Origin of the sequence: Bizionia gelidisalsuginis (assembly GCF_008086185.1) — a bacterium.
Classification (GTDB): Bacteria; Bacteroidota; Bacteroidia; order Flavobacteriales; family Flavobacteriaceae; genus Bizionia; species Bizionia saleffrena.
This window is the reverse complement of sequence record NZ_VSKN01000010.1, coordinates 57,672-115,342: the sequence shown is the minus strand read 5'-3', so window position 1 is coordinate 115,342 and position 57,671 is coordinate 57,672. Positions and strand designations below refer to the sequence as shown.

Sequence of the window (57,671 nt, the reverse complement as noted above, 5' to 3'; positions counted from 1 at the left end):
GCATAACCAATTTGTGTACTTGGTTAATTAAACGGTCGATATCTTCTTCATCAATTACCGTCTCAGAATCTGGTCTAGTGATATAATCGCTATGCTGAAGACTACGAATATGTTGTCCTGCAATGCCCACTGTAACACTTTCAATTTTAACAGAGGCTGCTGCTTCTGCTTCTTGAATAGCCAATTGTATAGATTGAATGGTCTGGGTAATATTATTAACCACACCTCGGTGCACTCCTAAGCTTTTGGATTTTCCAATACCTAAAATTTCAACTTTTCCATACTCATTCTTACGACCTATCATCGCCACAATTTTTGTGGTTCCTATGTCTAATCCAACTGCTATATTATGATCCATAACTTATACTTTGGTACATACAACTTGGTTATCAAATTGCAAATTTACTTTGCTATATTTATTTACCGCTTTATCTTGTAATATTTTTTTATAAAACGCTCTTAAATTATTTATTTTCTTATCGAGATGCTCTAAACTTCCTAACTGCACTATGAAATTAGACTGTCTTAACTTTAAATCGATAGTCCTATCTTCATTTTGATGTATCTCCACAACGTTGGTTCTCAAAAAGGCATCATTATATACTGTATGCGCTATTATGAAAACATTTCCCATATCATCTTTATTTATTTGGCCCGTAACTAAAGGCACTCGCTCTGTATAATTATTAGACAGTGGCATTAGTCCGCCTTGACTATCAATATAGAAAGCATCTTTTGTACTTATTCTTGCAATAGGCTTCTTTTGTTTTATTTTTGCTGAAAAATCGCCATTCACACTAACATAAACTTTAGCCGAAGCAATCATAGGATTAGACAGTAAACTAATCTCCAACCTATTCAAATCTAAAGCTTCTTTCGTAATATCTAAACCACCTAATTGATTTAGTATTAACAATTTACTAACATCGTTATGTGTGATAAATAAATTTTGTTCTCCCACAAATTCAATGTCCGGTTCAGAAATTTTTCTATCCTTATTCCGAGCTGAAGAAAACGCATACAAAAACACTATTAGCACTAATAGAAACACCAACTTTATGTTATTCCAATTAATTTTCACCGCTCAATGCTTTTTTTATATTTGACACTTCCGCTCCAATATCTCCTGCACCAATGGTTAATACCACACGCGCTTTACTTTTTTTAATTTTTTCAATCAAGTCCTCTTTACTAACCAATTGCTTGTTATTATTCTTTATCATATTCAATAACCACTGCGACGTAACACCTTCAATTGGCAACTCGCGAGCTGGATAAATATCTAATAATAGCACCTCATCAAACTGCGCTAAACTGTCTGCAAACGCGTTTCCGAAATCTCGTGTTCTCGAAAATAAATGCGGCTGAAAAACAGCGAGCACTTTATCGTTGGGATACATTTCTCGTACTGCTTGATGCACGGCGTTAATTTCGGCAGGGTGGTGTGCGTAATCGTCTATAAAAACACAATCCTTAGTTTGTATTTGATAGGTAAATCGGCGTTTAACACCTTTATAAGTCGCTAATGCGCCAGTCAAATCTTGCACTGAAACACCATACTCGGTAGCCATTGCCAAAGCAATGACAGCATTCGATAAATTATGTCGCCCCGGTAAAGTAAATGCTACGTTTTTAACCACCGTTGTCGGCGTCTTAAAGTCGAAAACATACCCTCCATTTTTAATAATAACATTTTGAGCTGAATAATCGGCGTCATCTTCAACACCGTATGTGATTCCGTTTAAGGGTAATCCGTTTTTTACAAACAGTTTCCCGTCGGGCTTTAATTTTCCAACGAACGCTTCAAAAGATTTTATTAATTCCGAAGCATCGCCATAAACATCCAAATGATCGGCATCCATAGAGGTTATACAAGCAATGTCTGGCGATAAGGTTAAAAACGACCGATCAAACTCATCAGCTTCTACAACACTAACTTCGTTACCATTTTCTATTAAATTAGAATTGTAATTCTCACTAATTCCGCCTAAAAAAGCAGTTAATTTCACATCGTTTTGGTACAAAATATGTCCCAAAATACTTGTGGTTGTTGTTTTACCGTGTGTACCTGCAACAGCTAGACAAAAACTGTTTTTAGTAATTAAACCCAACACTTCCGAACGCTTTAAAATATCATATCGGTTATGGTTAAAATAGGCCAATTGTCTATGGTCTTTAGGCACAGCAGGCGTATAAACGACAAGGGTTGTAGAAGTGTTATAAAACGCAAAATCTACGTTAGAAATAGAATCTTCATAATGCACTTCAATACCCGAGTCTATCAAAGACTTAGTGATGTCTGTTTCGGTTTTATCGTATCCCGCCACGTTTTTGCCACTACTTTTAAAATAGCGCGCCAAAGCACTCATACCAATACCACCGATACCTATAAAATAAACGTTATGTATTCTTTCTAAATTCATTGCTTTACCCTAAACAGGGGGCTTTAATTTTTTATTTCTTTTTCTGTTCTAATAATTTCTCCACTTCGTCTACAATTTCTTTTGTAGCGTTAACGAGTGCTAATTTTTTAATATTATCACTCAATTGCTGTTGTCTTTCTGGCGATGCTATTAACTGCGAAAACTTATTTTTAAAATCAACTTCTAAATCTTCTTGAGCAATTAACAGCGCCGCATTCTCTTTTACTATAGCCATCGCGTTTTTGGTTTGATGGTCTTCGGCAACATATGGCGACGGCACAAACACCACCGGCTTACCTACGATACACAACTCTGAAACCGAGCCCGCACCAGATCTCGAGATAATAAAATCTGCCGCCGCATAAGCATAATCCATACGATTTATGTACGCGTGCACTTGGACATTTTTTGTATGTCCGTTAATTTTATAACTCTCGTAATATAACTTTCCGCATTGCCATATTATTTGAAGGTTCTGCGTTTGTAAAAAATCTAATTCTTTTTTTAGCAATTCGTTTATTGCTTTAGCCCCTAAACTTCCACCTAGAACTAACAAGGTTTTTTTATCGCCAACTAAATCGAAATAGCGCATTGCCTCTTCTTTTTTCGTACCGATATTTAGCAAATCTTGTCGTACTGGATTACCCGTTTTTATTATTTTATCTTTCGGAAAAAAACGCTCTAATCCGTCGTAAGCCACACAGATCTTTTGCACTTTTTTGGCCAATAATTTATTGGTGATCCCTGGATATGAGTTCTGCTCTTGAATAATACTTGGGATGCCTTTAGACGCCGCAACTTGCAATAGCGGCCCACTAGCAAACCCACCGGTTCCAATAGCAATATCCGGCTTAAACTGATTAACTATTTTCCTAGCATTATATAAACTGTTAATAAGCTTAAACGGAAACATCATATTTTTTAACGATACTTTTCGCTCAATCCCTGTTATCCATAACCCCTTTATAGCGTACCCTGCGTTAGGCACTTTCTCCATCTCCATTCTATCTTTTGCACCTACAAATAAAAATTGCGCTTCAGGATAACGGAATTTTAATTCGTTGGCAATAGCAATTGCAGGGTAAATGTGCCCTCCAGTACCACCGCCAGATAATATAATTTTATATGTGTTTGTTTTACGATTCACTTTATTACGATAACGTATTGTTTATAGTTATATAGCTTCCGAAAGAATTTCTAACGGACTCTCTTCTTTATTTTCTTGCTCTAAAATCTCCTCTCTTTTGGCACTTACACTTAAAATAATTCCTATTGCTAAACAGGTCATCCAAATAGAAGTACCTCCACTACTTATTAGTGGCAGCGTTTGCCCTGTTACAGGGAATAACTCTACGGCAACCGCCATATTAATCATCGCTTGGAATACAATGGGCAAGCCCACGCCAAGCACTAACAATTTTCCAAAAATGGTGTCGGCTTTTTGAGCCACTATAACAATTCTAAATAATAACCACATATATAGAATTATGAGGGAGATACCCCCTATTAACCCGTATTCTTCAACAATTATTGCAAAAATAAAATCGGAAGATGACTGCGGTAAAAAGTTTTTTTGCATACTTTTCCCTGGCCCTAAACCTTTAATACCTCCTGATGCAATGGCTATTTTTGCTTTCTCAATCTGGTAATCGGCTTCTGTATCTTCTCCATTCGAGAAATTCTCCACACGACTCATCCACGTATCTACACGATTAGGCATCGCTTCGGGGAATGCTTTAGCCGCCAAAACAAACAGTACCAATCCTAAAACCCCAAAGGCCAACATCACTATTAGATAACGAATAGGATAACCGCCTAAAAACACCAACATTGCTACCATAACAAATAGAATAGCGGTCGTCGAAAAATTGGAAGGCAAAATTAAGGCTAATAGTAGAAATACCGGCAACCAAAGTGGTAAAATTGATTCTTTAAATGAAATTACTTTATCTTTCATTTTAGACATATATCGCGCAACATATACCATTAGTACCACTGAGGCTAATGTGGAAGTTTGAAACGACATATTTACAAACGGAATACGAATCCATCTGCTTGCATTAGCGCCTTCAATAGTTGTGCCTTGCATTATTGTAACCACCAGAAGCACAAAAGCTAAAGGCATCATAATCATAGAAAGTCCGCGAAAATAACGATAAGGAATTTTATGTATTCCGTACATTATAGAAAACCCTAGAAACAAATGCATAAAGTGTTTTACTAAAAAACCAAATGTATTGGTATTTCCTCCCACATATGCTAAATTACTAGAAGCACTATAGACCGGAAGAAATGAAAATATAGCCAATAGTGCCGCTATCGCCCATATTAATCGATCTCCCTTAAGGTTTGCAAAAACCTTTTTTAAGTTTATATTTTTAGCATTTTCTTTCACAGAATTCCTAATGTCTATATTATAAGTTTCTTACGGCATCTTTAAACTGACGCCCTCTGTCTTCGTAACTTTCGAATAAATCGAAGCTCGCACACGCTGGAGATAACAATACACTATCGCCAGACTCTGCTAATTTGTAAGCCATTTTTACAGCTTCACTCATAGATTGCGTTTCGGTAATAATATCTACCATACCTCCAAAGTTCTCCATTAACTTGGTATTATCGACCCCTAAGCAAATTATTGCTTTTACTTTTTCGTTTATAAATTGAAACAATTCTTTGTATTGGTTTCCTTTATCGGTTCCGCCAACAATCCAAACCGTGGGTGTTTCCATACTTTCTAAAGCATAATACGTAGCGTTAACGTTGGTGGCCTTAGAATCATTTATATATTGTACTTTATTTATTTTAAGTACAAATTCTAGACGGTGCTCTACGCCTTGAAAATTCTCTAAACTTTCGCGAATAGTTTGTTTTCTAATTTTTAATAAATGTGCTACAGTAGAAGCTGCCATTGCATTTTTTACGTTATGTTTTCCTTCTAATGTTAAGTTATTTGATGGCATAATTATTTTATCGTTATCTATTGTTATTACTATATTATCTTTATCCAAATACGCACCGTTTTCTTGTTTCTTAGTTAATGAAAAAGGCACTAATTGTGATTCTATTGTATTATTTTTTAACCAGTTTACGATCACCTCATCATCGGCATCGTAAATTAAATAGTCGTCTTTTGTTTGATTTAGCGCTATTCTAAACTTAGATTCTATGTACTTTTCAAACTGATACTCATAGCGATCTAAATGATCTGGTGTTATATTTGTTAAAACAGCTATTTCAGGTTTAAAACCTACAATGCCATCCAACTGAAAACTACTAATTTCTAACACGTAGTTCTCAAAATCGTGTTCTAAAATTTGCTTAGCAAAACTGTCTCCAATATTACCCGCTAAACCCACATTTAATTCCTGTTTTAAAATATGATGCGTTAAAGCGGCTGTTGTTGTTTTCCCATTACTTCCCGTAATTCCCACAATAGTTGCTTTTGTAAACTGAGCGGCAAATTCAATTTCTGAAATAACAGGCACATTTTGCATTTTAAGCACTTTTACCAGCGGAATACTATCGGGTATTCCGGGGCTTTTCATAACAACATCGGCGCTTAAAATTTTAGCTTCCGTGTGCGCTTCTTCTTCCCAATCGATACTATTATTTATAAGAACGTTTTTATACTTTTCTTTTATTTTTCCTTTATCTGAAACAAAAACTGTATAGCCTTTGGCTTTAGCTAGCAATGCTGTACCAACACCACTTTCTCCTGCTCCTAATATGGCTATGTTCAATTTTTTCTTCATTGTTTTCAGTGATAATATGGTACTTATCTTAATTTTAGTGTTACTATAGAGAGAATGGCGAGAAAAATTCCAACAATCCAAAAACGGGTTACAATTTTACTTTCATGATATCCTTTCTTCTGATAGTGATGATGTATCGGCGACATTAAAAATATGCGTCGGCCTTCACCATATTTTTTCTTTGTGTATTTAAACCAAGCTACCTGAAGTATTACAGATAGAGACTCGGCAAAAAAGATTCCGCATAACACCGGAATTAACAACTCTTTTCTCACGGCGATTGCAATGACAGCAATAACACCACCTATAGTTAAACTCCCTGTATCACCCATAAATACTTGGGCTGGATACGTGTTGTACCATAAAAACCCGATTAGCGCACCAATAAACGCGGCGATAAAAACTACGAGCTCACCAAGTCGTGGAATAAACATGACGTTTAAGTAATCTGAAAACACAATGTTACCCGAAATAAAAGCAAAGACTGCCAAGGCGAAGACTATAATAGCCGAGCTTCCTGCGGCGAGCCCATCGATTCCATCGGTTAAATTAGCTCCGTTTGAGACTGCTGTTACTATAAAAATAACAATAGGTATAAAAATTAACCACGCATATTTGGCATAATCATCACCAAAGAATCGCATAATTTCAGCATAATCGAACTCGTTATTTTTTACAAAGGGAATGGTTGTTTTTATAGACCCTGTTTCCTCTTTAAATTCACTTTTTATCGTGGTCGAAACGACTTCAGTCTGTACTTGTATTTCTGTTACGGGATTTTTTTCTTTAATGGTAACTCCAGGATGAAAATACATTACCGATCCCACAAAAATCCCCAATCCTACTTGACCAAGGACTTTAAACTTGCCACTAAGTCCCGCTTTGTCTTTTTTAAATACTTTTATATAATCGTCTGTAAACCCCACTAACCCCATCCAAACGGTGGTTATAATGAGCATTATTACATAAATATTATTTAATTTGGCAAATAACAACACAGGGATTAACGTGGCCATAATTATTATTAAACCTCCCATTGTTGGCGTTCCTGCTTTTTCTACTTGCCCGTCTAATCCTAAATCGCGAACCGACTCACCAACTTGCATTCTCTGTAAAATCCCTATGATTTTTTTTCCGAAAATTGTAGAAATCAACAAGGATACTATAATAGCTAAAGCCGCTCTAAACGTGATGTACTGAAACACGCCAAGCCCTGGGATATCATAATGTTTTTCTAAAAAATCGAATAGGTAATACAACATATTATTTCTGTAATTGCTTTAATATTTTTTCTACTGTCTTATAATCGTCAAAATCGAAACGCATACCATTAATATCTTGATACGTTTCGTGTCCTTTTCCTGCGATAAGGATAATATCTCCAGAATTAGCCAATTGGCAGGCGGTTTTAATAGCTTGTTCTCTATCGGTAATCGATAGGGTTTTCTTAAAATTCTGTGGCTCGACTCCGTTTTCTATGTCTTTAATAATAGCTTCCGGCACCTCACTTCTTGGGTTATCACTTGTAAACACCACTTTTGTGCTTAAGGCCGAAGCAATATGCCCCATTTTAGGTCTTTTGGTGGCATCGCGATCACCACCACAGCCAACAACCGTAATGAGTTCCTCGTTTTTTGTACGGATACTATTTATGGTTTCCAATACATTTTTTAAGGCATCAGGCGTGTGTGCATAATCTACAATAGCAGTTATTTTATTACCTGAAATGAAATACTGAAACCGTCCACTTACACTTTTCAACTCACTAATTAACCGCAGCACTTCTACTTTTTCAAGTCCTAGTAATTCTGCAGTAGCGAAAATCGCCAGTACATTATAAGCGTTAAAATCACCTACCAATCGTGTCCAAACCTCACTTCCATCAATTTTAAGAAGCAATCCGTTAAAGGAATTCTCTAAAATTTGCGCCGTGTAATCCGCGTAACTTTTAAGAGCATACGTGTATTTCTTAGCCGCTGTATTTTGAAGCATAACCGCTCCATTTTTATCATCGGTATTTACTAAAGCAAACGCTTGCTTCGGCAACTGATCGAAAAAACGTTTTTTAACATCGCGATACGCTGCAAACGTGTCGTGATAATCTAAATGATCGTGCGACAGGTTAGTAAAAACACCACCTTCAAACTGCAATCCTTCTGTTCTATTTTGATGAATACCGTGCGAACTCACTTCCATAAAGCAAAACGCAACCCCTTCATTATTCATTTCTTTTAAATACCTGTTAATCGATAAAGAATCAGGTGTTGTGTGTGTTGCTTTAAAATCTTTGTTATCCACTTTTACGACTACCGTAGACAACAATCCTACTTTATACCCCGCCTTTTTAAACAATTGGTATAATAAAGTCGCTATCGTGGTTTTTCCGTTAGTCCCCGTTACACCAACTAATTTTAAGTTTTGCGACGGATTGCCGTAAAAATTAGAAGCCATAATAGCCAAAGCCCTACTCGAACTCGCCACCTCAATATAGGTTACCGCCGTTTCAATTTGTTCTGGCAACACCTCGCAAACCACAACGATTGCTCCTTTTTCAATCGCACTTTTTATATATGTATGCCCGTTGGTCGTGCTTCCTTTTATAGCGACAAATACATCATTCTCAACAATCTTCTGAGAATTAAAATGGATGGCCTCTACAGAAACCTCCGTACTTCCCACAACCGATTGGATTGCAACCTTAAATAATATGTCTTTTAATAATTTCACTATACTTCTAAAACTATGATTTGATTTTTCTTTACTTTTTGTCCCTTCGGAATCGATTGCGTTTTTACAACACCTACGCCTTCCATTTTTACTTTTAGCCCTAAATTCTCACAAAGCGCCAGAGCATCCATAATTGGTAATCCAATAACATTTGGCATTATGGTTTTATAGGTATTTGCCACTTTATAATAATTCTGAAACTCATCGTCGACGGAAGCATTAACTACTTCCAGAGTTTCTATTTCGTCTATAATTGGTGTATCGGTAAAAATTTTTCTTGCAATTTTTTTAAAAACTGGCCCCGAAACATCGGCACCGTAATACCCTTTTTTAGTACTTGGTTTGTGTATTACCACAATGCATGAATACTTAGGATTGTCAGCAGGGAAATAACCAGCAAAAGACGATACGTATCTTGGATTTTCTTTCCAGTCTTTCATCCAGTACTCTGTTTGAGCGGTCCCCGTTTTTCCAGCCATCGAGAAATGTTTAGAATATAAATTTCTACCCGTTCCGTTTTTAACTGCCTTTTTAAGCATCGCTTGCATAGCACCTAAAGTAGCATCAGAGCAAATTTTTTCGCGACGCACTTCTTTTTCAAATACTTTTATTTCTTTATCTAATTCTTTTACCTCTTTAATAAAATGTGGTTTTACCATTTCACCATCATTTGCAATGGCATTGTAAAACGTTAGCATTTGCAGTGGTGTCAACCTTAAGTTATAACCGTAAGCCATAGACGGTAATGCGTTACGACTCCATTCTTTATCACCAGGTTCGTAAATTACTGGCGCGCCTTCACCATTTATAGCGACATCCAATTTTGTATTTAATCCCCAATCTTTAAGATGGTTAATAAATTGCATCGGGTTTTCTGCATAGGCATCGTCTAAAATCGATGCGATTGCTATGTTTGAAGACACCTCGAACGCACGCCCTACCGATATTTTACCATAACCTCCGTGACGCGAATCTCGCACACGTTTACCATAAAATGCTTTAACACCGTTTCCAGTATCTATAACGGTAGAAGTATCTACTACTTTATCTTCTAAAGCCGCCATATATGACGCCACCTTAAAAGTGGACCCCGGCTCATGAGACTCCCAAACCGCATAATTTCTTTTTTCGTAATACTTTCCCGATCGACTTTTAGCTAAATTAGAAATCGCTCTAATTTCTCCTGTTTTCACTTCCATCACCACCACACAACCGTGCTCCGCTTTGTATAATTCTAACTGTTCTAAAAGTGCGTGATGCGCAACATCTTGCACGTTAACATCGATGGTAGTATAAACATCGTACCCATCTTTTGGCTCGACTTGATTATAATCGACAATTGGTTTCCATCGTCCTTTTCCTATGTTTTGTTTTAATCTGTGCCCGTCTACTCCGCGTAAATATAATTCACCAAAAGCCCCGTCTATTCCTGCACGCGTAATATTACCGTCATCGTCCTTGCGCTCATAACCGATAGTCCGCATCGAGATTTCACCCATTGGATGTTCTCTTTTTGTATTTTGCTCAACGATTAATCCGCCTTTATAAGCGCCAAGATTTAACATCGGGAAGTTTCGCAATCTTATATAGTCTGCATATCCAATATCTCGCGCTAGTAAATAATATCTATTTTTATTCGCTCGGGCTTTTTTAATTTCTTTTTGGTAGTAGCTAGAATTTCGACCAGTGTAAGCAGACAACGAGTCGCTTAAGGGTTTTAAATATTTCTGAAAAGTTTTAGTTGAAGGCGTTATCGCATCAATACGAATGTCGTACTTAGGAATGGAAGTCGCTAATAAGTTTCCTTTTACCGAATACACATTACCTCTATTAGCAGGAATAATAACATCTTTAACCGTTCGTTCTTCTGCTAACGCTCGGTATTTATCACCGACAACAAACTGAATAGTAAGCAATTTAAAAACCACAGCAAGCCCAAAGATGAACATACATCCAGCTATAAAATACAATCGGTTTAATATGTTCTTTTCGTTTACTGCCACGACTGAACTTTAGATTTGTGGTTTTACTTTTATTTTTTGAGGCGGTACCTCGGAGGTTTTTAACCCTTTTTCTCGCATTTTAATCTCAATAGACGATTCTTTTTTCAATTCCATTAAGCGCCCTCTTCCATCTATAAATGCCGATCGCAACTCTTTAGCTTCATTTTTTAGTCGTGCTATTTTGTATACTTTTTTATCGGCACTGTGCGAACTGGCAATCATTACAATGGCTAACACCGAAATAAACAGAATCATTTTCCAGTTTTTAAAAGAGTCGTCGCTGACTAGGAACCGTCCTCTTAATACACTATGAATACTTTTTCTCATTACAGATAATTCGTCTTATTCAGTTTTTCTATTCACATCTATTATTTTACTAAGACTTAAATTTCTCAGCAATTCGAAGCTTAGCACTACGTGATCTGCTGTTCCTTTTCACTTCTTCTTTTGAAGGCACAATTAAACCCCCTACTTTTTTTAGAGGCACTTCGTAATTTCCAAACATATCGCGTTCTGGCTCACCTTCAAACATTCCGTTTTTTATGAATCGTTTTACCAACCTGTCCTCCAATGAGTGATACGATATAAAACATAAGCGTCCGTTAGGTTTTAAAATACCTGGCGTTTGCATTAAGAATTCTTTTAAAGCTTCAATTTCTTGATTCACCTCAATTCTAATGGCTTGATATATTTGTGCTAACACCTTATTCTCGTGTCGTGGTGGTAAAAACTTTTTTAACACCTCTTTTAATTGCTCACTAGTTTTAATAGGCTGCTCTTCTCTATGCTCAACAATTAAACTTGCCATCGCTGGAGCTGCTCGTAATTCGCCATATTGCGCTAAAACTCTACGCAAATCTTCTTCTTGATAATCATTAACCACATGATACGCAGACAACTCACTTTTCTGATTCATTCGCATATCTAGATCCGCGTCAAAACGTGTTGAAAATCCGCGTTCTGCGACATCAAACTGATGTGAAGACACACCGAAATCGGCTAAAACTCCATCGACCTCTTTCGCTCCATAAAACCTTAAAAACCGTTTTACGAATCTAAAATTCTCGTGAATAAGCGTAAACCTTGGGTCGTCTATTTTATTCTCCAGCGCATCGGCATCCTGATCGAAAGCAAACAATTTTCCGTTAGGCCCTAAGCGTCTTAATATTTCTTTACTGTGGCCACCACCACCAAAAGTAACATCGACATAAACACCATCTTCCTTGATATTTAAGCCGTCGACGGTGTCTTTTAATAATACTGGATTATGATATTCCATCTGTCTCATCGTCTTGTCCCATAACGTCTTCAGCTAAATCTGCAAAATCTAAAGCAGCATCGTCTATGGCTTGTTCATATTTATCTTTGTCCCATATTTCAACAATATTAATTGCTGAAGAGACTACAATGTTTTTCGATATTCCTGCGAAACCTATAAGATCTTTCGGTATTAATAATCTTCCGTTAGTATCTACCTCTACAATTTTTACACCCGCAGTAAAACGTCGAATAAAATCGTTATTCTTTTTTTTAAATCGATTTAAACCATTCATTTTTTGCATTAATAGCTCCCATTCTGCCATAGGATACAACTCTAAACACGCCTGAAAAACGCTACGTTTTAATACAAACCCATTTTGCAACACCGGAGACAACTGCTTTTTAAGCGCAGAAGGAAGCATAACACGTCCTTTTGTGTCTGCTTTACATTCGTATGTTCCTATTAATGAGTTCAAAGCGTTTTAAAAAATGAAATTGGTTTACAATTCAAATATATTGAAAAATATACCACTTTTTACCACAATTTACCACTTTGTTAATAAGTAATTGTTGAAAACCACATTTTAAACACCGTAATATAGAGACACATACGGTTCAATAACTGTTTTTCAACTCTTTAAAAATGATTAAAACGAGACTTAAAGTTTTGTTAACATCTGTTTTTAAAAGCTTTACTTAACAATCGCAATATTATATTATTTTTTTTGATTGAAATAACTATATTTGCTTTAACAGATTTGATGACACTTAATGACTCATACTATAAAAGAAGAAGGAAAATATACTTATATCGAAGCAGGTAAAGGGACTCCATTAATTGTGCTACACGGGCTTATGGGAGGCTTAAGTAACTTTACAGGAGTACTTAATCACTTCAGCAAAAAAGGCTATCAGGTTATTATTCCTGAGTTACCTATTTACAGTAGAACACTATTAAAAACCAACGTTAAATCCTTCGCAAAGTTTGTTCACGAATTTATCGAGTACAAAGGTTTTGATGAGGTTATTTTATTGGGAAATTCTTTAGGTGGACACATCGGTTTATACCATACTAAATTGCATCCTGAACATGTAAAAGCACTAATTATTACAGGTAGTTCGGGTTTGTACGAAAGCGCAATGGGCGGTGGGTACACCAAACGTAGCGATTACGAAGTCATGAAGAAAAAGGCACAGGAAGTCTTTTACGATCCTGCCGTTGCCACTAAAGAAATTGTTGATGAGGTTTACGAAACTGTTAACGACCGTAATAAACTAATTAAAACGTTAGCAATTGCGAAGAGTGCTATTAGGCATAATATGGCTAAAGATTTACCAAAAATGACGACACCAACGTGCATTATTTGGGGAAAAAATGACACCGTAACACCTCCAAATGTTGGCGTTGAATTTAATGAGTTATTACCAGACTCCGATTTATTTTGGATTGATAAATGTGGCCATGCTGCTATGATGGAACATCCTGAAGAATTCAATACCATTCTTGACGAGTGGTTACAAAAAAGAGGCTTTTAATTATACCTACTCCGTTTTTACTTTAAACCCGATTATCACTGAAAGTCTTTTAAAACATAAGATTTCTACAAAAATTAAATACAATGAAAATTAAATCTGCAGAATTTGTAATGAGTAATTCTGACGTGGCTAAATGCCCTAAGAATTTAATGCCAGAATACGCATTTATAGGCAGAAGTAACGTTGGAAAATCTTCGCTTATTAATATGCTTACCCACAGAAAAAGTTTAGCAAAAACTTCGGGAAGACCAGGGAAAACGCAATTAATAAATCATTTTTTAATTAATAACGAATGGTTTCTCGTTGATTTACCAGGGTACGGTTACGCCAAAGTATCAAAAACAACCAAGAAAGTATTTCAGAAATTTATTACGCAGTATTTTGATCTTCGTGAGCAGTTAGTGTGTGCTTTTGTTTTAGTAGATATTAGACACGATCCGCAGCCTATCGATTTAGAGTTTATGCAATATCTCGGAGAGAAAGCAGTGCCGTTTTGTATCATTTTTACAAAAGCCGATAAATTAAAACCCAATGCGGCAGACCGGCACGTGGAGGCTTACCGAAAAGTGATGCTAGAAACCTGGGAAGAGATGCCCAAACATTTTGTTACATCAGCCTCTAAAGATATTGGAAAAGAAGACGTTTTAGAATACATCGCTAGCCTAAACCAAAACATGGTGACGTCACCAAAATAAGCTATTAATTTCTTTAATTTTTAACATCTAAGGCATCGCGTAAGGCATTACCAATTAACATAAATGCCATTACCAAAAACATAATACATAGTCCTGGAATAATTGCCAAATACGGTTTCCCTAGAATAATATAATTATAATGATCTTTAATCATAGCACCCCAACTTGCCATTGGTGGCTGCGCCCCTATTCCTAAAAAGCTTAAACCACTTTCTACCAATATTGCCGCCGCAAAATTAGCGGCACAGATAACAATTACTGGCGCCATTATATTAGGCAATATATGCTTTGTAATTATTCTATAATTATTAAACCCTAAAGCTTTTGCCGCCGTAACATACTGGTTTTCCTTAACGCTTATAATTTGACCACGTACCACACGAGCCACTTCTACCCACATTGTTAGCCCTACCGCTATAAATACTTGCCAAAACCCTTTCCCTAAGGCTAAAGTGATTGCAATCACTAACAGTAATGTAGGAATAGACCATGTCACATTAATAACCCACATGATAAGGGCATCCACTCTACCGCCAAAGTAACCGGCAATACTACCCATAAACACACCAATAACTAATGAAATAAAGACAGCTACAAAGCCTATAAAAAAGGAAATTCTAGCGCCAACTAATATGCGACTTAATAAATCGCGACCGTATTTATCTGTTCCCAATAAAAAACGTTGTTCTCGAATTAAAGAATCTGGAGCAATAGCCAAATCAATGGTAACCTCTTTTTCTAGTCCTATTAACCCATCGGTAGCAAACTCTGTGTAATATATTGTGTTTCGTGAAATATTATAATCTGAAACAGGAATCTCTGTCGTTGTATTTATTTTCCCAAAAAACAGGGTATCAAAAAAACTTTGACCGTGTTCCAATTGAGATGGCAACACCAGCATCGTTACCGAAAACCCAGGCGATTTCGAAGCTATAGATACGTGCATTTGGTTTGCATTTTGAGAATTATCTGGTGCAAACGCATACGCAAACACCGCTATAATGCCAATTCCTATAATAAAACACAAACTAAAAACGCCCCAAAAGTTCTTTTTAAACTTTTGGAGCGCTAATTGACTCAATGAGTGCGATGGTATACTCATTTTTAGATTACTCTTTTATATTGGCTACTTTATTAATTTCGTAGGACATTTTAAGATCATTAAGCACATTCAGCGCTTCTTCTACATAAACATCCTTACTTAAATTAGTGTGCCAGCGGTCTCTTTTCTCTTTTAAAATAGTGTCTTTAGAAAACAACTTCGTTTCGTAAGGCAACGACCCAAAAGTTAAGTTCGTTTCGTATTTTGAAATAGCATCAAATTCTTTTGATACTTTTTCGTTACTTTTTAACTCCATCTTATAGTCGTCATAATTTAAAGAGAAGTTATTTTTATCCATTTGTGTTTTAATCCACTGTGCATTCTCCTCGATAAGCTTTAACTGATTATTATTTGCCATTCTAATCTTACTATTCGAAATTGTCGCGTCATAATCGTAATAACCATTCCACTTGTCGAAGTTTACAGCACTAATCTTATCCCAAGCTAATGGGTGGTCTTGATCGCGTTCTCCAATATCCACATAACTGTAGCGGTCTGGAATAACCACATCACTCCTAACGCCTTCTAGTTGCGTAGACCCTCCATTTACACGATAGAATTTTTGACGTGTAATTTTGATAGCACCAAGATCACCGTGTGAATTTTGTCTCACCATTCGGTTTAAATCTATAATATTTTGAACCGTGCCCTTACCATAGGTTTGTTTACTCCCTATAATAATTGCGCGTTTATAATCTTGCATTGCAGCTGCTAAAATCTCAGATGCCGATGCCGACAACTCGTTTACCATAATTACTAATGGACCATCCCAGACAATAGCCTGATCTGTATCTTCTAACACCTCTTTTGGTGCGTTTGTAGATTTAACTTGCACTATTGGTCCGTCTTTTATAAATAAACCAGCAATATCTACAACAGTTTTAAGCGATCCCCCTCCATTGTTTCTTAAATCAAGAATAAGACCTTCAATATTTTCTTCCTTGAGTCTTTCAATTTCTTGCCTCACATCAGACGCCGCATTTCTTTCGCTATAATCTTCAAAATCTATATAAAATTTAGGCAAATTAATAATCCCGAATTTCTTATCGTCTTTAATAACTGTAGACGATTTTGCATACGTTTCTTCAAGCTCTATTAAATCTCGCGTTAACTCAACATCTTTAAACGTACCATCGACCTTTTTCATTGTTAAAATTACTTGAGATCCTTTCGGGCCTTTTATTAATTTTATGGCATCGTCAATACGCATTCCAACAATACTCACGGATTCTCTCTCTCCTTTTTGACGTACTTTTACAATAAGATCTCCCACTTCAATTTCTTGACCTCTCCAAGCTGGTCCGCCAGAGATAAGCTCGACCACTTTTATATGATCCATTTTTTTCTGTAGTCGCGCTCCAATACCTTCTAATTTTCCAGACATTTGCTGGTCGAATCTATCTTTATCTTTCGGCGCAAAATAAGTTGTGTGTGGATCGAACCCTTCCACTATAGTATTAATATACATCGAGAACCAATCTTTACGTTGCATATCGTCGATAAAATCGGTGTAATAGGCATCCAAATTTTTCAACGTTTCTTCGCGTGCTTCTGCTTCAATTTTTTTAAGTGATTTTATTTCTTTCTTCTCTCCTTCAACAGAAACAATAGTGTCATTTTTTTGTGCCGTTACTAAATCGTCGTAGCCAGAAATCGTGCTAAATTTTAAAATTTGTCTCCAACGTTCATTCAACTCCTTTTTATTTTTAACGTAACCATGATTTTCATAATCGGTATTAAACACTTCACTCTCATTAAAATCGAAAGGCTTAGATAATACTTTTTTATAAACATCTTTGGATTCTTGCATTCGTTGCACCAAACGTTCGTTGGTTAAATTAAAAAAGGCGATTTCATAATTTTTAAGCTCGTCATCTATTTCATTTTCAAATTTTGAAAACTCATCAATATCTGACTGTAAGAAGAACCTTTTTAAAGGATCTATCCGGTTTAGGTACGTTTTATAAACATCTTGCGAAAAATTATCATTCAATTCTTTAGGCTGAAAATGCAACTGCTCTAAAGCTAGAGTTACAATTTGAATTAACAGTTTATCTTTATCTGGATCGTTATCTACTTTCGCTGTAAAGCTACAAGAGCCAAAGGCCAATAGCAATACGAGCATTAAAATATTATATCTACTTTTCATATTGAGCTCTCTTTATTTTGCGCGTTCAAATAATAATCTAATTACCTGTCTAATATTAAAAACGCTTATTTTTTTCACAGTAAGGGATTGATTCCACTAAAGTAAAGAAAAAACTGTGCCAACAATTTCATTTGACACTAATTTTTTGTTAAAGCCCTCAAATTACTAATTTCCTTGAGAATTTATGTATTTTAGCCTACAAAAACGACTATACTATGGCCGATAGACCCCTCATTTTAGTCACAAATGATGATGGCATTACTGCACCTGGCGTTATTGCTTTGGTGAATATAATGAAAACACTGGGAGACGTAGTTGTGGTTGCACCCGATAGTCCGCAAAGCGGTATGGGACACGCCATAACTTTGAACTCCACGTTACATCTTGAAAAAATTAAAGTTAAAGCGGAAGATTATGAAGCGTATAGTTGCTCTGGTACGCCGGCCGATTGTGTGAAAATCGCGGTTAATGAAATTTTACCCCGAAGACCCGATTTATGTGTTTCGGGTATTAATCACGGGTCGAACTCTTCAATTAACGTTATTTATTCGGGCACTATGAGTGCTGCCATTGAGGCTGGAATTGAAGGGATTCCTGCTATTGGTTTTTCGTTACTTGACCACAGTTGGAATGCTAATTTTAAAGCTTCGAAACATTATATTAAAGCGATTGCTAAAAATGTGCTCGACTATGGCTTAACAGAAGGTGTTGTGCTTAATGTAAACATTCCTAAAATTGATAAAAAAGAGATTAAAGGCGTAAAAATATGCCGCCAAGCGAAAGCGAATTGGAAAGAGGAATTTGACAAAAGACAAACGCCGCAAGGCAAAGATTATTATTGGCTAACCGGAACGTTTGTTAATTATGATAAAGGTGAAGATACCGATGAATGGGCCTTAAAAAACAATTATATTTCTTTGGTCCCAGTTCATTTTGATTTGACTGCGCACCATAGCATTCAAAAATTAAATACGTGGAGTTTTAATGAATAAAAAAGAAATTTTATTAGGTTTTGTAATAGGACTAGTAACCACCACTATTGGCGTGATTATTTATACCATTTTTATAGGTATGCAAGTGGGACTCAACAGTGATCAAATTATAGATAAAATAACATCGACCACCGTTTTAGGCAAACGTGCAAGTATTGGTGTTTTATTAAATTTACCCGTTTTCTATTTATTCTTAAATAGAAAAAAAGAAGATATTGCAAAAGGTGTTTTAGCTGCTATTGTTGTTGTGGCTTTAATTTTTATTTTAAATAAATTTTAAGATTTATAGAATGAAATACTACATTATTTCTGGTGAAGCATCTGGCGATTTACACGGCGCCAACCTTATGAAGGCGCTATTAGTTCAAGATGTAAATGCCGAATTTAGGTTTTGGGGAGGCGATCTTATGCAAAAGGTAGGTGGCACGCTCGTAAAGCATTACAAAGAATTGGCGTTTATGGGTTTTGTAGAAGTTTTACAAAACTTAAGAACGATTACTAGAAACTTATCATATTGTAAAAAGGATATCGCAGCTTACGCTCCCGATGTTATTATTTACATCGATTACCCTGGTTTTAATTTACGAATTGCAAAATGGGCGCGACAAGAAGGTTTCAAAAATCATTACTATATCTCACCGCAAATCTGGGCGTGGAAAGAAAACAGAATAAAATCTATAAAACGCGATATCGATGCGATGTACGTTATCCTTCCGTTTGAAAAAGAATTTTATGAGAAAAAACATCAGTTTCCGGTGCATTTTGTTGGGCACCCGCTAATTGACGAAATTTCAGATAGACTTCAAGTTACCGAATACCAATTCAGAACCGATAATGGACTGAGCGATAAACCAATTATAGCTTTACTACCCGGAAGTCGCAAGCAAGAAATAACAAAAATGTTGTCTGTAATGCTAAGTGTAGTAGATCATTATAAGAAGTATCAATTTGTAATTGCTGGTGCTCCCGGACAAGATTATGCCTTCTACTCGCAATTTATTAAGAAATCTAACGTTCACTTTCTATCTAACAAAACGTACGATTTATTAAGCGTTTCCAATGCGGCGTTAGTGACCTCTGGCACAGCAACTTTAGAAACTGCTTTGTTTAAAGTCCCGCAAGTGGTAGCTTATAAAGGAAGCTGGATATCGTACCAAATTGGTAAGCGCGTAGTTAATTTGAAATATATTTCGCTGGTGAATCTAATATTGGACAAAGAAGCCGTTACCGAATTGATCCAAGGAGATTTTAACACGATGCGTTTAAGAAAAGAACTGGATCTTATTTTAGACACTAAAGAACGTGCTAAGTTTTTTATGAATTATTACGAATTAGAAAAAAAATTAGGCGGCAAAGGTGCTAGTGAAGCTACGGCCCATTTAATTTTCAACTCAATAAACACTCTGAAATAATGCGAAAAATCATTTTAATTTTATGTTTACTCGTATCTATTTCTGCTTGTAAATCGACAAATACCGGCAAAGTAGTGACTAAAAAGTCTAGAACGACTAAAACTGCTGACCGTAATCCTCGTGCTGAAAAAGAAATAAATGAGGTTACTGAAGCCATTGTGAAAAATGCTAAAAGGTATAAAGGCACGCGTTACAAGTACGGTGGAACGACAAAAAGAGGAATGGATTGTTCTGGACTTATTTACACCGCATTTAAAGAAGAAGACATTGCGATGCCAAGAACAACGGGTACTTTATCGACGCACGGAAATTGGGTAGATTTAAAAAAAGTTCAAGAAGGCGATCTTTTATTTTTTGCAACTTCTAAAAATAGTCGAACAGTAAACCACGTAGGAATTGTTACCACGTCTCGGTTAGGTAAAGTAGAATTTATTCACTCCTCTTCAAGTCGCGGTGTAATGATTTCTGATCTCGCTGAAAAATATTGGTATTTTGCTTTTGTACAAGCGCGTCGCGTATTGTAATAAATTTGCTATATTTAGGAGTGAGACTCCTGAATTTCAATATCATAAAGCTAACATTATATTTCATAATTGGAATAGTGTTGGCTTTTTATTATTTTATTCCTAACGCATTATCCCTATTTTTTGCTAGCAGCTCTATTGTTCTGTTAGGTATCGTTCACTTTATAGAACGTAAGAGACATAAAAAGTCGTTTACGTTCGGGTTAATCGTTTGTTTAACGACGATCTCTTTCGGTAGTTTATTCACCAATTTACATAATGAAAAGCGTCACGACACTCATTACTTAAAACTCGCTACTACAGAACAACCAATTACTTTTAGAATTAAAAGTCTGTTAAAACCCTCTCTTTACAGTGAAAAATATATTATAGATATTTTAAACATTGGCGATCGCACTGCTTATGGAAAAGCGTTGTTGAATGTTGCCAAAAGTGATAGCACTTCCCGTTTGGATGTAGACAATATTTACACTACCAAAACGGCATTAAACCCCATACAAAATCCGTTAAACCCGAATCAATTTGATTATAAAGCTTATTTAGAGAAGCAATATATTTACAAACAACTCTACACGACGACACCGCAATTATTCTTGATCAGCACTGAAAAACACACCATATACGGTTATGCTGATGCCATTAGAAAACATATTAACAGTTCACTTAATACCTATCATTTTTCAGCAGATGAATTATCTATTATTAACGCGTTAATTTTAGGTCAGCGGCAAGATATTAGTAAAGACATCACCACACATTATATAAATGCCGGAGCGATTCATATTCTTGCGGTTTCTGGACTTCACGTTGGTCTAATATTATACCTCCTCACTTTCCTGTTTAAACCCCTACATCGCTTTAAAAACGGCAAATTGATCGCGGGTATAATTATCATTATACTTTTATGGTGTTTTGCTATTATCGCAGGACTCTCCAGTTCGGTTACACGCGCAGTGACGATGTTTAGCATCGTCGCTTTTGCGATGCATTCAAAACGGCCTACAAATATTTATAACACTTTAGCATTCTCGATACTAATCTTGGTTCTATGTAAACCTTTAATCCTCTTCGACGTCGGTTTCCAATTGAGTTATTTGGCAGTAATCGCTATTGTGAGTATCCAACCGTTGTTGGCTAATTTATGGACGCCTAAATATTATATCCCTAAAAAATTATGGGATGTTTTTACAGTAACCCTTGCTGCACAGTTTGGGGTCCTGCCCATAAGTTTGTTTTACTTTCATCAAATTCCTGGTTTATTTTTTATTGCTAACCTCCTTATCATTCCGTTTTTAGGTGTAATTCTAGGTTTGGGTATTCTGGTTATCGCTTTAGCCTCAGTGGCACTGTTACCCCAATTTCTAGCGGATTTTTATGGTGGCATTATTGGTTTAATGAATACCTTAATGGCTTGGATATCTCAGCACGACGCCTTTTTATTAAAAGGAATTTCTTTCAGTTTACTTCAAGTTTTATCAGGGTATCTAATTATTGTATTTTTAATCGGCTATTTTAAAAATAGCACTTATAAATGGTTGCGATTAACGTTCATTTCTATTGTCGTCTTCTATGGTGTTTTAATCTATTCCGAATTTGAATCTTCAGACTCTAGTTTTACTGTTTTTCATAAATCACGATATACTATACTTGGCAAAAAAGAGAATAAAGCGTTGAACATTGCTTCAAATTTAGACAGTATCGATCACTTTAGAAGTTTAGAATCTTATGTGACGGAACAGCGTATTGGTTCAACTCGTTTCGACACTTTACAATCGCTTTATAGTTATAATGATCGCTATGTTTTACTCATTGATAGTTTAGGCGTGTACAACATAACAAATTTAAATCCGGACTATATTATTTTAATAAATTCTCCGAAAATAAATTTAAACCGACTTTTAAAGACGCTACAACCCAAAGCCATTATTGCAGATGGGAGTAATTACAAGTCTTATGTTGCCCGCTGGAAAACCACTTGCTTAAAAACAAGAATCCCTTTTCATAGTACTTACGAAAAGGGTGCTTTTATAATGGAATACTAAAAGTCTAGTTTGTAAACTCGGGCTTAAACGCTTTAAAATAAACATTAAAAGCATCTTGAGATGACATTTCCGTATGCTTATTATTCTTAAACATTTTAAGATAAAGTTCTAAATCTTGAGGCGTTTTGTAGCCAATAATTGGCGCCAGAAAATCGGCCTTTTCATCTAAAAACAATATGGTCGGGTACGACCGAACTTTAAAATAACTCGCTAACTGGTGTGCAGAATTTCGCGATTTTGCGCGCGCAGGGTTGTAATTAGGGTTCGTAAATGTTTTTCCTTTAAAAGGGACAACATCGTTACCCTCGGCATTAAATTTTACAGCGTAATAATGTCTATTTACATACTCTATAACATCAGGGTTAGAGAAGGTATTACGATCTAACATTTTACAAGGACCGCACCACGCTGTGTACATGTCCATTATAATTTTTTTGGGTGTTTTCTGTTGCAGCTCCACTGCTTTATCTAAAGTTACCCAGTTTATCTCTTGGGCAGAAACAACTATGGTTGTTAAAAGTGCAACCGCTAAAAGTAGTATGTGTTTTTTCATAATTCTATCTCTTCAAAAGGTATTCCAAAGTTACAAAAAAATAAAAACGCCTCAAACGAGACGTTTTTATTGTATTATTTACTGATGTTATCTTACATCGTGCATTAAACGTTTTAATATTGGATTTAAGACCACCGAAATTAAACCAATAGCAATTGGTACTAATGTAAATATTAAGAAGAAGGTACTTAACGAATATTCTTCGGTAATTTTATCGATCATTCCTCCCATTGTACCCGCTGCTTTTTGCCCGATAGCGATAGCTAAATACCAGATACCAAACATGAAGCCAATCATTCTAGCCGGGACTAATTTACTTAAATAAGATAATCCTACTGGAGAAATACATAATTCTCCCATAGTATGTAATAAGTAAGCAAAAATTAAAAATATCATACTTACAGACGCTGTTTTAGCCCCTTGCTCGATACCTAATGTACCAATTACTAACACTCCAAAACCTAAACCTAAAAGCACTAAACCGAGGCCGTATTTCATTGCCGCACTTGGGTTATACTTACTCTCCCACCATTTAGAAAATACTGGTGCTAACGAAATAATAAAGAAAGAGTTCAAGATACCAAACCAAGTTGCCGGTACTTCGGTAGATTCTTTGCTAAACTCGTTACTTACTTTGTAATATACAATACCCCATAACACCACAAAAGAGAGCGCTAAGACAATGTTTGAAATTGGAATTTTTTTGAATGTTTTTTTGAATAACAAAAACAAAACCCAAGTAATAATAGCTAAAGGTCCCACTGTTAAAATTAAATCGACTATTTTAAATAGTATCGCAGATGTTCCTGTTAGCGATCGCATTGTATAATCTTGAGCAAAAAGCGTCATAGAGCCTAAAGATTGCTCGAATGCAGCGAAAAAGAATACCGTAAAAACGCCAAATATAGATACCGCAATAATTTTATCTCTAACTATTTTCGTGTATCTAGAAATTCTTGTAATGATTAAGTGTAGAAATAAGACTAAGGCTGTTAAAATAGTGACGTTAGAACCGTCCATTCCTCCTATTTGAAAGTCTAAGAAATTAATATCACCAATTTTAGACATCGGGTCGTTAAATAAATAGAGTAAACCTCCTAATGAAGACAATACGATTAATACTAAATCGACCGTTGTAAACGGGTTTTGTTTTTCTTGAGCTAATTTAGCTTCATCGACGTGCACATTATCTTCAGACATGTTTAAAGCAATATCCACTTTAACTTCTTTTGAAGGTCTTTCGCCAATATCTCCAAAGAAATCTTTAGCCAACCAAAATTGAATCAAACCTAAAAGCATAAAAATTCCAGCTAACCCAAAACCGTAATGCCACCCAAGGTTTTCCGCTAAATATCCACAAAGCATCATTCCGAAGAATGCACCAGCATTTACACCCATATAGTAAATGGTGTAAGCGCCATCTTTTTTAGACTCCTTACCCTCGTACATCGCTGAAATCATCGATGTCATATTCGGTTTAAAGAAACCGGTACCTACAATTAATAATCCTAATCCTAAGTATAATGCCCAAGGTGAATCGATCACCATTGAGGCATGACCTAGCATCATTAAAAAACAACCAATAATTACGGCCCATTTGTACCCTGTATATTTATCTGCTAGCCAACCTCCTAAGATTGGTGTTAAATATAATAGCGAACCATAAGTTCCAATTAACGCTAAAGCGTGCTCTCTAGGCCAATCCCAACCTGGGTTATCACTAATTATTGGAGCCGTTAAAAATAATATTAAAAGAATACGCATTCCGTAAAAGGAAAAACGTTCCCACATTTCAGTAAAAAAGATAATAAACAAGCCCGCAGGATGACCAATCACCTTGTCTTTAAAAAGATTTTCAATATCAGTGTTCATATATAAATTATTAATTTATTGTTTAGCTACTTCATAACCTTCATTTTCATCTTCTATTTCACGTTCATTATCTTCGGCACCGTGCGTAAGCGTTTCTAATTTCTTTCTAAAAAGCATCACAATGAGTCCAAAAAGCACACAAAACAAAGCAATACCGGTGAAAATGGTGAATTCACCATATTCTGAAGCCGATTCACCTAACAAGCCGGCTAATTTATTACCTAAACCAGTCATAGCGAAAAACACACCCATCATTAACGACGCGTATTTTAAAGGGGCCAATTTAGTAATGTAAGATAAGGCAACTGGAGAAATACATAATTCTCCTACCGTATGAAATAAATAAGCTAATACTAACCAATACATAGCTGATGAGCCAGTACTCTCAAATTGCGCGGCAGCAGCCGACATAAAAAAGAATCCTGTTCCCATAATAATTAATCCTAAAATCATTTTAAAAAGTGATGAAGATAATTTTCCTTTTAGTTTTCTACGTGCCCAAAATGCAGCTACTGTAGTTCCTAAAAAGATAATGAACATAGCATTAAAAGACTGGAACCAAGACGCTGGCACTTCCCATCCTAAAAGCGCTCTATTGGTATTGTCCATAGCATAGATATTCATTAATCCACCTGCTTGCTCGAATGCTCCCCAAAAAACAATAACTAATAAGAAAGACATTAATAGTACAATTACACGATCTTTCTCTATTTTTGATAAAGGTCTCTTTAAAGCCGCCTTTTCTTCTTCATTTTCTGATGCGCCTGTAAAATTACCAACATGTTTCAAGTATTTTTGACCTGCGAGGTATTGAAGTAACCCTAAAGCCATTCCTATTGCAGCTAAACCGAAACCATAATGCCATCCGTGAACTTCACCTACATACCCCACAATTAAACTCGCTAAAAAGGCGCCCACATTAATACCAATATAAAAAATTGTAAATCCTTTATCTCTTCTAATATCTCCTTGTTTGTAAAGCCCACCTACCATAGTTGAAATGTTTGGTTTAAGTAAACCCACTCCAAGAACAATTAAACCTAGACCTGCGTAAAATGCCCACATTTGTTCTATGGCCAAAACACTGTGTCCCAGAATCAATAAAACACCGCCATATAAAACGGCTTTTTTCTGACCTAGAAATTTATCAGCTAACCAACCTCCAGGAATAGAAGCTACATAAACTAACATCGTGTACCAACCATAAAGTGCTAACGCTTCACCATTAGTCCAACCTAAACCAACATTATCGCCTTGTGTTTCTGCTACAAGATATAATACTAAAATGGCACGCATTCCATAATACGAGAAACGTTCCCACATTTCGGTGAAAAATAGAATATAAAGACCTACTGGATGTCCAAAGAGTTCTTTGTGTTTTGCTATTGTAGCTGTATTCGCCATAATTTTATCAGTTAATTAATTGATCGTTAGTTTTTAATACTCAAGCCTAAGCCCATTATTATTCTGACTTCGCAATTTTATCTCCCAATGTACGGTCGATAAAATTAGTCATTTTTGTGTATAAATGTAACCGTGTATTACCTCCGTAAATACCGTGGTTTTTATCTGGATAAATCATCCATTCAAATTGTTTATTAGCTTGTACTAAAGCTTCAACCATTCGCATCGTATTTTGCACGTGTACATTATCATCAGCAGTACCGTGAATTAAAAGAAAATCTCCTTTTAATTTATCGACGTGATTTATTGGTGAGTTCATATCGTAACCACTCGCATTCTCTTGTGGTGTTGTCATATAACGCTCTGTATAAATAGAGTCGTAAAACCTCCAGCTTGTAACGGGTGCCACAGCAATCGCCATTTTAAAGACGTCGTTTCCTTTAAATAGAGCATTACTACTCATAAAACCACCATAGCTCCAGCCCCATATTCCTATACGGCTATCATCTATATACTTTAAATCCCCTAATTGTTTAGCGGCTTCAATCTGGTCTTCAACTTCAAATTTTCCTAATTCATTTTGTGTCACTTTTTTAAAGTCAGCGCCTTTAAAACCTGTACCTCTTCCATCTACACAAGCAACAATATATCCTTTTTGCGCAAGTAATTGGTACCAATAATCGTTTGCACTATGCCATTTATTAGCAACCTGCTGAGAACCAGGGCCAGAATATTGAAACATAAATAACGGGTAGCTTTTAGACGCATCAAAATCTTTAGGTTTAATGGTCCACATATTCAAATCGTTACCATTTACCGCAATCGTGCTAAATTCTTTTGGCGACATTTTATACGCCGCTAATGCTTCTACTAATTCTGTATTATCTTTAATCTCTTTTACAACTTCACCCGTTCTCGCATCATTTAAAGTGTAGCTAGGCGGTGTTGTCGCATTAGAAAATGAATTAATAAAGTAAGTGAAATCAGCGCTAAAATCTGCGCTATTTGTTCCTGTATTATCAGACAAACGTTGCTTTTTCGTTCCTTTTAAACTAATAGAATACACGTCTCTATTAATAGATCCGTTCTCTACCGATTGGTAATAAATTCTATCTGTTTTAGCATCAAAACCATAGTAATCGGTTATTTCCCATTTCCCTTTAGTGATTTGATTAATTAATTTTCCTTTTTTATCGTGGTGATAAATATGGTTGTATCCATCTTTTTCACTTGTCCAGATAAAACTATCATCTTTTAAAAAAGTTAAATTATTGGTAACATCAATATAGGCTTTGTCTTTTTCAGCAATGGCGATAAAGGCCGTGTTTTTTTCAGCATCAATCATCCATAAATCCAACTCGTTTTGGTGGCGATTCATAAATTGAGCACTTAAAACATCAGCATCATTAGTCCATTTTATTCTAGGGATATAGAAATCGCTGTATTTTTTATCTAAAGTCACAGCTCGCATATTATTGCTTTCTAAATTATGAATATGAAGCGACACAATAGCATTGGCCTCACCTGCTTTCGGGTATTTAAATACCGTTTGGGTTTGGTACAAATTATTACCGTAAACATCCATTGAAAATTCAGGAACCAGAGTTTCATCAAATCTTATATACGCAATCTTATTACTGTCGGCATTCCATTCGAAAGCGCGAACAAAGCCAAATTCTTCTTCGTAAACCCAGTCGGTAATACCGTTAATAATTTTATTTTTTACACCATCAAAAGTAATTTGAGTGGTTTTACCCGACTCTAAATCTTTTACATAGATGTTATTATCGCGACCATAAGCGACTTTCGATCCATCTGGTGAAAATGTTGGTTCTTGTATTTTTTCTTCGGCAATCTCAATTACATCTTCGGTTACCGAATTAAAAACGTAATAATTACCTAAAGTAGAGCGTCTAAAAATAGACTCCTCATTAGTCGCTAAAAGCACTTTATTTTCATTAGCACTAAAGGTATAATCAGAAAAATAACGCAAGCCCTCAATATCGGCAGAACTTACTAACGTTTTTGTTTTTTCTAAGGTGCTATAATCGTAAATATCTATTGTTGTAGTTCCTGTGGCTCTATCGACGTTTAAAACCGAATATTGTTTACCATTTTTTAAGGAGTGGAGGGCATCCATTCCCTGTGTTCTGAAGGTTCCATCCCAAATCTCTTCTAGGGAAATCTCTTTGTTTTGAGCTGATATTAAAGATGTTACTAAAAAACAAGTAAGAGCAAAGATTTTGTATAATTTCATTTCGTATAAGTAAAATTAAAATAATGCCAAGTTTACTAAAAATTATGCAAAATATAGCTAAAATTAACAGTTAATTACTGTGTTCGCGGCAATCTGTTTCAGATTGGATTCCTACCTATAGTTTAAAAAAACTAAAAGTGTAACAAAAGAACAAATGCATTTTCTTTTATAATGAGAATAGTATCTTTGTTGTACAAAATTATAGGCAATGCAAAAATCAGTTTCCGGCTTTTCAAAATTATCTAAATCTGAAAAAATAGATTGGATAGTAACCCATTATCTTTCAGGATCTACAGCGTCAAAGGACACGCTTTTACAATATATAAATTCGGATAAAAAACTACAGCAATTACATGACGAATTTATAGAAAACACCATTTCTAACTATTATTTACCGTTAGGTATCGCGCCCAATTTTAAAATTAACAATACAATATACGCCATTCCTATGGCTATCGAAGAAAGTTCGGTAGTTGCCGCAGCTAGTAAAGCTGCAAAATTCTGGATGTCTCGTGGCGGCTTTAAAACCGAAGTGCTATCGACGACTAAAATTGGTCAAGTTCACTTTATGTTTCACGGCAATAGCGAAAAACTGCACGCCTTTTACACTGCTGTAAAACCAAAATTACTGGAAGCAACGCGCGACATTACTAAAAATATGGACGCCCGTGGTGGTGGTATTTTAGACCTTGTTCTAAACGATAAAACTACAGAGATTAAGGGGTATTATCAGTTGCACGCCACTTTCGAAACGTTAGATGCGATGGGTGCTAATTTTATTAATTCGTGCCTGGAACAGTTTGCAAAAACTTTTAAAGCTGAAGCTGAAAAGCACTTGGATTCACCCATAGAAATAGTAATGAGTATTTTATCTAATTATGTGCCCGATTGCATTGTTAGAGCAGAAGTTTCGTGCCCAATTGAAGAACTCATCGATAAAAATATTGAAGACCCTGAGTTGTTTGCTAAAAAATTCGTGCAAGCTATTTCTATTGCAGAAGTTGAACCCTATCGCGCAGTAACACATAATAAAGGTATAATGAACGGAATTGATGCCGTTGTTTTGGCCACCGGAAATGATTTTAGAGCGATTGAAGCTGGCGTACACGCCTATGCGGCTCGTAACGGTAAATATTCCAGTTTAACACACGCTAAAGTTGAAAATGGCATTTTCACGTTTTGGACAGAACTTCCATTAGCACTAGGAACCGTTGGAGGCTTAACAAATTTACACCCACTAGTAAAAGTAGCGTTAGACATTTTAGGAAAACCATCAGCTAAAGAATTAATGCAAATTGTTGCTGTTGCCGGCTTAGCGCAAAATTTTGCAGCTATAAAATCGCTAACGACAACAGGTATTCAAGAAGGCCATATGAAAATGCACTTGATGAATATTTTAAATCAGTTTGAAGCGACCGCTAATGAAAAGAAAACGATTGTAGATTATTTTAAAACCCATACGGTTACGCACAGCGCTGTTGTTGAAGCCATTAATGCGCTAAGACAATAAAAATGATGCAGTCTTTTTACAGTAACGGTAAATTATTAATTACGGGGGAATATGTCGTTTTAGACGGCGCAAATGCTTTTGCGTTACCCACAAAATTGGGCCAGCATTTAGATGTAGAACCAATTACTGATCGTAACATTATTTGGACAAGTTTCGATGAGAAAGGCAACCTCTGGTTTCAAGACACTTTTAATATAGAGACATTAACATCTGTAGCGAATAACTCTGAAGACCCCGTTTCTAAACAACTCACTGCACTTTTAAAAACAGCAAAAAAAGAAAACCCCGATTTCCTAACACACCATAGCGGATACAAAGTATCCACCCGTTTAGATTTTCCTCGCGATTGGGGCTTAGGCTCGTCGTCTACTTTAATAAATAACTTGGCACTTTGGGCTAATGTTAACCCTATGACGCTTCTTTTACATTCTTTTGGTGGTAGTGGTTACGACATTGCTTGCGCGCGGCACAATGCGCCTATTCTTTACCAAGTTGGGAATCCGCCAAAAATTAAGGAAATCTCTTTTAATCCGCGATTTAAAGACGAGTTGTTTTTTGTTCACCGCAATAAAAAACAAAACAGTCGCGACGCTATTAGCACCTACAAACAATACAAAACCAATAGCGAAATCATTATTCAAAAAATAAACAGGATAACATCTCAGCTTTTAAAAGCGGATAGCCGATTAATTTTTGATGCCCTTATAACAGAACATGAAATCCTAATCGCGCACGTCACTAATCAAACGCCAATTAAAGACGATCTATTCCCGGATTTTGACAACGCCATTAAGAGTTTAGGAGGCTGGGGAGGCGACTTTATTTTAGTTACGGGCACTAAAGCGTATGTCTACGATTACTTCAACAGCAAAAATTATAACACCATAATAGCGTATAACGATCTTATATTAGGCGCTTAGTTTGTATACACAATAAACACAAAAAAGGTCTCGCATAATATGCAAGACCTTTTTTATGTTAAAATGAGACGCTATTTTATTGAATAGTATTCGCTCTATTATCTTCTATTTCTGCAGCCTCTTTTAATGCGCTGTATAACCTTGTATTTACAGAATTTAATTTCTGCTCACCAACTTGGTTCGAATACGACTGGTAGTTATCTAATGTCACAGCTGGCGTTGTTTTAGTAACTTGAACCATATACACTCCTTTTTCTCCAGCGATTACTTTAGAGGTTGCTCCTTCTTTTAATCCGAAAGCTGTTCCTACAACCAAGGGCTCTTTACCAGCACCTGCAATTGTGGGGTTTTTCATATTAATGGCCGACGCGGTTTTTACCGTTTGTCCTTCAGAAGCAGCAAAATCTTCAATACTAGACGTTTTTGCTCTTTCTTTAATTAATTGTGCTTTTTTCTCTTTTCTAATTGCAGGAATTGCAGTTACTGAAGCATCTTCTACATTCATTAAACCTTCTTGATTTTTAGCTGTTACCTGGGCAACAACATATCCTGTAGAAACTGAGAATCGTTTAATATCGCCTACAGATCTTGATTTCTCAAAAGCCCAACGCACAATTTCTCTTTGGTTTCCTACACCTGGTATGTTTTCGTCTAACACTTTAACGCCACTTACAGGAAATATTGGAAAGCCTTTTTCTTTAGCTACTTCTTGAAAATTATTATTATCTGCCTTCAGCACAAAATTTGAAGCCTCTCTAAAAACGGTGTCTTCTGTATCTATAGAAGGCTCAATGTTTCTAACTAAAGTAGCTAATTTGTAAGCTTGTTTTTCGTTTTTCTGATCTAATATTTCTACAATGTGAAAACCGAAATCAGTTTTAACCACTCCGATGTCTCCTTTTTTATTTTCGAAGGTATAATCTCTAAATGCAGGCGTCATTGTATTGTATGTGTACCAATCTAAAACACCTTCTTCTTCATTACTTACTTTATCGATTGAGAAATCTAATAACGTTACAAACTTAGAACGGTCTGTTTTAATAATCGCTAATAAACTATCTGAGGTTGTTTTAGCTTGCTCTTCTGTTTGTACTGTTTCTGGAGCTGCTGCACGAGATCCTATAAAAGGAATTAAAATATGTCTTGCCTTTACAGAATCTGGTAATTTTGTTTGTGCTACTAGTTTTGCTACCTTAAATGTTCTTCCTTCTTTATAAGGGCCATAAACATCACCTGTATTTAATTTTGAAATGCTATCTTTTAATGCTCCAGCGATTGCTGATTCATAAACATACCCATTATTAAATTTTACATCTGAGTTTTCGTTTACGAAAACTTCTGCTTTAGCATCACTCATATTAGCAAAACCTACAACCGTATCATTCTTCTTAGTTTCAGAGTTGTAAGAAATGTTTCCTCTAATTAATTTGATAAGCTCCTCTTGAAGCACTGTTTCATCTTCTAAAGAAGCCACTTCCTCGAATTTTACATATTGTAAACTTCTTGAAGCGTCCACTTCGTATTTTTTACTGTGTTTCTCTACGTAATTCTCAATATCTCCTTTCGATACTTCAATACTACTATCTGCAATAGATGTGTAAGGTACTTGCACGAATTTGATATCTACTTTATCACCTTCTAATTTATGCTCTAGAGCGCCTTCTGCTAACGTTGCCGTTGTTCCAGCTTTTACTAAATTAAAATAGGTTTGTTGCAATGCTCCAGACGATACGTTATCTTCATAACTAATCCATTGTGCATACGCTTCAGGCGATGTTTCTTTTAGGTTAGCGATATAAGCGTTTAATTTTGATTCGTCGTAAACACCATCTTCATTTAAAAACTGAGGACTAGACTCTAAATTTGCTCTTAACAAATCTCTCATTTGCTGTCTACCTACATTTAAACCTAATTTTTCGAATTGCGTTCCCATCACTGCTTGACGGACTTCAGCTTCGTAAACTTGGTTCATTATTTGCGTTGTCGTTGCATTTGGAGTTTGCTGCGCCTCTACTCTTGCCATAAATTCTTGACGAGAAATATCTTTTCCATTTATGGTAGCAACCACATTAGGAGATTTAGAAAATAACGCATTCTGATTATCGAATAAACTTGATAATACAAAAGCGAATAAGGCTAGTGCGATTACTAAGATTAAAACAACTGTTTTTTGTCTTATTTTATTTAAAATTGCCATCGGTTGAATAGATTATATGAAATATAGTGAGCGAAAATACAGTTTTCTCTTTAATAATAAAAGAAGAACATCTCATTAATTAATTTAATTTTAACAAAGGGGTTTACTATACCTAATAGAGTCGTATTATAAGGCCAGATTTTTAGTCGTCAGTTTTTACTTTTAAGTGTACCAGATCTACTTTAGTATTAGAAACTTCAATGATTTTAAACTGAAAATTATCAATCGTAACAATATCATTTTGATGGGGAATTTCTTCTGTATAATCCAAAATTAATCCGCCTAGAGTTTCATAATTCTCACCTTCAGGAAGATGAAGCTTAAAATGTTCGTTTAGGTAATCGACTTCCAAACGTGCAGAAAACACAAAGTTATGGTCGTCAATCTTTTCTTCGGTTAATACTGCTGTATCGTGTTCGTCTTCAATTTCACCCAATAGCTCTTCAACAATATCCTCGACAGTTAATATTCCTGAAGTCCCACCGTATTCATCCAGAACAACAGCCATACTTTTTCTTTTCTTAATAAGAATGTTTAAAATATCGTTGATGAGCATTGTTTCTGGAACAAATTTCACAGAAAGCAACATCGCCTGTATGGTTTGTGGCTTTTTAAAGAGTTCGAAAGCGTGCACATATCCTACAATATCGTCAATCGTTTCTTTATAGACTAATATTTTTGAACATCCCGTTTGTACAAACAAGTTATTTAAATTGTCTACAGAATCGTTAATTTCAACCGCAATAATTTCGGTTCTAGGCACCATTACTTCACGTGCTTTAACATCGGCAAACTCTAGTGCTTTTTGAAAAATCTGGATTTCGCTATCGATGATGTCGTGTTCTTCCACAGATTCCATTTGCTCGCTAATATAATTTCCTAATTCCACTTTTGTAAAAGCTAATTGTACAATGTCACCCTCCGTTTTAAAGAATTTACGCAACACAAAATCTGAAATCCATAACACAAAATCTGAAATCCAAGAAAACAGCGTATAAAAAATATAGGCAGGAAAAGCGAGTACCTTAATAAAGGTATTGGCATAAATCTGAAAAAACACTTTCGGAAGAAATTCTGCTGTAAATAAGATTAATAGTGTCGATAAAACAGTTTGTGTTAACAAGCTTAAATCGGTAAGCAGATAGTTAGCGAATACATTGGTGGTTGGTAACATAGACTGAAACCACGCCACTAACAAATCGCCCATAAAAAACCCATATAGAACCAGTGCTATATTATTACCAATAAGCATAGCGGCAATAAACTTAGACGGTTTTGCGGTTAATCGTTTTAAAATGGTTGCTAGAAAACCACCTTGTTTTTTTTCAATTTCTATATGGATTTTATTAGCCGAAACATAGGCGATCTCCATTCCTGAAAAAAAAGCAGAAAGCAATAAGGCAATAATTATTATTGTAATAATAATGGTGGTAGACATCTATTTTTTATTGTCTTTATTATCGATCTTTTCATTAAATCTCTGCCTAAAGAAAAACATAAATATCGCTAAAGCTCCCAACAACAGGGAAGAATACGATCTTGATTGTTCCACTCCCCAATTAGAAAAGGCGTCGTATAAAAACAAGACAGCAAATACTAAGTAAGAGTATTGAAAGATTTTAAACAATTTCATTATAATCAATTTTAAAGTAAAGGTAAGAAAAATAAGTGGTTAAAAACACTTATTCTAGAACAGCAAATTGCCCACTAATTTCTAGAACTTCGGCTTTGGTAAAGTCTTTGTCTGAATCGAAGCCGCTACCGTGCGTTATGTAGTCTGCAGACTTATAAGTTACAGGAAGATTGGTAAACACCCACTCCTTGGTTTGGTCGAAATACAGTTGCTCTGCAAATAACGTATCGTTTTGTGCTGTAGCAACAACAACATTGCCTTGCAGATCGATAAGATCGGTACCTTCGTAACGAATTGCATAATCGGCAACTATAGTGCTTTTCTGCTGGTTGGCATCGTAAACATAAAGCGTTACGCCGTCTGGGAACTCAGAGTATCCAAATTTACGATTTCCAAAATCTAACATTTTCGGGCTCACCAAATTGGCAACAACACGTCCGGAATCGGTTCGCCTTGCATTTATATTTTCGGCAACTCCCAAGGGTTCGTTATCGGAAACTCCGATTTTTTTAACCTCTTGAAAATTATTTTTACACGAAAAAAACAGAGTCATAGCAACTGCTATGACTCCGTATTTAATAGTATGTAATAAAGGTAACTTCATTATATATTTGGAACCGTTACTGTTCTCTGAATCCAACATCCAATTGTTATAGATTTTCCGGCATTTCCTGCATTAAAAATCTCTGTATTAGAGGGCGCTAAACCTTCATATCTCGCCGCTGTATTAGAACTTCCTGCTTTTCGCGCTTCTGCAGCTGCTAACCAAAATACTGCTCTTTGAGAGAAGTTATCGGTACCACAGTTTTTAGCACTACTTGAGTACATTCCTGCTATTTGTAAGTGCGGACTCTTATCTGATGGGTTGGCATTTACAGCATTCATGTAATACGTTCTTGCTTGACCGTAGTTACCAACTGCTTTTAATTTAATTGCAATTTTCTTGTATAATTTAGCTTTCTTGAAATTGTCTGTTTCTAAACTAATTGCTTGCTCATAGTATCCACGAGCTTCGCTAGACTTACCTTCTTTATCTTTTAAGATTCCTAAGTAGTATGCAGAGTTTGCCGACGGACTTAAGTCGTGGTATGCGTTTACTAATTTAAAGAATAACGGGTCGCTAGTACATTCTTTAGCAGACATTCTACCAGCAGCTCTTTGCAACCACGTCGCATTTGCTTTGTTAGCTTCGAAACTTTTTTCGTATAATGGAATTAAGTTTTCACAGTTTGCTCTGTTTCCTAACTCAGAATCTACACTTCCAGAAATTTGATCGAAAGCCGATAATACAGAAGTATAATACCTTTGGTACTGTCCTTCTTTTTTAGTTAAGGCCGCTCCTGCTTCTTCTTTAGTTACAATTTTATTTAAACCAACAGACGCTTTTTCAACTTCAAATTCAATTTTCTCAACAACATCATCGTACTTATCAAATAACTCTTGTGCCGTTTTTTTATCCGTATCATATAAATTTACCATTAATTTAAAGTACACGTATAAACTCTTTGGGTTTTCAAACGTTTCTTTATCCGCAGTAAAGGCAGCATCAAAACAACTGTATAATTGGTCGTCTGTTAAACCTAGCTCTGTTTTATAATCGTATTTTAACTGACATTGTTTAGAGTCATATTCCCCTTTCGGCGTTTCATTTGCAAAGTTCAAAGCTCTTTCGTCCCATAATTTAACTAGGTCGTTTATAAAAGCTACTTGTTCTACTCCTGTAGTATTATCAATCTTATCTTTAAGAATTTTTTCTCCAAATACATAAATGGCCTTATTGTATTTAGGGCATTCTTGTCTCAATTCCATAAACGGTTTATAAGCCGTCTCATAGTTTTTCGATCTTGCATATTCGACCATTATAGAAAGCTTGTTTCTACACGCTTCCTCGTTTTGACCAAAACTAACGTTTAGTCCTAAAAATAATACTGCAATTAATACTGTGATCTTCGTTTTCATAGTTCTATTTTAATACTTTGTTAGTCATACTTGTTTTTTACAAACCATCTATCGTTTAACGATAAACTAAGGTTGAAATTAACAAAATTCTCTTGAATTAGGTTAGCGTCGGTTGTACCACGTTGTCCTATCTCGAATCCTAGATTGGCATTAGAGAATAAGTTTCCAACTGGTACACCTACTCCAAAAGATATGCCAAACTCTTTTATAGATTGGTCACTAACATTTAAACCGGTGTTCTCAAATCGTACCCCAGCCCTGTAGACCACGCGGTTCCAATAACTTGAGAAAGAATTATAATCGGGAATAAAAAAACCACCAAGAGACACTCGAGATGCATTTTCGAAACGTACTGTTTCGGTTCCACTTGAATTTTCGTAAGTATATAACGGATTTGAAAAGTCACTCGTTTTTTGAAATTCATACTCTACACCAGCAAACCACTTTCTAGGCTCTCCTAGACCGGCTCCAAAAGTGAGTTTTGTTGGTAGTTTTAATTCTGTTTCTAAAAGCCCTGACCCTTCTAAATCGGCATCTAGAGTATTAACAGAATATTCATTACCATCATTTCCTAGTATAATACTAGCAAATGTACGTTCGTTATTAGAGGTTAAATTAGCAGAAGGCGTATATGTAAACGACGATTGTAATTCTAATTTATCGCTAATCATTGTTTGATAGTGCAGACCAAAATTAAAATTTAATCCGCTTAATTCAGATCTATTACTTTCTCGAGATTGCGATTGCAGTAATTCGCCTTCATCATTATACCTAAAAAGCACCGTACTATTTTCTATACTTCCAAAATTATAACTGGCGTCTACACCAACGCTTAATCCATCGGTAATTTGATAACCCGCACCTAAAAATGCTTTATTTAAGCCTCCTTTACCTTGAAAACGAGTATCCATTTGCCCATCTGCGCGGTTATTTTCTAGTTTATACCCTACCGAAGTAAAAGGCATTAAACCCACTCCGAAACCAAATCTACCCACAGGAATAGACAATGCTAAATAATCGAAGGTTGATGTTTTTACCTTAGACTCCCCAGAGTTACTTTCTAAGTTTGTTGAAGTATGACTACCTCCCACCGTAAATGTTACGGGTCTATTTTCACCATTATAAGGAATAAGTCCTAAGTTTTTCCCCGCATAACTAGCTGGATTTCTTAAATTGATATGTACGCTATCTTTGTAAACACTCAGTCCTCCCATACTCCTGTTCTCGACAGTTCCTTTAAACTTAAGGCTTCCAATACCATAAAATGAATACGGTGATTGCGTGCCTTCTTGGGCGTAACTTTGAATTGCAAATAGCGCAATAAAAACTAATACAAGTTTTTTTATCATTAGTTTGTGTTAAATTGTAAAATAAAATTCAATCCTTCTAAAAGGTGATTTGAGTTCGCAAATATGCTACTTTTTAATTGTTTAGACAACATTTTCGTGTCTCCTCCTGTTAAAATAACTGTTAAATCTCCATATTTTTTTCTGTAAGTCTGAATAGCTCCTTCAATTTCGAACACAACACCATTAAACACACCAGAGTGTATCCCTTGTTCTGTTGAATTACCAATTAAACCGTCAGGTACTTTAGAAGATAATAACGGTAATTTTGCAGTTTGATTATGCAGCGCTTTATACCGCATTCTCAATCCTGGTGAAATGGCACCCCCATAATATTCGTTATCCCCAGTAATAAAATCGTAAGTAATACAGGTTCCAGCATCTATTATCAATACGTTTTTATTCGCGTATTTTTCTACGCAAGAACAAACCAAAGCAATCCTATCTATTCCTAATGTTTTTGGTGTGCTGTATAAATTTTTAAAAGGCAATACCGTATTATGATCTAAAAATAAAAGCTGAAAGTCCTTTTTTAGCGTTTCGAAACTGTTTTTATCTAGTTTTCCTACCGAAGAAACGATGGCTTTCTCTATATTTTCATATTTTTTCTGAATTTCTTCAATTTTTTTAAAAATATTTTCAGCATCCGTCTGAATTCTAAACACCATTTTATTACCCTCAAAAACAGCCACTTTAGCTTGCGTATTACCGATATCAATAATTAAATTCATAGTATAAATTGATGAAATACAAACTTACAAAACGAAATTTTATAAAAATTGTTTTGTAGATATTAAAATAGCTCTTATATTTGCAACCGCAATTAGCGCTGGTGCCTTAGCTCAGTTGGTAGAGCAAAGGACTGAAAATCCTTGTGTCCCTGGTTCGATTCCTGGAGGCACCACCATAAAACCCCGAAAACTTATGTTTTCGGGGTTTTTTAATTTTATCTCATTTGTAATTTGCTACTATTGCTTTTAGAGCATTCCTAAAAGTCTTTCCTTTTAATTTTAATAAAAATTATAAAAGAAAACACTAATTGCGTTAATCTTTATAGAGATAACGCTAATTGTAGTAGATTTACTAACTTACTTTTGACCTTTGGATACAACAGAAAACATAGAAACTCAGCCCCCTAAAAAAAGAAAACACCGTATTGTACGCCGCACGCTGAGCGTACTCTTGGGTGTTATTCTCTTATTGTTATTGGTTATTTTATTTATAAGAAGCCCCTGGGGACAAAATATTATTGTAGCTAAAGCGGTAGACTATGTCTCTAACAAAACCAATACAAACGTCGTAATCGATAAGCTTTTTATCACTTTTAATGGTAATATTCAACTAGAGGGTTTGTTTTTAGAAGACAAAAAAGGCGACACTTTGGTTTATTCAAAGTCACTTGAAGCAGACGTGCCATTATTCTCCATTATAAAAGGCGGAGCCATTGGTGTCGAACAATTAAACTGGAAAGGTTTACGCGCCAACATTATAAGAAAAGATTCTATTTCTGGTTATAACTTTCAGTTTTTAATTGATGCGTTTGCCCCAGCAGATACCACAAACGTTGCCGCAGACACGACTGCTTCGAAACCCCTTGACCTCATTTTAGGAACCTTCAACTTTAAAGATATCGATATTGTTTTTGATGACGCCGTCGCTGGAATTGATAGCCGATTTAAAATTGGAAAGTTCGATGCTACGATGAACACTACAAATATGGAGATGATGGTTTTCGAAGCTTCAAATATTGCGTTGAAAGACGCAAAGATCAAATTTATTCAGAAACCTGTAGCAGCAGACACAACGACGTCAAAGATACCATTACCTAAATTTTCAGTTGAAACTCTAAGTCTTCAAAATGTGACGGCTTATTACGAATCACAACCCGATCGCATCATTGCTGATCTTGATATTGATGAATTTTACACCGAAATCCCTCAAATAAATTTAATCGATAACGACATTAATTTTAAAACTATTCGTTTAAAAAATTCAAAAATCCGTATTCATACGGATACTGAAGTTAACGGACTTACAGAAACGGTAAAAAACACCAAAGAGCAAGCGAAAGCAACTATAAAATCGCTTAATTGTCCACAATTATTAGTCACTATTGACGCCATCGATTTAGAAAACAACGCTGTCGATTACCGCGTTGGTAATGCCAAACCCATCAAAAACAGCTTAAATCTAGATGCTATATCGTTAAGCGAGTTTACTTTAAAAGCTTCAGATGTTTTCTTGAAGGATAAAAAAGCGGGCTTACAAATGAATCAGTTTACTAGCAAAGCATTTTCTGGGCTTCATTTAAAACAATTGGCTTTCAACTTAAACGTTACCGACAAACAACTGCATCTTGAAAATTTCAATTTTAAACTTAATAATAATGCTATTTCGGGATTTGCGAATTTAAACTACACCTCCCTTGCTCAGCTTATAAAAACTCCAGAAACCACTAAAGTTCAACTTGATTTGCCAGCTTTTAGCGTCTCATTAAAAGACATCTTTAAACTTCAGCCAGAACTTAGAAAGAATCCCTATATGGATTCACTCAGCAATAAACTAATTACAGGAAACCTAAAAGCTTCTGGAACTTTAGCTGCAATTAAGGTGTCTAATACCTACGTAAATTGGGGTAAAATGACTAAGATTTCTATAAACGGAATCATAAATAATAGCACAAAACCAGCATTGCTTTATATTGATATCCCCAATTTTTCAGCACAAACAAAGCGTTCTGATATTATTCAATTTATAGACGAGAAAGAATTAAGTGTTAGTTTGCCCGAAGACGTGCTACTCGTTGGAAGTGTAAAAGGTACACGCGATGCTATTGAAGCGCAAGCTAAACTAACATCCAATCAAGGAATTGCAACGATTAAAGGCCATTTTAAAAACACCGATACTGTATCTTTCGATGCCGATATCCTTATTGACGATTACAAAGTTAACGAGTTACTTAACGACCCACAATTTGGTGCTTTAAATCTTACTATAACGGCTTCTGGAAGCGGTAACAATATAAATGCATTAAACGCGAAATTAAACGCTACGGTTTCTAGTTTTCAACTTAATAATTATGACATAAAAAACCTTAATATTAATGGAGACATTAAAGACGGAAAAGGTAAAATAAACTCGAAATATAAAGACAAAAACCTCGACATCGCCTTAGATGCAGCTATAGTTTTAGATTCTATTTCTCCGGAAGCGTCTATAGAATTAGACATTATTGGTGCCGATTTACAAGCGCTTGGCGTAATGGATCGCAATGTAAAAACGGGAATGAAAATTTTCGCAGACTTTAAAGGTAATGGTAGTAATTACGACGTGTCTACTCACATTGATAATGGCGTAGTTATTTACGATAATAGAACGTATTTATTAGGAGACTTAAAGGCTAAGGCACACGTAGATAAAGATACAACTTCGGTTTGGGTTACTAACAAGATGCTTAATTTGGTAGTGCAGTCTAATAGCGATCCGCAAACATTTAGCAACTCTCTACGACGCCACGTTTTAAGTTATTTTTATGACGATGAACGTGCGCCAGATACTATCGCGCGACCTGTAAACTTAAAATTGGAAGGACGCATTTCTGAATCACCTTTACTTAACGATGTGTTTTTAGTTAACATTAAAGACCTTGATACTATTGATGTATCTGTTAACTACAATGAAAAAGCGCGGATTTTAATAGCGAATATTACAGCACCACATATAAATTATAGCGGAAACAAATTAGATAGTTTGGCTTTTTCTATGATGACAGATAAAAATGACTTTAACTTTAATTTAGGGTTTAAAAGTATTGAAGCAGGCCCATTACTAATGCCAAAAACAGTTATTAATGGTAACCAAACCGACAACGGCTTTTTGCTTAATTTTTTAGGCTACCACGACGGTGAAACGTTATTAAATGTAAATACAAAAATAACAACCTATCCAAAAGGATTACGATTTACGGTAAGTCCGGACAGCTTAATTTTAAATAAACAGAAGTGGACGATTCCTGATAGTAATGAAGTGATTATCACCGATAAAAAGTTTGAGTACAACGATTTTAAAATTTCGAGAGGAAACCAGTCTATCGAAATAACAGATAAATTAGAACGCATTTCTAAAAGTCACATGGCGATTGCTTTTAAAAACTTTAGTATTAGTGAATTTTTTAGCTATTTCAACCCTGAAACTAGTATTGCTAAAGGAAATTTAAATGGTGATTTTATTTTGGAGGAGCCTTTTAAAGATACCGGAATTATTGCCGCTTTAACCATTGATCAATTAGAAGTCTTAAAAACAGACCTGGGTGTTTTAAAACTAGACGCCAAATCTCTTGGTGGGAGCAACTACGATTTTAATGCGGGATTAAAAGGTGGAGATATAGACTTAGATCTTACCGGTGATTATGGAGTGACTAATAAATCAGCGAATTTAAATTTAGATTTGGATATAAACACTTTTAAAATGAAAGCGTTAAACACGCTAACCTTAGGTGAAATAAAAGATACAGAAGGTAGTTTTTCTGGAGGTTTTAAAGTTACAGGCACCACCGCTAACCCGCAATATAAAGGGGCAGTAACTTTTAATGATGCTGGCTTTAACATCGCCAAATTAAACACCAAATTCACACTGGTTAACGAAACATTAAAGGTGGATAACAAAGGATTATCGCTGTCTAATTTCACCATTTTAGACGCCAATAAAAATGCGCTGATATTATCAGGAACTATTGGCACAGAGAATGCTTTAAACCCTACGTTTAACTTAGAGGTTAAAGCCAATAATTTTCAAATTTTAAATGCGACGAAAAAAGACAATACCGCTTTTTATGGTAAAGCAAGCTGTAATGCCAATGCAAGACTGACTGGCGATTTACAAATACCAAAATTAAACGCGGAACTAACTTTGGGATCCGATACCGATATTACCTACGTAATGCCTTCTACATTATCAAATATTGAAGAACGCGACGGCGTCGTGGTATTTGTAAACCGTGAAAACCCAGATGCTATTCTTTCTCAAACTGACGAACAAACAGCAACCATTCGAGGTTTCGATATTTCATCCGTATTAAAAATAGGTAAAGATGCCGCCGTTACTATTGTAATCGATGAAGAAACTGGAGATAATTTTAAAGTTTCAGGAGAAGGTGATTTTATTTTCACAATGACACCTAACGGCCGAATAACGCTAACCGGTGGCTATGAAATTTCCAGTGGTCATTACGAATTAAATCTCTACAATCTAGTAAACAGAAAATTCCTAATCGCGCCGGGAAGTCGCGTAACATGGTCTGGAGATCCTTTTGATGCAAAACTAGATGTTAGAGCAATCTATAACATAGAAACCTCAGCATCAGCTTTAATGGCTCCTCAAATTTCGGGCGCAGATCCTTCAGTAAAAAGCAAGTACCGACAAGTGCTACCGTTTAATGTGTACCTAAATATTGATGGAGAATTACTTCAGCCTAAAATATCCTTTGGATTAGATATGCCCGAAGAACAACAAGGTGCTATTGGCGGTCAAGTTTATGGTCGCGTGCAGCAAGTTAATCAGCAAGAAGGCGAATTAAACCGTCAAGTATTTTCACTATTGGTTCTCAATCGTTTTTATCCCGATTCTGGAAGTGATGGTAGCTCGGGAGGTTTTGCAACTATTGCCCGCGATAATCTCAACGATGCCGTATCTGGACAGTTAAATGCGTTTTCAGATAAATTATTAGGGAGTTCGGGTATAGAAGTCGATTTCGGATTAAACAGCTATACCGATTACCAAGGTGATGCACCAACCGATCGCACACAGTTGGATATCGCCGCTCAGAAAAAATTATTTAACGATCGCTTAACCGTTCGCGTGGGTAGCGATATCGATCTTCAAGGCAGTAGCCCGGCAGGAGAAGAAGCGCCACTTATTGGAAATGTAAGTTTAGAATACACATTAACCGAAGATGGTAGATACCGCCTTAAAGGGTTTAGAAAAAGTGAATTTGAAAATGTTATCGACGGGCAAACAATTGTTAGTGGAATTGGCTTAATTTTCACTCAAGAATTCAATCAGTTTAACGAACTTTGGGATGCCATATTCCGTTCTCGTCAAGAACAAAAAGAAAAACGCGACGCTAAACGTGACGCCATGAAGGAAAAGTTAAAAGCGAAAGAAGAAAAAATTAATAAAAGTATCGAACAGAAAAAGAACTAAATCTTGAAAACAGTCTTAAAACATATTTCTTGCGTAGCTTTATTTGCGCTCCTCTTATATTCGTGTAGTGTTAAAAAATACATTCCTGAAGGTGAACGTTTGTATACCGGTGCAACTATAGAGATCAACGCCGATTCTACGATTAAAGATGTCGATGTATTAAAATCGGAACTAGAAGGTGTTCTACGCCCAGAACCAAACTCAAAATTCTTAGGTATGCGTCCTGGTTTGTTTTATTACTACAAGACACAAAAAGAAAAACCTGGCTTTATAAATCGCTGGATATACAAACAAATTGGTGAAAAACCGGTATATCAATCGGATGTAAAAACGTTTGAAGTTGAAGATATATTAAGAAACCGACTAGAAAATCACGGCTTTTTTTACAGCACGACAGCGTCCTATTTTCAAGAAGAAGCCATTGAAGCATCGGTAACCTACACCCTAAAAGTATTAAAACCATACACAATGGCTAGCTATCAATTAGATTCGATGCGGGCGCCTATATACGAAGATGTAAAACGCGCTACAGAAAAAACACCCTTTGTAGATGGAATGCGTTTCGATTTAGGGAATATGAAATTAGAGCGGCAGCGTATAGACTCAGAATTAAAAGAAAGAGGATATTATAACTTAAATTCCGATTTTTTTATTTTTGAAGCCGATACCACGCAATACAACAACAAACGTTTTAATTTATTCCTAAAACTGAAGGCCCAAGTTCCTAAAAAAGCCACCGTACCATACGTCATTAAAAAAGTAAATATTTATCCCGATTACGATTTGCAAGATTCTGTTATCGCCAGCACAGAACGTTTCAATGCTAAAGATTATCATCAAGATTCTCTGTTCTTTAAACCTAAATATTTAGATAAATTTATCACTCTTAAAGAAGGATCTTATTACAATCCGAAGACCTCAAAAAATACAGCACGACGTCTTTCGAGCATTGGAGCGTACAAATATGTAAACATTCAATATAAAGAAATCGACACGGCAACCACAGACCGATTGGGTGCTTTAGAGGCCAACATATTTTTGTCACCGTTAACCAAACGTGCTTTTCGCGCCGAATTACAAGCCGTTACCAAATCCAACAGTTTTGCTGGCCCACATTTGGCCCTAACCTATAGTAATAGGAATGTGTTTAACGGCGGGGAAACCTTTAATGTAAGTTCTAATATTGGCTACGAAACACAACTTGCAAGCGGTAACAACGCCGGGTTAAGTAGTTTAGAGTTAGGTTTAAAAGCCGAAATGATTTTTCCGCGCGTTATTAGCCCTTTTAAAATAAACGATGCCTTTTTTAAATATTCTATACCCAAAACAAAAGTGAGTCTGAGTGCCAATTACTTAAACCGAAGCAAGTTATACACACTACTTTCGGGTAGCGGTTTATTTGGTTATGTATGGGACTCTAACCGCTATGTAACGTATCAATTTAATCCCATTTCTATAAACTACACGAGCTTATCGAATACCACATCAGAGTTTGAAGAGATCTTAGATAACAACCCCTTTTTAAAACGCAGTTTCGACCAACAGTTTATATCGGGCTTAACCTTTTCGTTTACTTATAACGGAATGGTCGATGCTAACGACCCTAATCAGTTTTTCGTAAACACCACCTTAGACGTTGCCGGAAATTCTATTAGCTTGTTCGGAAAAGAAAAAGATGTGGGAGAACCTAAAGTCTTTTTAGGATTGCAATATGCGCAATACGCGAAAGCAGATATCGATTTAAGATTTCACCTAAACTTTGGAAAAAAAAGAGAGCAAACGTTGGCCACTCGCCTATTTGCAGGTTATGGTCTCCCATATGGCAACTCGGATGTTGTTCCTTTCGTTAAACAATATTTTTCTGGTGGCCCTTATAGTGTGCGTGCTTTTAGAATTAGATCGCTAGGCCCTGGAACGTATAACGAAGGTAACGACGCTCAAAGCGACGGCACATATTTTGACCAAACAGGAAACATTCGCCTGGAAGCCAATGTCGAATATCGCTTTCCTATTGTTTCTTTCTTTAAAGGCGCCGTTTTTGCCGATGCGGGAAATGTGTGGAATTCAAGAGCGAATCCTACTTTTGGTGGTAAAGATAAATTCACTTCGAATTTTATAAACGAATTAGGAATGGGTGCTGGTGTTGGTTTACGTATCGATGTTCAAGGTTTTGTGATCCGATTTGATTTGGCTGCTCCCTTTCACGATCCGTCGTTACCAGAAGGCCAACGTTACGATTTTAAAGTGGATGAACCTGTGCTCAATTTTGCTATTGGGTATTCATTTTAAACCTGTGTTTCTCAGCACTTTTTTATAGTCACTACAGAAGTTCTTTCAGTAGACTACCCCTTTAAAACAACACTAAAATGAAAAACTACCTTTTCATTTTAATTTATTAGGGACTACTGAAGCTTCACTTAAACCGTCCCACCAGAAAAAGAAACATTATAAACCTTTTTTCTGTTAAGTATTATTTATCTTTTCGACATATAATTACTCGATACAACGCTTTCAATTAAAACACACCGATCACAATGCAAAAAACATATTACGACCCAGCCGATTTAAAGAAATTTGGAAAAATTAGCGAATGGAATCAAGAACTAGGTGATAAATTTTTTGATTATTACAGTACCGTTTTTGAAGAAGGCGCCCTTTCAGCTAGAGAGAAATCGCTTATTGCACTTGCCGTAGCACATACCGAGCAATGCCCCTATTGTATAGACGCGTACACAAAAGACGGCTTACAACGCGGTATTACAAAAGAAGAGATGATGGAAGCCTTGCACGTTGGTGCTGCCATAAAAAGTGGTGCTACTTTAGTACACGGGGTACAAATGATGAATAAAGTAAACAAATTAGAAATGTAATTATTGCTTTTTTTAAAACCACTATTTAAAAATTTACGTAAACACTATACACGATAAAAAACCCTTTTAATGACAATAAAATCCTTACAAAAAAGAGAAAGTGATTTAGCCAATACCAACAGGCAACTTGATATTTTATCGAATGGTATTTTTAAGAGTGGAGAATTACCGACTTTTAAAGATAAAATTTCCGAAACGAATCAATTTCCACTAACGCCAAAAAAACTTGAAATACTCCAAATAAACTTAGGGTATATGTGCAACCAAGTTTGCGAACATTGTCATGTAGATGCCGGACCCGATCGTAAGGAAATTATGACGCGTGAGACGATGTTGCAATGTCTTGCTGTTATAGAAAATACGGGAGCACACACTTTAGACTTAACTGGTGGCGCTCCAGAAATGAACCCCGATTTTAAGTGGTTTGTTCACGAAGCGTCGAAAGCGGGGATTAAAGATTTTATTGTGCGCTCTAACTTGACTATAATTAGAGCCAATAAAAAATATTACGACTTACCCGATTTCTTCAAAGAACATAATGTGCACGTTATTTCCTCAATGCCACATTACACTCGCGGCAAAACCGATAAACAACGTGGTAGCGGTGTTTTCGATAAATCTGTTAAAGCCTTACAAGAACTTAACGAAAGAGGTTACGGTAGGCCGGGAAGTAACTTGCGATTAGATTTAGTTTACAATCCTTCGGGAGCCTATTTACCAGGTGATCAGGACGCTCTAGAAAAGGATTTCAAAAAAGCCTTAAAAGAAGATTTCGATATTGATTTTCATAATTTATTTGCCATTACCAACTTGCCTATCGCTCGTTTTTTAGACTATTTAATCGCCTCAGAAAATTACGAGGACTATATGCATTCGCTTGTGGAAGCCTACAATCCAGCAGCGGTTAGCAGTGTAATGTGTACTAATACTATTTCGATTAGTTGGGACGGCTGGCTGTACGATTGCGACTTTAACCAAATGCTAGATTTAAAAGTGGCGAGTAAAGTGCAACATATTAGTGAGTATAACGAAGACTTATTAAATGATAGAACCATTAGAACCTCACAACATTGTTATGGTTGCACGGCGGGATCAGGAAGTAGCTGTCAAGGATCTGTAGCATAATTTTATAACGTTTATTTTTTAACTCATTTTATTTGATTGCTTTAATTTACAATGAAGAATAAAGACATTGCCCTATTAATTTTCGCGAATTCGGTCCCAACGGAAGCCGAACGCAAACCTTTTAAATCGGCGGTGTCTCTTTTTAGCATCTTAAATAAACAGGTGGAATCTAAAGTTATAAATACCGGAATCCCTTATTTTATAATCTCAGAAAAAGAGCAGATTGGCAACTCTTTTGGGTCTCGGTTTACAAATGCAATTCAATCCGTTTTTAATAAAGGCTTTCGTAATATTATTACAATTGGTAATGACACGCCACATTTAAAAACAGCCCATTTAAATGAAACTATTGCTAAGTTAAAGACAAACGATTTAGTTTTAGGACCTTCCCAAGATGGCGGATTTTATCTTATGGGCCTTTCTAAACATATTTTTAATGACAAAGCTTTTAAAAAACTGCCGTGGCAAACGGCAGCGCTAACAACAACGTTTTTAAAGTTAGCTTCAGAAAAAAATATTACTTTCGACCTCTTAGAAAGACTTTACGATATTGATACTTCTCAGGATATAAAAGCTATTATAAATAGCTTCAAAAGTCTTTCAAAAACACTTAAACAATTTCTTTTAAATAGTATAAATACCGACGAGCAAACTACTCTTCAACGTCATCTACCTTTCCCTTCCGTGTCACTTTCCTCCTATTTTAATAAAGGTTCTCCTCTGTACTTAGAATAAAATCACGCAACGTTGTTGCTCACTGTTACTTTTTTTACGTACTAATCACATTCAATATGAGGCCTTTTTATGTCTGCATTTTACTTTTAACGACCACTTTAAGCTATGCACAAACAAAAATTTCTGGAACAATAACCGCCGCAACAGATAATGAAACGATTCCGTTTGTAACGATTACGGCATCGAATGGAAATAGCACAAGTTCCAACGAAAACGGGGAATATACTATTACCGCTTCAGAGGAAGACTTCTTGACATTTTCGTCGTTCGGTTTCGAATCAAAAAACATCACTGTAAACACTCAAATCAATATTGATGCCGTTCTAACAGAATCCACAACCTCTTTAAATGAAGTCGTTGTCACCGCGCTGGGTTTAGAGCGCAACACAAAAGAATTGGGCTATGCTGTGCAATCGATTAATTCTAAAGAACTAACTGAGGTTAAAACCATAAATTTTTTGGACAACTTATCAGGTAAACTTGCAGGTGTCACCATTTCTCAAGGAGCCACTGGCGTGGGCTCATCGTCTAAAATCACGATTCGTGGCGAAGCCTCTTTTTCTAATAACAATCCGTTATTTGTTGTCGACGGTATCCCTATTAACAACGCTACCGTTTTTAATTTTACAAATGAAGCGGCGGCAGGTTTTCAAGAAATAGATTTCGGTAATGGTGCAATGGACGTCAATGCCGATGATATCGAAGAAATATCCGTTTTAAAAGGCCCCAGTGCAGCGGCTCTTTATGGCTCGAGAGCATCGAACGGGGTGATTGTTATTAAAACCAAAAGCGGAAAACAATCTAAAGGACTAGGAATTAGCATAAATACTTCAGTGTTTATAGACTTGGCATTTAAACTTCCTGAATTTCAAAATAGCTACGGACAAGGGAATTCTGGAAATTTCGAATTTAAGGATGGACTTGGTGGCGGCATCAATGACGGTATTACGTATTCCTGGGGGCCACGGCTTGATGCTGGCGTATTTGCGCCCCAATACGATAGCCCCGTATATTTAGAGAATGGCACTGTAGTTCGTGGTGGTGATACCGCGCTTTATAACGGCGTAGCGATTACCCCTACAGCACTAAAATCGAACCCCGATAACTTAAAAGATTTTTACAAAACAGGAATTACAACCATAAATAACATCGCTATTTCGGATGATTTTGATGCCGGAAATTACCGCTTATCATTCACCGATTTACGCAGTGAATCTATTATTCCCGGTGTAAATATCGACCGACAAACGGTGGCTACAAAACTTATTTTTAAACCAACGGAAAATACCAAAATTGCGTCTTCCATTACTTATACCAACACGTCTAGCGATAACCGCCCTGCAAATGGTTACGGCAGTGAAAATGTAAATTACTCGTTAGTGGCTTGGGGTCCACGATCACTAAACACGAACAATTTAAAAAACTATTGGCAGCCCGGTCTAGAAGGTGTCCAGCAGTATTCTTATAATTATACCTATTTCGATAATCCGTATTTCATTGTATTCGAAAACAGAAACGCTTTCAATCGTGATCGTGTGTTTGGAAACCTTTCCATTCAGCATCAATTTTCAGAACAACTCAGTCTTTCTGTAAGAACAGGAATGGATTATTCCTCAGAAAAGCGCACGTTACGTAGAGCCTTCTCTAGCAATCGGTTTAAAAACGGAGCGTATGCCGAACACGATGTGTTTTTTAGAGAAATCAATACCGATTTCCTTCTGAATTATAACAATTCCTTTGGCTATTTTAATCTAGATGTTTCTCTTGGAGGCAACAGATTGGATCAAAAAGCGTCGACCACCCAATCCCAAACCGTAAATTTAGCGCAACCTGGAATTTTTAATTTGAATAATGCCGCATCGCCAATTGAAGTTTTTCAATACGATTCTCAAAAAAGAATAAATTCATTTTACAGTCTCGCCAAATTAGGCTTTAAAAACTATTTGTATTTGGACATTACAGCGCGCAACGACTGGTCGAGCGCATTGGCAACACCATATTCGGTAAACGGAACTTCGTTTTTTTACCCTTCGGCTTCTGCTAGTTTTATTCTGTCTAATGTTACAAAATTACCCAAAATATTTTCTTTCGCAAAATTTCGTGCTAGTGTCGCGCAAGTCGGAAACGATACCAATGCGTATCAAACCTCGGGAGCCTTTGTATCGCAAACACCATTTAACGGACAGCCCACATTTAGCAATCAAAACCTGATTCCGAATGCTAATTTAAAGCCAGAAAGCACGACGTCTTATGAAATTGGAACCGATTTACGCTTTTTTAACGATCGCATAAAGTTCGACGTCACCTATTATAATGCCACAACCACCGACCAGATCGTGTCGTTACCCATTCCTATTTCCTCAGGTTACCAACAGCAAGTGGTTAACGGCGGAAAAGTAAATAGCAAAGGTTTTGAAGTTATTGCCACTTTCAAACCTATTAAAACCTATTCATTTTCCTGGAATAGCACGTTTAATTTTGCCACTAATAAAGCGACCGTACAAGAACTCCCGCAAAATGGTGGACGATTAACATTGGCGTACAGCCGTATTTACGATAGCGCCAACCAAACCGTTTGGTTTCAAGTGGAAGAAGGCGGCCGGATTGGAGATTTTTATGGTACTGGATATTTAAAAAATGAAGATGGCCAGTTTATCATTGACGAAAATGGAAATTATACCGCCGATAACGCACTTCAAAAACTCGGGAATTATAATCCCGATTTTACGTTAGGTTGGAACAATGCTTTTACTTATAAAAATTGGAATGCTAGTTTTCTTTTCGATTGGCGTCAAGGTGGAGAAATCGTCTCAAGAACACGTTCCTTAGGTTCGGTGGGCGGGCAATTGGCCGTTACCGAGTATAGACCTGAAGATGGAATTATCGCTGAAGGCGTGACGGCAAACGGACAACCAAATACTGTTGCCATTTCTTCTGAAAGTTATTACCGACAGTATTACGATAGAAACCACGAAGAAAACAATGTTTATGATGCGTCATATTTAAAACTTCGTCAGTTTTCTATTGGTTATGCGTTTACACTAGACAATGGTTTTTTAGGTCTAAAAGAAGGCGGAGACGTCTCGGTTTCTTTAATTGGTAAAAACATATTTGCTATTACTGAAAACCCCCACTCCGACCCCGAACAATTAGCCGTTCAAGGCACCGGCTTTATTAGTGGTGTAGAAGATATGAGCTATGCCACAACGCGTAGTTTTGGAATAAAAGCCAATTTAAATTTCTAAAAATGAAAACAATGAAAAAAGCACAATTATTTTTAAGTTGTTTCGCGCTGCTAGTTTTAAGCAGTTGCACCAAAGATTTCGACACGATTAACACCAACCCAAACGCACCAAATACTGTACAACCTAGCTTACTTTTAAGGCAGGTAATTTACGATTATGGCGAGCAAATGAGTTATGAAGGTTTTGTTGCAGGTGATTTACTCGCGCAACACCGCACCGCTCTAGATTTTAATTTATTCGATCGTCACGCTTTAAAATCACCACAACTCGGTGGGAATCCGTGGCCTATTTTTTATACCAATTTGAGAGATAATCAAATTATTTTAAATCAATCGCGCAGCACGCCGACCTATTCTGTTTACGAAGGCCCAGCACTTATATTGAAAGCGTATTTCACCGCCGGATTAACCGATTTATTTGGAGATGTACCGTATTTTGAAGCGTTTAATGGGGGTAATGGCACCGTCACTCCAGCTTACGACACCCAAGAAGCTATTTATTTAGAACCTGGTGGTATTTTAGATAATTTAGATCGCGGTATGGAAGCTATTTCCAATTACAACGCCGCGATTCCTTTGGAAGGTGATATTTTATTCGACGGTAATTTAAACCGATGGATTCAATTCGCAAACGCGTTAAAGATTAAACACCTCATCCGGATTTCAGATAAAATTGATGTTTCTCAAGAGTTGCAAGCACTATATACGGAAGGTAATTATATCGCTTCAAATGCTGATAATGCCACTTTTAATTTCACAAACACAGACCCTAACAGCTTCCGATTAGCACAATTACGCATTGGAGATTTTAATAATTTCGTTTTATCGGAAACAATGGAAGACATTTTAAGCGCTTTAAACGATTCAAGAGTAAACACCTTTTTTAAACCGTTTAGCAATTCAACTTCAAACGTATTTAACGGTTTAATTAATGGTATCGACGCCTCTTCGACGTCTGTAGAATTGGGCAATTACTCCTTAGCAGGTGCTGCTTTTAGAGACGACACCTCAGTATTAGACGCTAATTTTATTACGGCTTGGGAAGTCCATTTCGCATTAGCAGAAGCCGCCGATAAGGGCTTAATTCAAGCCAATGCTCAAGAACTTTACGAGCTGGGCGTACAACAAGCTTTCGCCTATTGGCAAACGGAAATGCCTACTGATTACTTATTGGGAAATGCCGCTTTTTCCGCTCCGGAAACAACACCTTTACAACAAATAATAACCCAAAAATGGATTGCAAACCTTATCAATGGTTATGAAGGCTGGGTGGAATACAGACGTTCAGGTTTTCCTGAGTTTAATCCTATTTCGGCAAGTCTAAATAATGATTTAATACCGATAAGAATGCCTTATCCTGCCGAAGAAGCCGCGCTAAATGCAGAAAACTATAATGAGGCAGCAAATGCGACAAATAATAACAGTATAAATATCCCCGTTTGGTGGGACGAGAATTAACGTATGACAACAGAAATTTGGCAATGGATTTTAATAATAGGTTCCAGTATACTACTGTTTATTATTTCTCCTTTAGCAAAAACAAGATCTGAATTTTTTAAAGCGACACACAAAAAGAAATCTCCCAATGTTTTTATACTTACAGGGAGTTTAATTATCTCTTGGATTTTCGCGAAAAGCATTACCAATGCAGCAAACTTAGGCCTAGAATTTGGTCTTGTGGGCGGTGTGGCTTATGCCGGTTATTATTTAAGCTTTACTGTCGCCGGCCTACTTATTTATCAGTTGCGCGTAAAAGGCGGTTTTAAAAGTATTCATCAGTTTTTAACGACTAAATTTGGTAAACGCGCTGTCGCACTTTTCTCTATTTTAATTGTAATTCGTTTATTTAATGAGGTTTGGAGTAACACTATGGTTATTGGTTCGTATTTTGGCGCGCATGGTTCAACACCATTTTACAGCGCTATTTTAGTGTTTACTATATTAACCTTAGCCTATGCCTTGAAAGGAGGTTTAAGTAGTTCTATTTTTACCGATGTCATCCAGATGGGTTTATTCACTGTTCTATTATGCGTTATTTTATGGCAGATATTTTCAGTAGAAAACTTTCATACTACTACTGTTATAGAATCAGGAACCTGGAGTTTTAGTATGGGATTAAACTTGTTTTTCGCAGCAATTATTCAATCTTTTAGTTACCCGTTTCACGATCCCGTTTTAACGGATCGTGCTTTTATTAGCTCGCCGAAAGTAACTTTAAAAAGTTTTCTGTGGGCAACACTATTGGGCGCTATTAGTATTATTCTGTTTAGCGTTATCGGCATTTACGCTAAAACCCAAGGACTAAACGGCCAAGCGGCAGTAGAAGTTGGTAAAGCTTTTGGCGTGGTTATTTTATTAGTAATAAATTTTATAATGATTACCTCGGCGGCTTCTACTTTAGATTCTACATTCTCATCATTCTCGAAATTATTATCTGTAGATTTAAATATGGGACTAGACCTTACTTTTGGTCGCGCATCTATGGTCGCGATTGCCATTTTAGGAACGCTTCCTGTTTTTTTAAATGCCGAAATTCTTTCAGCAACCACAATTTCTGGAACAATGGTGATTGGGTTAACACCAATCTTTCTATTTTGGTCTATTGAAGTCCCAAAAATAAGTTTTTACCTCAGCGTTATTTGTGGAATAGTTTTTGGGTTTCTATTAGTGTTTAATTGGTTTCCCGATGCCTTAATTTTTACTGACGGTAAGTATGCCGATTTACTTTGGGTGAATGCCTGGGGAATTACATTTTGTATTATTTTATATTTTATACCAAAATGGATAACAAAACGATAGATTTAGGAAAACGCACTGGTAAAATGCTCCTTTTTGGAGGTGTTTACAGTAATCTTCAAGCTTTAGAAGCATTAAAAACGATTGCCGAAGATTTAAGCATCTCTCCTGAAAACTGCATCTGCACTGGCGATATTGTGGGCTATTGCGCTCAACCAGAAGAAACCGTACAATTAATGAAACACTGGGGCGCTAAAAGTATTTTGGGCAACGTAGAAGAGCAACTTATTGAAGGCGCAAATGATTGCGGTTGCGATTTCACCGAAGGCTCACGGTGCGACAGTTTTTCAAAATTGTGGTATCCGTATGCGCAAAGTAAATTATCGAAAGACTCTTTGGACTATCTAAAAACACTACCCGATTTTTTAACTTTTGACTACGCTGGTAAAAAAACAACAGTCGTACACGGATCGACTTCGTTAATTTCAGAATTTATTTTTAAATCGACTGTATGGGAATTTAAAAAACCACATTTTGAAGCTACCGAAAGTGATATTATTATTGCAGGACATTGCGGACTCCCTTTTAACGAGACTAAAGACACAAAGCTCTGGCTTAACCCTGGTGTTATCGGGATGCCGGCAAACGACGGTTCTCCAAATGTTTGGTATGCTATTTTAGAAGAAAAAAATAACGCACTCACCTTCAGCCATCATCCATTAGAATACGATTATAAATTAACAAATACGTTAATGAGTAACGGCATTTTACCAGAAGCTTACGCGAAGACAATTCTGTCTGGAATTTGGGATAACACCGAAATCCTTCCGCAGAAAGAAAGTGCAATGCAAGGTTTAACTTTAGTTTTATAAATTATGAAAAACAGTCTTTTAATACTATTATTACTATCAAATGTATTCGTGTTTTCGCAAGAGGCACTTTCCGAAGTATTACTAAAACATAATACGCATAGCATCCCTTATATATCGGTTCAAGAGTTAGCAATGCCTGCAACGAAAGCGATAATTATAGATGCAAGAGAACCGGATGAATTTGCGGTGAGTCATATAAAAAACGCCATTCACGTGGGGTTTAATGATTTTAAAGTGGAAGACCTTCAACAAAAAATAACGAATAGAAATCAAGCTATCGTTGTGTATTGTTCTCTAGGAATTCGCTCTGAGACAATTGGCGAAAAACTAAAAAAGGCGGGATATAATAATGTTAAGAATTTATATGGCGGTATTTTCGAATGGAAAAACAACAACTTTGAACTTTATAATACTTTAGAAAAACGAACCGATAGTATTCACGCCTTTAACGAATCGTGGAGTACCTATTTAAAAAATGGTATAAAAGTGTATAACGCCCCAATAAAATTAAATCTTAAAAAAAACACATCCTTTTGAAAACCAAGACTATCATTATTACCTTTACAAGAAATCCCGAATTAGGAAAGTGTAAAACCCGATTAGCAAAAACTATTGGCGATGCAGCGGCATTGCGCGTGTACCGGTTTTTAATAGCACACACCGAATCTGTTTTAAGTCAAATTGAGAGCGACAAAGCGGTATATTACTCAGAACAAATTAGGGATAATGATATTTGGGAGGCCAAACACTATCAAAAACACCTGCAAAAAGGTGCCGACTTAGGCGTACGAATGTTAAACGCTTTCGAAAACGCTTTTAAAGCTAATTATTTGAAAGTTATTATTGTGGGAAGCGACTTATATAACCTTAAGCCTTCGCATATTAACGACGCTCTTTTGGCACTCGATACAAATGACGCCGTAATTGGACCGGCAGAAGATGGCGGTTATTACCTTTTAGGCCTAAAAACACTGAACCCGATAGTGTTTAAAAATAAAGAATGGGGAACAGAAACGGTGTTTAGAGACACTATGATCGATTTAAAAAATAGCAGTGTGCACACTTTAGAAACATTAAATGATATAGATGTTTATGAAGACTTGGTGTACAATTCAACATTACAAAATATTATAGCACAAAATGATTAAACAGATTGAAAAAACGGTTGCTTATTTACAAGAACGCGGTTTTAAAGCGCCAGAAGTTGGTATTATTCTAGGCACTGGTTTAGGGCAGTTAGTTGATGAGATTGAAATTATTGAAGAAGTAAGCTACAAGAATATCCCTAATTTCCCAACGGCCACTGTAGAGTTTCATAAAGGGAAATTAATTTATGGTAACTTAGAAGGTAAGAAAGTGATTGTAATGCAAGGCCGCTTTCATTTATACGAAGGACACACGTTACAAGATGTCACCTACCCTGTGCGTATTATGGAAAAATTAGGTATTACAACATTATTGGTTTCTAATGCTTCGGGAGCAATTAACACCACTTATAAAAAAGGTGAGCTAATGCTAATAGACGACCATATAAACCTTCAAGGGAGTTCGCCTTTAGCGTTTAAAGGTGTTGAAGCTTTAGGAGAACGTTTTACAGATATGAGTGCGCCTTACAAT

At 36.1% G+C, this 57,671-nt stretch carries 45 protein-coding genes and 1 tRNA gene (2 of these 46 cut by a window edge); 22 read left to right on the top strand and 24 right to left on the bottom strand.

Going from position 1 to position 57,671, the window contains the following annotated elements; all coding sequences use genetic code 11:
• From ftsA to mraZ, 12 genes are all read right to left on the bottom strand, one after another.
• Positions 1–358, bottom strand: partial view of a cell division protein FtsA gene (gene ftsA / locus ES677_RS09240; protein ID WP_148368430.1) — the 5' end (the start) only. Its footprint begins 974 nt before the window's first position; only the first 358 of its 1,332 coding nucleotides appear in the window; the start codon lies at positions 356–358; its stop codon lies beyond the left edge, outside the window.
• Positions 359–361: 3 nt separating this feature from the next.
• A complete protein-coding gene (locus ES677_RS09235) occupies positions 362–1,081 on the bottom strand; it encodes a cell division protein FtsQ/DivIB (RefSeq protein ID WP_148368431.1) in 720 nt (239 codons plus the stop codon).
• Positions 1,071–2,423 (bottom strand): UDP-N-acetylmuramate--L-alanine ligase, encoded by a 1,353-nt coding sequence (murC, locus tag ES677_RS09230; RefSeq protein WP_148381084.1) that lies wholly within the window; start codon positions 2,421–2,423, stop codon positions 1,071–1,073. The genes ES677_RS09235 and murC overlap by 11 nt, the downstream gene beginning before the upstream one ends.
• Before the next feature lie 31 nt (positions 2,424–2,454).
• Positions 2,455–3,570 (bottom strand): undecaprenyldiphospho-muramoylpentapeptide beta-N-acetylglucosaminyltransferase, encoded by a 1,116-nt coding sequence (gene murG / locus ES677_RS09225; RefSeq protein ID WP_148368433.1) that lies wholly within the window; start codon positions 3,568–3,570, stop codon positions 2,455–2,457.
• A 27-nt stretch (positions 3,571–3,597) separates the two neighbouring features.
• Entirely contained in the window at positions 3,598–4,818 is a 1,221-nt protein-coding gene (locus ES677_RS09220; protein ID WP_246124423.1) for an FtsW/RodA/SpoVE family cell cycle protein, read from the bottom strand.
• Between the two features lie 19 nt (positions 4,819–4,837).
• Positions 4,838–6,178, bottom strand: a complete 1,341-nt coding sequence (murD, locus tag ES677_RS09215; protein ID WP_148381083.1) for a UDP-N-acetylmuramoyl-L-alanine--D-glutamate ligase — start codon at positions 6,176–6,178, stop codon at positions 4,838–4,840.
• A gap of 23 nt (positions 6,179–6,201) precedes the next feature.
• Complete coding sequence (mraY, locus tag ES677_RS09210) at positions 6,202–7,440, bottom strand: phospho-N-acetylmuramoyl-pentapeptide-transferase (protein WP_148368435.1); 1,239 nt, start codon at positions 7,438–7,440, stop codon at positions 6,202–6,204.
• Between the two features lies 1 nt (position 7,441).
• Complete coding sequence (locus ES677_RS09205; RefSeq protein ID WP_148381082.1) at positions 7,442–8,905, bottom strand: UDP-N-acetylmuramoyl-L-alanyl-D-glutamate--2,6-diaminopimelate ligase; 1,464 nt, start codon at positions 8,903–8,905, stop codon at positions 7,442–7,444.
• Positions 8,905–10,854, bottom strand: a complete 1,950-nt coding sequence (locus ES677_RS09200; RefSeq protein WP_148381091.1) for a penicillin-binding protein — start codon at positions 10,852–10,854, stop codon at positions 8,905–8,907. Before ES677_RS09200 ends, ES677_RS09205 begins: the two co-directional genes overlap by 1 nt.
• 63 nt (positions 10,855–10,917) lie before the next feature.
• Positions 10,918–11,235, bottom strand: a complete 318-nt coding sequence (locus ES677_RS09195) for an FtsL-like putative cell division protein (protein ID WP_148368437.1) — start codon at positions 11,233–11,235, stop codon at positions 10,918–10,920.
• A 49-nt stretch (positions 11,236–11,284) separates the two neighbouring features.
• The gene (rsmH, locus tag ES677_RS09190) at positions 11,285–12,187 is read right to left on the bottom strand and encodes a 16S rRNA (cytosine(1402)-N(4))-methyltransferase RsmH (RefSeq protein WP_148381081.1); all 903 of its coding nucleotides are present in this window, start codon (positions 12,185–12,187) and stop codon (positions 11,285–11,287) included.
• Positions 12,174–12,644: a division/cell wall cluster transcriptional repressor MraZ gene (gene mraZ / locus ES677_RS09185; RefSeq protein ID WP_148368439.1), complete on the bottom strand. Its 471-nt coding sequence runs from the start codon at positions 12,642–12,644 to the stop codon at positions 12,174–12,176. The genes rsmH and mraZ overlap by 14 nt, the downstream gene beginning before the upstream one ends.
• A gap of 295 nt (positions 12,645–12,939) precedes the next feature.
• On the opposite strand from mraZ, the gene ES677_RS09180 reads away from it, so the two are divergent.
• Together ES677_RS09180 and yihA are read left to right on the top strand one after the other, a co-directional pair.
• A complete protein-coding gene (locus ES677_RS09180; RefSeq protein WP_148368440.1) occupies positions 12,940–13,704 on the top strand; it encodes an alpha/beta fold hydrolase in 765 nt (254 codons plus the stop codon).
• A gap of 83 nt (positions 13,705–13,787) precedes the next feature.
• Positions 13,788–14,399 (top strand): ribosome biogenesis GTP-binding protein YihA/YsxC, encoded by a 612-nt coding sequence (gene yihA, locus ES677_RS09175; protein ID WP_148381080.1) that lies wholly within the window; start codon positions 13,788–13,790, stop codon positions 14,397–14,399.
• A gap of 13 nt (positions 14,400–14,412) precedes the next feature.
• On the opposite strand, the gene ES677_RS09170 is transcribed toward yihA, so the two are convergent.
• Positions 14,413–15,501 carry an ABC transporter permease gene (locus ES677_RS09170; protein WP_148381079.1) on the bottom strand — a complete coding sequence of 363 codons (1,089 nt, stop codon included), beginning with the start codon at positions 15,499–15,501 and terminating at the stop codon, positions 14,413–14,415.
• A gap of 7 nt (positions 15,502–15,508) precedes the next feature.
• The gene (locus tag ES677_RS09165) at positions 15,509–17,650 is read right to left on the bottom strand and encodes a carboxy terminal-processing peptidase (RefSeq protein ID WP_148368443.1); all 2,142 of its coding nucleotides are present in this window, start codon (positions 17,648–17,650) and stop codon (positions 15,509–15,511) included.
• A 215-nt stretch (positions 17,651–17,865) separates the two neighbouring features.
• Between ES677_RS09165 and surE the strand changes: the two genes are divergently transcribed.
• The 5 genes from surE to ES677_RS09140 all read left to right on the top strand — a co-directional run bounded on the left by surE (position 17,866) and on the right by ES677_RS09140 (position 22,620).
• Complete coding sequence (gene surE / locus ES677_RS09160) at positions 17,866–18,642, top strand: 5'/3'-nucleotidase SurE (protein ID WP_148368444.1); 777 nt, start codon at positions 17,866–17,868, stop codon at positions 18,640–18,642.
• Positions 18,635–18,922 carry a hypothetical protein gene (locus tag ES677_RS09155; protein ID WP_148368445.1) on the top strand — a complete coding sequence of 96 codons (288 nt, stop codon included), beginning with the start codon at positions 18,635–18,637 and terminating at the stop codon, positions 18,920–18,922. Before surE ends, ES677_RS09155 begins: the two co-directional genes overlap by 8 nt.
• Before the next feature lie 10 nt (positions 18,923–18,932).
• Entirely contained in the window at positions 18,933–20,054 is a 1,122-nt protein-coding gene (gene lpxB, locus ES677_RS09150) for a lipid-A-disaccharide synthase (RefSeq protein WP_148368446.1), read from the top strand.
• A complete protein-coding gene (locus tag ES677_RS09145; RefSeq protein WP_148368447.1) occupies positions 20,054–20,578 on the top strand; it encodes a C40 family peptidase in 525 nt (174 codons plus the stop codon). The genes lpxB and ES677_RS09145 overlap by 1 nt, the downstream gene beginning before the upstream one ends.
• 77 nt (positions 20,579–20,655) lie before the next feature.
• The gene (locus ES677_RS09140) at positions 20,656–22,620 is read left to right on the top strand and encodes a ComEC/Rec2 family competence protein (protein ID WP_246124421.1); all 1,965 of its coding nucleotides are present in this window, start codon (positions 20,656–20,658) and stop codon (positions 22,618–22,620) included.
• 4 nt (positions 22,621–22,624) lie between these two features.
• Here ES677_RS09140 and ES677_RS09135 read toward each other — a convergent pair whose 3' ends face one another.
• The 4 genes from ES677_RS09135 to ES677_RS09120 all read right to left on the bottom strand — a co-directional run bounded on the left by ES677_RS09135 (position 22,625) and on the right by ES677_RS09120 (position 28,706).
• The gene (locus ES677_RS09135; RefSeq protein ID WP_211357871.1) at positions 22,625–23,173 is read right to left on the bottom strand and encodes a thioredoxin family protein; all 549 of its coding nucleotides are present in this window, start codon (positions 23,171–23,173) and stop codon (positions 22,625–22,627) included.
• 87 nt (positions 23,174–23,260) lie between these two features.
• Positions 23,261–25,045, bottom strand: a complete 1,785-nt coding sequence (locus tag ES677_RS09130; protein WP_148381078.1) for a peptide MFS transporter — start codon at positions 25,043–25,045, stop codon at positions 23,261–23,263.
• Between the two features lie 15 nt (positions 25,046–25,060).
• Positions 25,061–26,449 carry a peptide MFS transporter gene (locus ES677_RS09125; RefSeq protein WP_148381077.1) on the bottom strand — a complete coding sequence of 463 codons (1,389 nt, stop codon included), beginning with the start codon at positions 26,447–26,449 and terminating at the stop codon, positions 25,061–25,063.
• A 58-nt stretch (positions 26,450–26,507) separates the two neighbouring features.
• The gene (locus tag ES677_RS09120; RefSeq protein ID WP_148381076.1) at positions 26,508–28,706 is read right to left on the bottom strand and encodes a S9 family peptidase; all 2,199 of its coding nucleotides are present in this window, start codon (positions 28,704–28,706) and stop codon (positions 26,508–26,510) included.
• 208 nt (positions 28,707–28,914) lie between these two features.
• Here ES677_RS09120 and ES677_RS09115 point away from each other — a divergent pair, with 208 nt between their 5' ends.
• Both ES677_RS09115 and ES677_RS09110 read left to right on the top strand, forming a co-directional pair.
• Entirely contained in the window at positions 28,915–30,216 is a 1,302-nt protein-coding gene (locus ES677_RS09115) for a hydroxymethylglutaryl-CoA reductase, degradative (protein WP_148381075.1), read from the top strand.
• Between the two features lie 2 nt (positions 30,217–30,218).
• Positions 30,219–31,136, top strand: a complete 918-nt coding sequence (locus ES677_RS09110) for a GYDIA family GHMP kinase (RefSeq protein WP_246124419.1) — start codon at positions 30,219–30,221, stop codon at positions 31,134–31,136.
• 76 nt (positions 31,137–31,212) lie between these two features.
• Here the strand turns inward: ES677_RS09110 and ES677_RS09105 are convergent, their stop codons facing one another.
• The 6 genes from ES677_RS09105 to ES677_RS09075 all read right to left on the bottom strand — a co-directional run bounded on the left by ES677_RS09105 (position 31,213) and on the right by ES677_RS09075 (position 39,002).
• Positions 31,213–33,333 carry a SurA N-terminal domain-containing protein gene (locus ES677_RS09105; protein ID WP_148368453.1) on the bottom strand — a complete coding sequence of 707 codons (2,121 nt, stop codon included), beginning with the start codon at positions 33,331–33,333 and terminating at the stop codon, positions 31,213–31,215.
• A 142-nt stretch (positions 33,334–33,475) separates the two neighbouring features.
• Entirely contained in the window at positions 33,476–34,771 is a 1,296-nt protein-coding gene (locus tag ES677_RS09100) for a hemolysin family protein (RefSeq protein WP_148368454.1), read from the bottom strand.
• Positions 34,772–35,015: 244 nt separating this feature from the next.
• Positions 35,016–35,570, bottom strand: a complete 555-nt coding sequence (lptC, locus tag ES677_RS09090) for an LPS export ABC transporter periplasmic protein LptC (protein WP_148368456.1) — start codon at positions 35,568–35,570, stop codon at positions 35,016–35,018.
• Positions 35,570–36,925 carry a hypothetical protein gene (locus tag ES677_RS09085; protein WP_148368457.1) on the bottom strand — a complete coding sequence of 452 codons (1,356 nt, stop codon included), beginning with the start codon at positions 36,923–36,925 and terminating at the stop codon, positions 35,570–35,572. Before ES677_RS09085 ends, lptC begins: the two co-directional genes overlap by 1 nt.
• Before the next feature lie 20 nt (positions 36,926–36,945).
• A complete protein-coding gene (locus ES677_RS09080) occupies positions 36,946–38,274 on the bottom strand; it encodes a hypothetical protein (protein WP_148368458.1) in 1,329 nt (442 codons plus the stop codon).
• Entirely contained in the window at positions 38,274–39,002 is a 729-nt protein-coding gene (locus tag ES677_RS09075) for a type III pantothenate kinase (RefSeq protein ID WP_148381073.1), read from the bottom strand. Before ES677_RS09075 ends, ES677_RS09080 begins: the two co-directional genes overlap by 1 nt.
• A 100-nt stretch (positions 39,003–39,102) precedes the next feature.
• Here ES677_RS09075 and ES677_RS09070 point away from each other — a divergent pair.
• From ES677_RS09070 to ES677_RS09010, 13 genes are all read left to right on the top strand, one after another.
• Positions 39,103–39,178, top strand: a tRNA-Phe gene (locus ES677_RS09070).
• A gap of 194 nt (positions 39,179–39,372) precedes the next feature.
• Positions 39,373–44,472: a translocation/assembly module TamB domain-containing protein gene (locus ES677_RS09065; protein WP_246124417.1), complete on the top strand. Its 5,100-nt coding sequence runs from the start codon at positions 39,373–39,375 to the stop codon at positions 44,470–44,472.
• 3 nt (positions 44,473–44,475) lie between these two features.
• Positions 44,476–46,761 carry a translocation and assembly module lipoprotein TamL gene (gene tamL, locus ES677_RS09060; protein ID WP_148381072.1) on the top strand — a complete coding sequence of 762 codons (2,286 nt, stop codon included), beginning with the start codon at positions 44,476–44,478 and terminating at the stop codon, positions 46,759–46,761.
• A 245-nt stretch (positions 46,762–47,006) separates the two neighbouring features.
• Positions 47,007–47,342, top strand: a complete 336-nt coding sequence (locus ES677_RS09055; protein WP_148368475.1) for an arsenosugar biosynthesis-associated peroxidase-like protein — start codon at positions 47,007–47,009, stop codon at positions 47,340–47,342.
• 69 nt (positions 47,343–47,411) lie between these two features.
• Entirely contained in the window at positions 47,412–48,467 is a 1,056-nt protein-coding gene (gene arsS / locus ES677_RS09050) for an arsenosugar biosynthesis radical SAM (seleno)protein ArsS (protein WP_148368476.1), read from the top strand.
• Positions 48,468–48,518: 51 nt separating this feature from the next.
• Positions 48,519–49,202 (top strand): TIGR04282 family arsenosugar biosynthesis glycosyltransferase, encoded by a 684-nt coding sequence (locus ES677_RS09045; protein ID WP_148368477.1) that lies wholly within the window; start codon positions 48,519–48,521, stop codon positions 49,200–49,202.
• A 56-nt stretch (positions 49,203–49,258) separates the two neighbouring features.
• Positions 49,259–52,447, top strand: a complete 3,189-nt coding sequence (locus tag ES677_RS09040; RefSeq protein ID WP_148381071.1) for a SusC/RagA family TonB-linked outer membrane protein — start codon at positions 49,259–49,261, stop codon at positions 52,445–52,447.
• 11 nt (positions 52,448–52,458) lie between these two features.
• Entirely contained in the window at positions 52,459–53,904 is a 1,446-nt protein-coding gene (locus ES677_RS09035) for a SusD/RagB family nutrient-binding outer membrane lipoprotein (RefSeq protein WP_246124416.1), read from the top strand.
• Between the two features lie 3 nt (positions 53,905–53,907).
• Positions 53,908–55,245 carry an SLC5/6 family protein gene (locus ES677_RS09030; RefSeq protein ID WP_148381069.1) on the top strand — a complete coding sequence of 446 codons (1,338 nt, stop codon included), beginning with the start codon at positions 53,908–53,910 and terminating at the stop codon, positions 55,243–55,245.
• Positions 55,227–56,054, top strand: coding sequence for a metallophosphoesterase family protein (locus tag ES677_RS09025; protein WP_148381068.1), 828 nt, complete (start codon positions 55,227–55,229; stop codon positions 56,052–56,054). Before ES677_RS09030 ends, ES677_RS09025 begins: the two co-directional genes overlap by 19 nt.
• A gap of 3 nt (positions 56,055–56,057) precedes the next feature.
• Complete coding sequence (locus tag ES677_RS09020; RefSeq protein WP_148368482.1) at positions 56,058–56,591, top strand: rhodanese-like domain-containing protein; 534 nt, start codon at positions 56,058–56,060, stop codon at positions 56,589–56,591.
• A complete protein-coding gene (locus tag ES677_RS09015; RefSeq protein WP_148368483.1) occupies positions 56,588–57,202 on the top strand; it encodes a TIGR04282 family arsenosugar biosynthesis glycosyltransferase in 615 nt (204 codons plus the stop codon). Before ES677_RS09020 ends, ES677_RS09015 begins: the two co-directional genes overlap by 4 nt.
• Positions 57,195–57,671, top strand: partial view of a purine-nucleoside phosphorylase gene (locus ES677_RS09010; protein ID WP_148368484.1) — the 5' portion only. Its footprint extends 336 nt past the window's final position; only the first 477 of its 813 coding nucleotides appear in the window; its start codon is at positions 57,195–57,197; the stop codon falls past the right edge of the window. Before ES677_RS09015 ends, ES677_RS09010 begins: the two co-directional genes overlap by 8 nt.

Bases quoted from the DNA above. Each gene is read 5' to 3' on its own strand.
- ES677_RS09130 (WP_148381078.1), bottom strand. From the start codon at position 25,045: ATGAACACTGATATTGAAAATCTTTTTAAAGACAAGGTGATTGGTCAT.
- ES677_RS09135 (WP_211357871.1), bottom strand. From the start codon at position 23,173: ATGAAAAAACACATACTACTTTTAGCGGTTGCACTTTTAACAACCATA.
- ES677_RS09045 (WP_148368477.1), top strand. From the start codon at position 48,519: ATGAAGAATAAAGACATTGCCCTATTAATTTTCGCGAATTCGGTCCCA.
- ES677_RS09055 (WP_148368475.1), top strand. From the start codon at position 47,007: ATGCAAAAAACATATTACGACCCAGCCGATTTAAAGAAATTTGGAAAA.
- ES677_RS09195 (WP_148368437.1), bottom strand. From the start codon at position 11,235: ATGAGAAAAAGTATTCATAGTGTATTAAGAGGACGGTTCCTAGTCAGC.
- ES677_RS09180 (WP_148368440.1), top strand. From the start codon at position 12,940: ATGACTCATACTATAAAAGAAGAAGGAAAATATACTTATATCGAAGCA.
- ES677_RS09120 (WP_148381076.1), bottom strand. From the start codon at position 28,706: ATGAAATTATACAAAATCTTTGCTCTTACTTGTTTTTTAGTAACATCT.
- ES677_RS09165 (WP_148368443.1), bottom strand. From the start codon at position 17,650: ATGAAAAGTAGATATAATATTTTAATGCTCGTATTGCTATTGGCCTTT.
- ES677_RS09030 (WP_148381069.1), top strand. From the start codon at position 53,908: ATGACAACAGAAATTTGGCAATGGATTTTAATAATAGGTTCCAGTATA.
- ES677_RS09170 (WP_148381079.1), bottom strand. From the start codon at position 15,501: ATGAGTATACCATCGCACTCATTGAGTCAATTAGCGCTCCAAAAGTTT.
- ES677_RS09115 (WP_148381075.1), top strand. From the start codon at position 28,915: ATGCAAAAATCAGTTTCCGGCTTTTCAAAATTATCTAAATCTGAAAAA.
- surE (WP_148368444.1), top strand. From the start codon at position 17,866: ATGGCCGATAGACCCCTCATTTTAGTCACAAATGATGATGGCATTACT.
- ES677_RS09145 (WP_148368447.1), top strand. From the start codon at position 20,054: ATGCGAAAAATCATTTTAATTTTATGTTTACTCGTATCTATTTCTGCT.
- ES677_RS09025 (WP_148381068.1), top strand. From the start codon at position 55,227: ATGGATAACAAAACGATAGATTTAGGAAAACGCACTGGTAAAATGCTC.
- ES677_RS09085 (WP_148368457.1), bottom strand. From the start codon at position 36,925: ATGAAAACGAAGATCACAGTATTAATTGCAGTATTATTTTTAGGACTA.
- murC (WP_148381084.1), bottom strand. From the start codon at position 2,423: ATGAATTTAGAAAGAATACATAACGTTTATTTTATAGGTATCGGTGGT.
- ES677_RS09020 (WP_148368482.1), top strand. From the start codon at position 56,058: ATGAAAAACAGTCTTTTAATACTATTATTACTATCAAATGTATTCGTG.
- ES677_RS09155 (WP_148368445.1), top strand. From the start codon at position 18,635: ATGAATAAAAAAGAAATTTTATTAGGTTTTGTAATAGGACTAGTAACC.
- ES677_RS09075 (WP_148381073.1), bottom strand. From the start codon at position 39,002: ATGAATTTAATTATTGATATCGGTAATACGCAAGCTAAAGTGGCTGTT.
- ES677_RS09110 (WP_246124419.1), top strand. From the start codon at position 30,219: ATGATGCAGTCTTTTTACAGTAACGGTAAATTATTAATTACGGGGGAA.
- yihA (WP_148381080.1), top strand. From the start codon at position 13,788: ATGAAAATTAAATCTGCAGAATTTGTAATGAGTAATTCTGACGTGGCT.
- rsmH (WP_148381081.1), bottom strand. From the start codon at position 12,187: ATGGAATATCATAATCCAGTATTATTAAAAGACACCGTCGACGGCTTA.
- ES677_RS09125 (WP_148381077.1), bottom strand. From the start codon at position 26,449: ATGGCGAATACAGCTACAATAGCAAAACACAAAGAACTCTTTGGACAT.
- ES677_RS09200 (WP_148381091.1), bottom strand. From the start codon at position 10,854: ATGTTCATCTTTGGGCTTGCTGTGGTTTTTAAATTGCTTACTATTCAG.
- ES677_RS09035 (WP_246124416.1), top strand. From the start codon at position 52,459: ATGAAAAAAGCACAATTATTTTTAAGTTGTTTCGCGCTGCTAGTTTTA.
- mraY (WP_148368435.1), bottom strand. From the start codon at position 7,440: ATGTTGTATTACCTATTCGATTTTTTAGAAAAACATTATGATATCCCA.
- arsS (WP_148368476.1), top strand. From the start codon at position 47,412: ATGACAATAAAATCCTTACAAAAAAGAGAAAGTGATTTAGCCAATACC.
- murD (WP_148381083.1), bottom strand. From the start codon at position 6,178: ATGAAGAAAAAATTGAACATAGCCATATTAGGAGCAGGAGAAAGTGGT.
- ES677_RS09105 (WP_148368453.1), bottom strand. From the start codon at position 33,333: ATGGCAATTTTAAATAAAATAAGACAAAAAACAGTTGTTTTAATCTTA.
- ES677_RS09100 (WP_148368454.1), bottom strand. From the start codon at position 34,771: ATGTCTACCACCATTATTATTACAATAATAATTATTGCCTTATTGCTT.
- ES677_RS09080 (WP_148368458.1), bottom strand. From the start codon at position 38,274: ATGATAAAAAAACTTGTATTAGTTTTTATTGCGCTATTTGCAATTCAA.
- lptC (WP_148368456.1), bottom strand. From the start codon at position 35,570: ATGAAGTTACCTTTATTACATACTATTAAATACGGAGTCATAGCAGTT.
- ES677_RS09040 (WP_148381071.1), top strand. From the start codon at position 49,259: ATGAGGCCTTTTTATGTCTGCATTTTACTTTTAACGACCACTTTAAGC.
- lpxB (WP_148368446.1), top strand. From the start codon at position 18,933: ATGAAATACTACATTATTTCTGGTGAAGCATCTGGCGATTTACACGGC.